This window comes from Granulicella sp. S156 (assembly GCF_009766105.1).
In the GTDB taxonomy this organism is placed as follows: Bacteria; Acidobacteriota; Terriglobia; order Terriglobales; family Acidobacteriaceae; genus Granulicella.
Genome location: NZ_LMUH01000020.1, coordinates 28,033 through 85,703, shown reverse-complemented (window position 1 = coordinate 85,703; position 57,671 = coordinate 28,033). Strand labels below are relative to the sequence as shown.

The following is a 57,671-nucleotide window of genomic DNA, read 5'->3' as shown; positions in this document are numbered from 1 at the left end:
CTTACGTCGACCCCGCGAAGACCGCCTCGCAGCTGGTGACACAGGAACAGCGCGACGCTGCTCGCCAAACCGCCACACATACGGCTGTGCTGCTCCGCAATGAAGGCAATCTACTTCCCTTGAGCAAGCAGTACAAGTCGATTGCCCTGATCGGTTCCCTGGCGGAATCCAAAGCGGACATCATGGGATCGTGGAGCTTAGCCGGACATCCTTCCGACTCGGTCACGGTATTGGAAGGGCTGAAAAAGCGATTCAGCTCCGATACACAGATTGCCTATACCAAGGGAGTAGAGATTGAGCGCGAACAGACCTCCATCTTCGACGAGCAGTTTACGAGCCCCAAGCCGACGCTGAAGACAGACGCCGAACGGGACGCAGAGTTTCATCACGCCATCGACCTGGTTCGTCAATCTGACGTGGCAGTACTCGTCCTGGGAGAGTTGCAGAGCATGAGCGGGGAGCAGGCCTCACGCTTGAGTCTCGATCTTCCGGGCAAACAGGAGGAGCTGCTGGAGGCTGCTGTCGCTACCGGTAAACCCGTCGTACTTGTACTGCTGAACGCTCGGCCGCTCAACCTCACATGGGCATCACAGCATGTTGCCGCCATCCTGGAAGCCTGGTATCCCGGAACCGAAGGCGGCGATGCGATTGCCGATCTGCTCTCGGGGGATGCCAATCCCGGCGGCAAGCTTCCTGTTGCATGGCCTCGCAGTGTGGGTCAGATCCCCATCAACTATGCGCGCAACCTGACGCAGGTTCCTGAGACTGCAGATGCGCGCTACTGGGATGGACCGAGCACACCGCTCTATCCCTTCGGCTATGGACTCAGCTACTCGAGTTTTTCCATGACGAACCTTCGGCTTGCTTCGCCCTCAGTCCACGCTGGATCGAAGCTTGAAGTCTCAGTCGATGTTCAAAATACGAGTTCGCGTGATGGAGATGAGGTGGTGCAGCTCTATACGCACCAGCGCGCAGGCAGTGCATCCCGCCCCGTTCGAGAACTCAAAGGATTTCGTCGCGTGTCCCTCAAGGCTGGGGAAAAGCAGACGATTACTCTAGCGCTCAACACCAACGGCCTTGGATTCTGGAGCCCACAGACGCATCGCTGGAGCATCGAGCCTGGCCAGTTTGACCTGTGGGTCGGACACGATGAAACTGCCAGCGATCACGCCTCGTTTGCGGTACTTCCGTAATACACGAGCCGCCCTTGGTACTACAGTTGTACTTGCAAACCTGCCCCGCTAGCCTGTCATTTCGACCGACCAGCGGGAGCGGAGAAACCCCTCGATGCAGAGCGTGATGCAAATCTTCGTGGCGCGCTTTGCGTCAAGAAACCCCTGCATTTCACGGGTGCTTCTATACCGAAGAAGTCAAAGGGACACTAGCACTATCGAAGCTACTTACTGAACACGAGCGACCAGTACCCCAAACGGCGCAAGAGTAATGTGATCGAGCTGTACCTCTGCCGTGCTCGATGCGGGAGACTGGTAGAGGGCGGTGGCACTAGGAGCATGCACTCCTTTTATAGAGATTGTTCTTGCTTCCCCACTCATGTTCAACGCGACAAGGATGGTGGATCCTTCAGCTTTGCGAAGATACGCGAAGACATTCTGGTCGTCCTCATTCACGGCTTGATAGCTACCATCGCGGAGTGCAGGCTCCGATCTCCGCAGAGCCAGCAGCAGCTTATAGGTATTGAAGATAGAGTTTGGGTCTTCCTTCTCTGTGGCAACATTGTTGAGCGAAGCACTGGGTGGAATTGGCAGCCATGGCGTTGCAGAAGTAGTAAAACCTGCCTCTTTTGAGCTATCCCACTGCATGGGTGTGCGCTCACCATCGCGACCTTTTTCTTTGGGCCATCCCAGCTTGCCGATAGGGTCATGAACATCTTCGATGCGGGTGGGCTCGGTGGTACGCATGCCAAGCTCTTCGCCGTAGTACATCTGTGGTGTTCCGCGTGTCGTCAGCAGAAGCGTTGCCATCAGCTTAGCAATCTGGTCGTTATGGACACCGTCACCGTAGCGGTCCCACTGGCGAGGTTGATCGTGGTTGCTGAAGAAGTACTCCGGCTGACCGTGGGCAGTGTTATTTTCGATCTCGTTGAAGAGGTGACGAAACTCCGGCGCTGAGAGTTTATTAACATCTGCGATCTGGAAGTCCATCGGCAGCTGGACCTCATCACCGTTGCCATACATCTTGGTGAGTTCGGCTATATTCGGCTCATCGGCCTCTGTGATGAGCACCGGATCGCCTGGGTACTTACCGACAACTCGTCGCAGTTCTTTCAGCACATCATGCACCTCAGGGTAGTTGTCGGTGTATTTGTGCTCGATATTGCGGTCGCCATAGGCGTTAAAGCCCGGCAGATAGGGGTCGTCGTGCAGGTTCGGATCTTCGAAGAGGCGGGATACCGCGTCGATGCGAAAGCCGGAGACTCCATGCTTCATCCAGAAGTCGAGCACACCGTCCATCGCCTTATGGACTTCAGGATTGCGCCAATTCAGGTCGGGCTGTTGCGGGTAGAAGTAGTGATAGAAATATTGCCCGGTCTTCGTATCGTACGTCCAGGCCGAATGCCCGAACCAGGATTGCCAGTTGTTAGGTGGCTTGCCCGGCCCCTTCCCATCTCGCCAGATATACCAGTCTCGTTTCGGATTCGTGCGCGAGGAACGAGATTCTTTAAACCATTCATTCTGGTCCGACGTGTGATTGATCACGTAATCCATGATGACGCGAATGCCGCGCTTCTTTGCTTCAGCTACAAGGTGATCGAAGTCCGCCATCGTGCCATATACAGGATCGATGGCCGTGTAGTTTGAGATGTCATAGCCATAGTCAATACCCGGTGAAGGGTACATGGGGTTAATCCAGATCGCATCAATTCCGAGGCCCTTCAGGTAGTCGAGACGCGAAGTGATGCCATTGATGTCACCGATGCCATCGCCGTTCGAATCCTGAAAGCTGCGGGGGGAGATCTCATAGATGACAGCGTGCTCCCACCACTCGTCATGGGGTTTGTGTTGCACCTGCGGCTGTTGCGCCAAAGCTGTAGCCGCGAGAAAACATGTAAGTACGAGTGAACCAATGCGCGTCATAAGTCCTTATCCATTCGATCATGAAGGTACTGTCCGTAACGTAATGCTATTTCGAACAACAAATGCGCTTTTCGTTGTCACCCTGAACCCTGAGCGCAGTCGAATGGGAAGGCCCGGGGTGACGACGAAAAACAAACGCAACACGCTCTGCAAAACCACACTTAGAACGAAACCCTGACCGCGAACTGCAATTGCCGCATATTCACATTCTGGTCGAGGCCTACGATCTGACCGGGTGTTCCACCAGCGGTAAGCGAGCAATCGATACATGGTCCATTCGCTTCATTGCTGGCGGTCGGCAGGCTGAGTGCGGGATGGTTGAAGACGTTGATCGCCTGAAATATAAACTGCCCCTTGACCCGTTCCGTAATAGGGAAGTTCTTGGATAAGGAAGCATTTGCGAGGAATTCGCGCGGACCTACAAAAGAGTTCCTTCCTGAGTTGCCAACGATGCCGAAAGCTGGTCTCTGAAACGGCCCCGAGGCCGCTCCGTTCTGACTTAAAGGAGCGACAGGGGTAAAGAACGTAACTGTATGTGTGGCAGTGTTGAATGCCTGTGCACCATGCGGAAGGCTCATTGCCGAACCATCGGGACGGCAAAGAACTCCGCCGCTGATGTTCGTGTCCACATCCTCGTCCGCGTTGCATTCCGCATAGGTCGGAGTAAAAGGCAGACCGCTCATCCAGGTCGAACTTCCGCTCAGTTCCCATCCGCCAACGGCATAGTTTACAAGCTTGTTTTCACCCCCCATAAACCTCTGTCCATGGCCGAAGGGCAGTTCATAGACCCCATACAGATTGAAGACGTTGGTGCGGTTCAGGTCATTGCGAGAATAGGTCAAGGCCGGGTCTTGATTGAAGTAGGTCCCCGAGTTGTTCATGGCCTTGGACCAGGTGTAGTTGGCGTTGAGCGAGAGTCCGTTCTTCAGTTGCTCCTTGAAGGAGGTCTGTAAGCCGTTATAGTTTGCGTGAGCAGCAGGTGCCCCGCTGGTAAGAGTAGTGTTGCAGCAGACGACGCCATTGTTATCGAACCGGTTGAAGTAAGGCATGCGTGCGCTTACGTTTCCCAACTCCGCCGGGGTCGTCGGAAGGCTCCATTGGTTCAGGTTGTATCCAAAGGTACTGCCAGGATAAGTCTTCTCTGCCAGATTGCCTACGTAGGCAATATCGACTGTCAGTCGCGTACCAAACTGCTGCTGCAGACTCACATTCCACTGGTCCACCCTTGGAAGGGCGATCTTCAGCGGACGAATGGTGGGGTAGCTGGTATTGTTCGCCAGGGGAATGAGCCCATCGGCTGGGACCACTGGTGGTGCAGGCAACACTGGGCCGTTAGCCAGGTTGAAGACCGAACTATTTGGACCGAAAGAAGCGGACGCGGTCAGACTCTGGGTCGTGTAGACGGGCGTATTTTCCGTCAGAGATGTTCCGAACAGCGTTCCGTAAAACCCTTCGGAGTCGTACATAATCGCCGCTCCGGCACGCAGAACCAGGCTGGGAGTAATGTTGTAAGCGGCACCTATGCGCGGAGAAAAGTTGTTGTAATCCATCTTTTGGCCGCCATTCGTACCGATGCCGCCAATGCCTGCGACCTGTACGAATCCTGTGCTGAGGTTGGTAAAGCCGCCATTGCCCGCGGCGTTGACAGTCTCTGGAAAGGTCAGCTCCCAACGCAGGCCGTAGGTTAATGTCAACTGCGGCGTGACGCGCCAGGTGTCCTGGCCATAGTAGGCCATGCGCTTCTGGTTGCTGGCCGCGGCATTGTTGTAGACGATGAAGCGCTGGAAGTCTGTGGCGTAGCCCAGCAACGCTGTTCCGAGGTCGAGACCGCCCGACCCCGCCGAACCAGCACCTGTTATACCCGAAGAACTTGTCGTCGATGCATTGAAGTCGATCACGCCGGTGCGGTTCGTGTCGCTTGCGCTGCGCAGTTGCGACGCATAGCGAATGTCCCCACCAAAGCGGACCGTATGATTACCGGCCGTACGGGTCCAATTGTTTGTGACCTGGAACTCCCGCTCACTCTGTTTTAGGGGGCAGTTGCAAATCTGGGTGCCGTTATACGTGACGTCTGCTCCAAGACTGGTCAGGGTGCCAGACCCATTATTGAAGAGATAGTCAGGATTGCCTGAGGTATCGAGTGTGCCGGTATTCAATCCCGGAATACCCAGGGCCGACGCGGGCGCTGATCCGATGTCCGGCTTGTTCTGGTTCACCTGATATTTCATCAGGCCGAAGCGGAAGTCAGTCGCCGTCTTGGAGTTTACCGCCATATCAAAGCCTGCCGAAACGCTTTGGTCCTGTGACCAGTCTGTCCCAGCAAAGTAGGCACCGTCCAGTCCAACGCCTCCTGCCGCGCCAAAGATACTGGATCCGCTCAAGGTGTAGCGCGCATAATCGTAACGGGCAAACGAGTGTATCTTCTGTGTCGTCTGGTCGTCGATGCGAATATCTGCCTGATTTGCATTGTTAGGGCCGAATCCCGACGCAGCGTAGTTGTTTGCCGTCCCCGCACCTGCAACGTTGGGCGCTGGCAGCTCCGAGAGCAACCCAACCACTTGGGGCGAAAGCTTGTTCGTGGGAATCATATTGTTCGTGTAAGCCGCTCCAGTGAGCGGATCGTATACCTGCCCTACGTTACCCGTGCCAAGATACTCACTCAGATTGCAGCCACTTGAACCAGGAGAAAGGCATGTACTCCGCACCAGCGTGGTGGGCACATTGACCACCACGCTCTGCCCGCTCTTTTGCCGGGTCCCCTGATAGTCGACGAAGAAGAAGGTCCGGTTTTTAATGATCGGACCACTGACCGAGCCGCCGAACCGAGCATAAACATTCGGAGGCAGATATCTGCCGGTCAGCGGGCTGGGTTGAAACTGCGTGAAGGGATTGCGTGCCTGTTGCGCATCCGAATAACGGTAGAAATAGACATCGCCGTGGAGGGCGTTACCGCCAGATTTTGTTTCAGCCGTGATGATGCCTCCCGAGGCTCCCCCAAATTCCGCATTGTAGTTCTGAGTAAGCACCTGCATGCCTTGCACGGAGTCCAGGGTCGGATTGATCACAATGATGCCCAGCACGGGGTCACGGTCATCGGTCCCATCCAATATCCAGCTCTGCGTCCCAAAGTTCTGGCCGTTGATCGAATAGCTCGCCGACCCCTGTGGGTCCTGCGAGGCGCTGTTGTTCCCAGTTGAAGGCGATGTGCCTGCTGTCAGCGCCTGCGTCTGCATAAAGTTGCCGGTCAAATTCGGAAGATCGGAGAGCGTCTTCTCATCGATCCTGTCGGCGACCTGTGCGCTCTCGGTCTGGAGAGCTGGCGGGGCCGCTGTGACCGTAACCTGCTGGCTGGCTCCCGCGATCTGTAGCGTTTCATCGACCTTCGGCGCACCGTTCGCATTGACGACGACCCCGTTCGTCTCAATGGGGGCAAAGCCGGAAGCGGTCACATTGACCGTATAGGTGTCCGGGATCAACCGATCAATACGGTAGTTTCCGCTTTCGTTGCTCTGGACCGTTTGCTTGACGCCCTTCGCTGTATCAGTGACGACAACCGTAGCGTTCGGAATTGCGGCGCCCGTATTATCGGTAACCGTTCCATAGATGGTTCCAAAGACAGCTTGAGCCATCGACTCAGCGCTAAAACCAAGCAGCATCGCTGCCAGGCATACTGCGATTTGAATCTGTTTGCGTAACATCATACGACCTCCCAAAGATTGCCTCTGCGCCTGTTCTGCCATCGACCTCCGGCAGAACAGATCCTGAGTGAACGCTCCGGAAAATTTGCCGTAGAGGCTCTGTCGACCTCTTCGTTTTTGATTTCTCGGAACCCAAATACATCTGCTGATGATGCGTTGCCTTGGATATAGGAGGCGTACAAGGATAGTGAAGTCTCTTGAGCGTATGTAGCCGTTGCAGGAAACAATCCTCGCAGATTCAGGTACATAGATAGCCGTTACATATCATGTAACGTTGTATGACGCCTTCACACGCTAGGAAAGGCGTACTCTGGGTCGTCTAGACGGCCCATTATGGGCATCGCTAAAATGGGTTCCGATTTTGTGAAGGGATATGGAATGTCGGCTGATGCGATTCCGGCTCTGCAGGACATAAGTCCTCAGCAGAGAGCTGCACAAATTGAGAAGATCGCCAGAAGCCACGTCTTCTTTGGAGCAGAAACCTCCTACAAGCTCCTCTATTTCCTCGCGGAAAGATCCTTCACCGAGCCCCATGTTCCGTTGAAGGAATATGAGATCGCAACCGAGGTCATGGGACGTAGAAACGACTTCGACCCCAGGAGCGACTCCAGTGTGCGGGTCCAGGTCGCCCGTCTGCGTACCAAACTCGCGGAGTACATGTCCGGCGAAGGGCTGGAAGATCCCTACCTCGTGGAAGTCCCGCGAGGCTCCTACAAACTCACGATGGCTCCCAATCCCCGGGGTGCTGCTTCCCTTTTGGATGAGCGAAAGAGCCACGCCGAAGTAGCGCCATCTTACGCAGGAGACACTAACGGAATCGCCCACGAGGAGTCTCACGAGACCCCACAAAAAGATCTGGCTTCGAAGCGCCACTGGAAGATCCTCACAGCCGTTTTCATTCTTGTCACCATTTCACTTGGACTAACCTATCGATTCCGCAACTACGTCCACTTTGGACGGACGGTACCCGTCGATGCAGCCGTCCGGGAGTTTTGGCAACCCTTCCTCTCTGACCCGCAAGGCCCTCTCACCATCGTGAGCAACGCACCCTTTACCGGCAACGCCGTAAACGGCCTGCGCTACGATCAGCAAGGAGGAAAGAGTGCGGGTACTGCGCATTCCTACTACACCGGCATCGGTGAAGCTGTCAGCATTCACAAGCTGGATACCCTCTTCTCACAGCTCTATGCCCCTCTCCGAGTCAGGCCAGGCAGTCAGCTTTCCGTCGAAGACCTAAAGGACTCCAATCTGATCTTCATCGGAGCTCCCGTAGAGAACCTGATGGTCAAGAAAGTCATCACTCTGAAGCACTTTGAGTTTCAGGAGCTCACCTCCGGTCCTAGGACCGGGCAGGTCGTCATCCAGAATCGCGACCCACTTCCTGGAGAACCCTCCGCCTACATGGCCAGCAGCTTGCCGGATGCGGCATTGGTCGATGACTACGCCCTCATTGCCCGAATGCCGATTGATGCCACGCATGAAGCCATCGTTGCAGCCGGCACAACGACCATTGGAACTGAAGCCGCTGCAGACTACCTCTGCCAACCCGATACGCTCAAACAGCTCCAACAGAAGCTCAGAGCCAGTGGACACGATGGAACCTACGAACTCATCCTCCACATCAAGGTGGTGGAGGATGTTCCCATGAAAGTAGAGATCGTTACAGTCCGTTAGAGCAAGAAGCAGCTACCATCGGATCGCAACCTTCATCGTCTGGTATCCCTCGCCAGCAGGAGCATGTATCTGCAGCAGGTCTCCATGCAGCTCCGCGCCCTCGACCTTGAGTGGAGATTCCGAGATCCCGGCCCTCTCATTTCGACGAACCTTGAGAGTCTGTTCCGTGCCACCAGGAGCCTCCAACGTCAGGGTCAAAGACTGAGCCTCGCGCTTCTCCTCGAGTACATGCATATGCTGCGATCGCATACCTTGTCGAGTCGTTGCTTCGTCCTCGAAGCTCACCTCGACTGGGGGCAGAGGCAAACGGAGTGCATGATGCAAAGCGGCCTGTTCTTTACACGGCGTCGTCGCAGCAGCAAGGCACAACGTCGTCGGCTCGGTGGAGGCCGCATCGACCACAAGCTCAGAACCTTCGCGATTCATCGTGATCGTGTAGCGAGTGTTCCCAACAGCCACGTTGCGCAGCGTAACCTGATTCCAGTCCGCCGGAAGTTGCGGCGAGATCGTCAGCCGATGGTTCAGTGCATCAGCACTGATACCGAAAAGCCCACGGATAGCCGGGCTGAGCAGCATCGCCGACGACCACATCTGGTGCGAGCTGCTGCGTGCAAGCGGTTGATAGAACTCCCCCGAAAGCAACTCCGTAATCGCTCCGGGATCCTGCAGCCAAGTAAGCCTCGCGCTCGATTGCAGGTGTTCAAAGGCTTCGAGGCTACGGCCCGTGCGGTACTCCGCCATGGACGCCCATCCGGTGTAGAGCGGCCATACCGAACCGAGATGGTAGCTGATCGGATCGTAGATCGACTGCACATCTGCAATCGATCGAACACCCCAGTCGACAGTGAAATGGCTGCTCGCCCAATCGCTAAACGTCTGCTCTGGCTCTGCCGGATGCAGATCTCCCGTCCACCACGCAACACTGGGGAAGATCGATCGTACCTCTTCAAACGAGCCATCGTGATTGCGGCTGAAGCGATAGACCCCGGCGGGAGAGCGGTAAGCCGCCAAACGATCCTCGACTGTCCGCGCAGTCTCCAGCGAACCGGCCTCAAGTTTCGCATCGCCCATAATCTTAGCCAGCCGCGAGATCGCAAGGTTCGCCTGTGCATCCAGGGCGACGAGATAAATCTCCTGGTCAGGCTTATGCGGCAGCCACTCCTCTACCCAGCCGGTACCTTGTGAGTTGTCCATCGCTCCAGCTGTTGTGTGTGCGCGCGTAAAACGATAGGCCAGTTGGATCTGCTGCCAGTGTGCGCGAAGAAACTCGATATCGCCGCTCGTCCGAACATAGTCATCCACCGCCATCAGGAGAAGAGGCGTGGCGTCCGCAGCAGCATATTGGTACGGCATGGAACGCCAGTTGACCTGGTCCGCCGTCTGCGAGAGTTCGTGCATGATCTTGCCGTCGTCCCGCTGCTGCGACAGCAGAAACTCCAATGCGCCACGGCTCAGTTGAAAATCTCCATAGCTGTTGACCGCGTAGAGAGTCCAGAGCGTATCGCGACCGAAGAACCAGCCATAGCCAGGCCGAGCAGTCGTTCCCGCAGATAGCCACCCCCCCGTCATCCCGATCCCCTTCGCGAGTGGGGTACGCGATTGGTCGACCGCAATCTCTGCCCAGCTCAAAGCCTTGTCGAGCTCGGGGTCAGGCGTCGTCGCCTCGAACCGGTTGTCGAAGAAGTGCTTATAGAACTCCGCGGTTGAGCGGTAGAGCTCTGGAATCTGATCTTCGGTCGCTAGAACACGATCGAACAGCGCGTCTGTCGGATCGACTCCAGGACTGGTTGGAGTTGCCACACCATCTGGCGTCGAAACTCCAACCAGCAGCGGATAGAAGGTATGGTCGTCGCGTTTTGGATCGTAGGAAAAGGTCAGAACCGCTGGAGTCTCTGCCGCGCGCTCCTGATAGGGACGGAGGTCCCCATGAGTTGCGCCGGGCATCGCAACCACTCCATAAAGCCCTGGACTACTGGTCTGCAGAACATAGCCGCTGCCCCCTGGCCGCACTCTCCAAGAAGCATCGGCAGCTCCGAAGTTCGGAGCAGGCCACTCAGGCGTCATGGAGGGGTCAAAGCTGAGCGAGATCTGCGCCGGGCGTGTCGCATGGACTTCAAACAGAACCACCGCAGAGGCAATGCCTTGAGCTCCCGTTCGCGGTAGAAACATATGCTGCCGCACCGTGATCGCCGCGTGGGAGTACGTAATGGTAGTGTGGTCCGGTTCAACGTCAACGTCGGTCACCAGACCGTTCAGCACGATCGGGGCATCGTACCCCTGGAGTCGTGCCGTCAGGCGCGCATTGCGCAGAATCTGCACAGGCATCAGCCAGAGCTCGAAGCTGCCATCCTGCGAGCCCAGAATGGCAGAGTGCTCGCCCACCAGCGTAAACGGTTGTTGGGTCTCAGCCGGGTGGTGGATTCCCAGGGGGCTGCTCGTCAGGGGGAACTGTACAAGAGAGTTGGAAGATTGAGCCTCTAAGGCTAAAGGAACCAGTGCGAGTTGCAGCAGAAGGAATATCTTGAACATTGAATCTTTGAGCCCCACCGAAACATAGCCTGTCAAAGCAGGTACCCTTCTGTCACTACATTTCACTGTACTCCGCCGTATTTGACGGTGAAATGACGGGTTAAATCCTGCGATTCCAGCACAATGACTGCATCACTCGAAGGCTATCGTTTCCCGCTCTTCCACTCTTCATAAGAGATACGTGGAATGGTCATGAAGGCATCTCGAGTCTTCACATACGATCCAAGACCGTTCATGCGGCCGATGGCGTGCAGCTCCTCGGCCTTTACAAAAGGACCTGCCGGGTCCACATACTTATCTTCGACATACATGGCGACAACTCTGCCGAGGATGATCCGCGAACGGCCGATCTCCATCGTCGTGTACTCTTTGCATTCGAGAGCGGCATGCGCCTGCGCAATACGGGGCACCTTCACCAACTGCGAGGGCGCCGTGGTCAAGCCGGCCATCTCCAGTTCGTTGATCTCAGGGGGAAAGTCTGTAGCGCAGATGTTCATCTGCTCTGCCAGATCTTCGGTCACGACATTCACCACAAACTCACCCGTGCGCCGAATGTTCCTGGCAGTATCCTTCGGCACAAAACCTTCGTCAGGCCGGTTGGTCACGCCCATTCCGATAATCGGTGGATCGGTGCAGAGATAGTTGTAGGCACTGAAGGGAGCGGCGTTCAGGCTGCCATCTACATTCATGCTGGTGACTAACGCGATTGGCCGCGGTGCGACCAGACCAACCAAAAGCTTGTAGGCGACCCCTGCAGCAGCTTGTTCCAGATCAAATGTCACGGACAGATCTCCTGGTTCCCTTCAGCTTAAATCCTGCGGGATACCTGCCAGTCTAGCGGACGAGCTATAGAACCCCACCCATCAAAGGATCGCTAAAGCTGGAACGGCCAGTTTCCACGCGTCCAGCATAGCGAGCCGTAGCCATTGCGTGGTCAGCCCCAACGATGAAGTCGTACCAGCCATAGCTCTGCTTAAGATTCAGTACGACAGACACCTCACGCCCGGCAGAGACCTCTTTGGTGACGATGCCCGTCTTGTACGACTTATCCAGCACCGAGACCCTGACTGGCTGTGTCCCGGGATTATGCAGGAACACCTGCAAGTTCCCCGTCGGAATCGAATGCTCGCGCTCATAGGTCGTACGCACGTGCACGACGGGTCCATTGGCTTCGCCTATGAAGGAACGGTAGAAGCCATTCGGTCCATGCACGTCGATCGAGTAACCGCTGCCCGCGAATAGCGCCAACGGAAACTCCTCGGAGAGTGTATCTCCCGGCTTCACAGCATACGTCGCGGCGATCATCCCCTGATCGGAGGTATTGCGCAAATACACATTGAAGGGCGCACCGGCTGAACGCTTTCCGTGTACCTCGTTGCCGGCCTTCAAATGCAGCTCGAACTTCGTGCGATCGGCGCTCAGTTTGCCCTCTGCATAGAGTTCGTACGGGAGCGCACACGCTGGGCGAATGCCCTTCTCCTGATGCGCCATCAGTTCAGACTGGAGCAAGTTATGGCTGATCTCGTCTATCTGCTCAGGTGTCAGCTTCCTGTAATTCGAAGGCACTTCCTTATTGCGAGCCTGCTGGATGCTTACGACAAACTTGTCCCGATCCAAATAATCGAGCCTTGATTCTTTCGCATCATGGGGACGGAAGCACGAGGTTAGATCGCCAGAGATCGAGCGACGCCACGTGCTGATGTTCTCTTCCCTGACCTTCTTGCCATGCTTGTTCTGTATAAATTCTTCTAGGAACATCAGCGTCGAAGTGTGATCGAAGAGTTGCGAGTTGACCCAGCCTCCACGGCTCCATGGAGACGCAACGACCATCGGCACCCGAAAACCCATGCCGATTGGACCGGAGCGCGCCTCTTTCTCCGGCACCGCCTGCTTCAACTCGTCCTCGACATAGGTGTACTCAAGACCTGTATCGACACCGGCAGAGGCTCCCCCAGTCTGCGGCCGCTTCGGATCTGCAGCCACGAAAGAAGGCGCGTGATCGAAGTAGCCGTCGTTTTCGTCGTAGGTCAGAATGAAGATCGTCTTCTTCCAGACCTCTGGATTTTTCGTCAGAATATCCATGACTTCAGAGACGTACCACGCCCCGTACCACGGCGAGGTTGGATGGTCTGAGAACTTCTCCGGCGCGCTCAGCCAGGAGACAGTGGGCAGCTTGCCCTCGTCTACGTCCTTTCGAAACTGATGCAGGAGGTCTCCCTTCGGCACCATCATCTTCTGCTGCTTGCCGCCGTCTTCGAAGCTAAGGGATTCCAACGCCCTGTACTGGGGATCCCCGGCATTCGTAATAAAGGCCGCATCGTGAAGCATGCGCTGCTGCTCGCTAAGCTCTTTGTAGCGGGACTCGCCACTGTTTCTGAGAGATGCTTTGATCTTCTCGATACGCTTCCGATCGCTCGCGATCATGGCACGGTGTTGTGCCGCGACTTGAGGATCTTTTTCATCCGTCAGTGCCTGCTGGCGCTTTTCCACCTGCTCCGTGAGCGAATCAATCTGCTCCTGCATGCTTAGAACACTGCCCGGATAAGCCTCGACGTTGTACGCGGCAAAGTATTCCAGAATGTTGCAGCCGAAGTTCGACAGCCACGCATTCTGTTCCTTACTCATGCCGCCGGCGTTCGTCAACTCATTCTGATAGAACTTCCATCGAATCCCAGCCTCATGCAAACGCTCCGGGTAGGTCTTCCATGTCATGTCTCCAGAAAGAATCTCATCGTTCCGCATGAAGACCCTGGAGTCGTTACGCTGCTCATCCCGTATCGTGCCCGTCCAGAAGGCGCTGCGATTCGGCGTTGTACTGGTCATTACCGAGCAGTAGTTCTGATCGCACACCGTAAAGGCATCCGCAAGCGCGTAGTAGAACGGCAGGTCTTCGCGCGTGTAGTGCCCCATTGTCAGCGGCAGATGCGAATACTCGCGCGTGTAAGAACGCTTGGCCTCCAGCCATCCATCGTGGTGCCCTTCGTTCCAGGCATCCACCTGGCTATGACGTGTATGCGGAACGGACCCCATCCACGTAATGCGCGTGTCCCGGATATCCAATCGCCAGGGCGCGTAAGAGTTTCCAGCCGCATCGGTCTGCACAAACACAGAGTTGCCGTTGGGCAGGCGAATCGCACGCGGATCGTTGAAGCCTCGCACACCCTGCAGGGTGCCCAGCGCGTGATCGAAGGAACGATTCTCCTGCATCAGGATGACGATGTGCTCGGCATCCATGTAGGTAGAACCCGCTTCAGGCTCGATGGCCAACGCCCGCTGGATAGACTCGGGAACCAGACCGGATACTCCCGCCGCTCCCGACAACATTGCCGCAATCTTAAGAAAATCCCGCCGTGTCTGCGCCATGTTTTGATTCTTTCACAATTGCGTGGGCAATCGCGTTAAGGCGCAGCGAAGGAGATCCCTTACCCAATTGGGGCTTTTGCTGTTGCATTTGCTTTTCTGTTTGTCATTCCGAACGAAGTGAGCGAACCTGCTTTCTCCCGTTTTTCTCTCATGCCGCCAAAAACATTGCGCGCAAAACGGTACGAGTAGTCCTAGAAGCTCAACTTCAACGCTCCCTGCATGATGCGTGGCTGTGCAGCACTAATGGCCTGACCAAACGTCGAACTGCCGATATCTCCATCAACCGAACCAGGCCCAGTGAACTGTGTGTGGTTGAAGACATTGAAAGCCTCTACGCGGAAAAGAATGGCAACCGAGTCTGTAATCGGCAGCTTTTTGGCAACCGCCATATCGTAGTTGTCCACACCAGGACCATAGAAGAACCGTCTCTTGGAAGTTCCCGGCTCTCCCAGTTGATTCATGGAGAAGACGGCGGTATTGAAGTAAACGCTGTTAGTACGCGGATTGTGGTTCAGGTGAAGCGCACCACCCGTGTAATCGGGCTCGTCGATGCTGCTATTGTTGATGCCGTTTGGATTCGTTCCAATCAACGAGTTGTCTCCGTTGTTGATCATCGTCACAGGAAAGCCGCTGGCGAAGTGACTGATACCCGATAGCGACCATCCTCTGCTGAGGCGGTTCGGACGAAAGAGCTGATCGAACGGCAACTGGTACTCATAGCTGATAACAACGTTGTGCTTTACGTCGAACGAAGAGATGGCATAGCTCAACGCAGGATGGAAGGGGTTAACCTCTTCTCCTATGTTCGACGACTGGTCGAGGGACTTGCCATAGGTATAGGCAGCCGAGACTTCGAGGCGGCCGCTGGTGTGATGGGCACTGATCTCAAGTGCGTTGTAGTTGGCGCTGCCGATTGTCGATTGCAGAGCGTTGCTGCCAAAGTTCGGACCAAGCGGGCCGCGTGTTCCATTCACCACGCCGCCGCCTATGGGGTAATAGACACCATTCTCGCCACCGGAACCGCACGTAGCCGTCCCGCTCACAACCTCGCTCGACTGGCTGAGGCTCAGGCACAATGCAGGATTGCCGGGATTGGGCTCGATAAGCACCCGCTGATGATGACTGGAGTTGCCTACATACGTCGCACTAAGAACGGTGTTAGGTCCGACCTGGCGCTCGATCGAGAGTGTCCACTCTTCCGTATAAGGCGTGGTGTTGTGGATGTCGTATCCAGGGATGCCGCTGATCGGCTCATAGGTAGCCCAGTTGATGTTCACATCGGGGTTACTGCGCGACGAGTTCAATGGGGCAAAGGTATACGGGAAGGGCTGACCGTTATTCTGCCCGGTGGACGCGGTGATGAAGGGTGTAGCGAAGAGCGAAGGGAGAGGGCTGGTATAGGTTGTGCCATAGGGCGCATTGGCAGCCAGCACACTGATCGATAGCGCATCAATCGCGGTGTAGAAGTTACCCGCGCTCGCTCGAATGCTGGTCGTCCCCGGAGCCCCAAGGATCTTTTCGAGGAAGCTGCCCGAAGCCGCCTGTGGAGACCAGGCCAGACCAACACGCGGAGCAAAACTATGATTGTCGATCGGAGCGAGGGTGTTCGGAATACCGGGGTCTCCAGGATAGAGAATGCCCGGAGGCGCGCCAGGAAAGACAGTCGACTGTGCCCCAGCGACGAACGTCGAGATCTGGTTGTACTTCTCCGACCACGGGGCAATGCGGTCCCAGCGGAGGCCGTAGTTCAGCGTGAGATTGGGTAGTATCTTCCAACTGTCCTGCGCAAAGAGGCCTGCATATTTATTGCGGGCATAGAAGGGGTTGAGCTGGCTCTGGTTGTACTGAGCGGGTACACCGATCAGGAAGTCTGCGAAGTCCACACCGGTCTCCTGTCCGGAGAAGACGAAGCTGCCATTGAACTGGGCGATGGGATCGGCATTCACCTGGTCGGCATGAAACGCACCGCCAAACTTCAACGTATGCGCGCCGATCACCTTCGAGAAGTTATCTGTGACCTGATAGGTATCGTTCGTCTGGATAAGTTGATTGGCCGCAGCGCCGGTGGAATAGCCGTTGAAGTTCAGGTTCTCCACGCTCTGCCCCTTGGGATCGAGGGCGACGATGCTGGGAGTTCCATCAGCATTCGCAAAACCCTGCGAGACCAGGCTCACGCCTTTGCCGCCCACGGGCTGCCCAAGATTGTTGACGTCGCGCATGTAGCTGACGTGAAGCTCATTGACCGCCGTGGCGCCGAAGGTCTTCGTATCGCCAAGAGAGACGAGTTGCGCGCGGCCGGTGGAGAGAGCATCGAAACCAGGGACACTGGCTCCGCTCTGTGCCACTGGATAGGGGTTGTCGAGCTTGAAGTCGTCGATGAAGTAGTACGCCGACACCAGCCCTAGAAGGGTATTCGCATCAATGCGAATGGCTCCCTTGTCGTCACGGAGAGTCTGGTTGTAGGCCGAGGTAGAGAAGCCATTCGCGGTATTCGGTGCGGGAATGTACTGCAGCATCCGTTGAGCCGGAACGGACCACGCACTCGTAGGAATCACTGCATTGGGAAACACGCACTGCGCCGATGTTGTGCAGCCGGAGACATAGTAGGGTTCGCCGGAGACTACGGTGTACCCCAGCTTCTGCGTAAGCAGAGAGGCAAAGTAAGCACCGCCCACTGCTCCGGAAAGCTGATTCCCTGCCGTCCCGTTGGTGAAATCCAAAAGATTTCCCGTGCGGTCCGCAGCTGAAGGAACGCTGATGTTGCCGGTATCGATGCCTTGCGTCTGCCGAGTTCCCTGATAGTCGACGAAGAAGAAGATCTTATCGCGGCGAATCGGGCCACCGATAGTGCCACCGAATTGGTTCTGCCGGTAAACGCCACGCGTGGGAGAAAAGTAGTTGCGAGCATCGAGAGCCGTGTTGCGCAGAAAGTCGAAGGCATTGCCGTGAAACTGATTCGTTCCAGCCTTGGTGATGACGCTGATCTGGCCGCCGCTGAACTCTCCGTATTCGGCATCGAAGTTGCTCGTAATGATGCGGAACTCAGCAATCGAATCCAGGTTGGGAAGGATGGCCGTGCCGGCGTTGACATCTTCTTCCGCATCGCTACCGTTCACGCTGAAGAAGTTAGCGAACTCCCGTTGACCGTTCACCGATACCGTGCCGGGATTTTGGACACCCGAAGGACTGAGCACAGTTGCTCCGACATCCTGCACCGTGGTGGAGGTAATCGATGTTGCAGGCGCCACACCAGCCTGCAGCGAGAGCAGATCTGTATAGCTGCGACCATTGAGGGGAACGGCCGTCATCTGCCTGCCGGTGATGACCTCTCCCAGCTGCGTGCTCGTCATCTCCACATGCAAGGTGTCATCAGTCACGCTCACAGTCTCAGCAACGCTACCGACTTCGAGAGGTGCGTCGAGCGTGAGGGCCGCGTTGGTGTCGAGCACAATATCGGTACGTTGATAGGTGTGAAAACCTGGGGCCTGCACCTCCAGTTGATAATGGCCAACCGGCAGCACGGGAAAGAAGTAGAGCCCTTTGCTATCGGTGTGAGTCTGGTATGAGAGGCCCGTACTGATCTCGCGAATAACGACGCTCGCCTTGGGAATTACCCTCCCGGAAGGATCTTTGACAAGGCCGGAGATTCTTCCTCCCACACTGGCCCACGCGACAGCAGCGGACAGAATCACAAAAACGAATAGTACCCGTATGCCGTTATTCACAAAGAGAGCGAGGCCCTGCCACGACCCCCTCTGCGACCTTTGCGTCTTCCCCTGCTCCCTCCGCGTCAAGGCTTTTGCTGTTGCCTGTTCTTTGCCTGTGCTTGCAATGATCTTCAACATATCTTTGTTCCGATCTTTCTCTTGTTGTTTCGTGACGGTAAGCACTGAAACGATCTAGTCGACAGTGATAGGAACATTCACGCTGACCTGATACTGCGAGGAACCACTACCCGCAGTTCCTGTAACCACGACGTTGTAAGTGCCCTTGCTTGTGCCTGGGTCGGTACCGCTTGCTGAGTTACCGCTGCAACCCATCGCCGTAAAGAGAACGGCCATCGCGATAAGGACCAGCAGCACCTTGCTACGCTCCCTGCGTCTGGGGAAAACGAACAGAAGGAGGCAGGCTAGACTAGCTCCGCCGCCTGCTCCAAACCAGCCATAGCGTGTATTCAGTTTGCTGCTAAGCGGGTGGGCTGGCGTAGTGTTGACCGTCAGTGAGACCTGCCCCGTACCGGTAGTCGAGTTCGGATTCACAAAGCAGGCTGATTCCTTCAACGTGCCGGGCATCGTGCAGGTAAGGCTTATCGGATTGCTATATCCAGTCGCTACATTCACCGTAACGTTGGCGATTGCGGCGGATCCCACAGCAGCCGTTACCCCCGGGGACGATAGTGCGAAGTCCGAGATGGTGATCGGAACGACCACCGAGACTGACTCTGTATAAGTCGAATCACCCTGGTAGAACGCGGTCAGAGTATTAATGCCTGCAGTGCCGTCAACAGCAGTGGTCAATGTCGCCACACCATTCACAAGTGATACAGGATTGCCGACGTTGATTCCGTTGAGCTCGAACTGAACCTGGCCTGTAGGTTTAGCCGCTCCCGTTGAGGCATCCACCACGTTCGCAGTCAACGTAACGGATCCGTTGGGAGTGATGCTGGACGAAGAGGCTGTTGCGGTCGTCGTAGAAGCAGAGCCCGACGGCAGCACCTGAATCTCACCCATCATGCCGGAGTCTTCGTGTTGCAGAATGTGGCAGTGGTACACAAAGGTCCCGACGATATTCGGATCGCGGAAGTCCATCCGAACCTTCACGCTCGGATAAGCTCCTGTTCCGTTCCAGTAGGGCAGGTCCACGGTGTCGCGGATAGCTGGATCGTTGGTAGCTACGCCATTCACCTCGAGAACCTGAAAGTGGATCTGGTGGATATGGAAGATGTGATCTTCCTGCGCGGTGTTTTGAATCACCCAATCCTCCACCGTGCCCGAATGGACAACGATGTTCGGCGGCTGGTCCATCGTGAATATCGCAGGCGTCTGCCCTTGTTCGGTGATGAAGAAATTGGTCGGACTGTTCGGATTGGTAGGGTCCTGCAACACTTCAGAGAAGGCAAGATTGCGCTGCGCTACAGGAGTCGCCTGGGCAAGGGCAGCGAACCGTTTGACCTTGAGAGGCACAGCCCGCGATGGCAGCTTCGACACCAATGCACTTGCCGTTCCAGCCGTCTCCGCGCCGACAGAGCTGACAATATTCGCAATGGTTCGTGTCGGATCGAAATCCCCATCCGGCCCAGTGTTCCAATACTGGGTGACAAGCTGTGCCTGATCGCCGACATTCGGTGTCGTCACCACGAACTCAGCACGAGAGCCCGGGGGCAGCAGAATGCTCGTCTCGCTAAACGACGGCTGACCGCTTGTGCCCGCAGCAATGGGATATCCATCGATCGCAACCACCTGCACCGACTGCGCCGTTCCATTGACGACATACTGCAAGTCCATGATGGTGTCGGCAGCCGTGTTGGCCATGCGCCACAACTCCTGCTGCGCAGGATTCGTCGGGATCACCGCCGGCGTGTACGTGGGATAGGTTACGGGAACATAGTTGATCGACAGATCCCACGCGGGAATATTCGCATCGTTGGCTTCCGAGGCAGGTAGCACCTGGTCACGCAGAACAAAGGTCCGCTCCGTCAGGCCAGCCAACGCGGTATCCACATTTTGCAGCCCTTCAACGATCAGCGCTCCGGTCGCGCCACCCTGCACTTGTCCTTCACTGAAGCCGTGAGGATGCGGGTGATACCAGTACAGTCCGGGCGGCTCATTCGCGGGAATCTGCACGGTGTAGTCGAAGCTCTGTCCCGGCTGAACCAGCGTATGGACGACCTCATCCTGTCCGCATACGGGTGCAACATTCATCCCGTGAAAGTGGATGTTGGTGGCAGAAGCCGACATCGTGCCATTGCAGGCACTGCTGGTACTGGTGACTGCCGTGTGCGGAGTCAGATCCATCTTCATGCCCGCCATGTTGTCGCTGGAACTAGTGGCAGATGCCGCAGGCAGATTGTTCTGAAAGTGAATGATGAGCGTGTCGCCCGGATTGACGCGGAGTGTAGGCGCTTCGAGTCCCGTGTTCGTCACATAGCAATAGCGAACAAGTCCCTGGGCATCGGTTACGGTCTGGAAGGTGAATGTAACCTCAAGCGTTCCATTGCTGCTCTTCAACTCAGGAGGAGCTGTGACGGACGATCCAGCTGCAAACCTTGCGCAAACCTGGTCCGCTCCACTCTGCCCCTTGGCCGTGCATACACCCAGGAAAAGCACCAGAAGCAAAGCGGAAACCACAGAACACGCTTTGCGAAACAGACGGCCGCTTTTGTCTACAATCTGCAGCTCACACTTCATTGCCTCAACCTCAAAAAAGAACAGGTTTCGTCCTTTGGCCAATAAGGGGTCATTGGTCATCGCGACATTGGATACTTTGCAGGGAGGAATCCTTGGTAGGGATACTCGCCGTCTATTGGCTATATAAGACTTTACAAGTCCGATATCAATATACGACAAATAGAGTCTGAGTTCGAGGAGAATCGTAAAATTTTCACGCTGGGCAAACAAAACGCGCCACCCTGAGGTGGCGCGTCTGATTGATCGATCCTAGAAATACTCAATCTACGTCAGAGCCCAACAGCTACTCCGTCCCCTCCCGGGCACCTTTCCACAGATCGATCCCACCCTCTTGCGCATGGCGATCGATAGCGTCTAACTCTTCTTTCGTAAACTCCAGCTTCTTAATCGCATCGAGCGAGTTGTCGAGTTGCTCGACATTCCGCGCACCAATAAGCGCCGAAGTGACTCTCTTGTCACGCAGCACCCAGGCAATGGCCATCTGCGCCAGAGTCTGTCCGCGTCCCCGTGCCATTTCGTTCAAGGCTCGCACCTGATCGAGGTTCTTGTCATTCAGGAACGACTGCAGGAACGATCCACCCGCACCGCCCGACTTCCCGCGCGAGTTCTCCGGCACTCCCTTCAGATACTTATCCGTTAGCAGCCCCTGAGCCAGTGGAGAGAACGCAATGCAACCAACACCCAGTTCCTCCAGCGTGCCCAGCAACTCCGTTTCGATCCAGCGATTCAGCAGCGAATACGACGGCTGATGAATGAGCAGCGGCACCCCTTCGCTCTGCAGGATGCGTGCTGCCTCTCGCGTCGATTCCGGACTATAAGACGAGATCCCGACATACAACGCTTTGCCTTGCCGCACGGCATGCGCCAGCGCTCCCATGGTTTCTTCCAGGGGCACTTCAGGACTTGGCCGGTGCGAGTAGAAGATATCGACATGCTCCAGTCCCATGCGCTGCAGGCTCTCGTCGAGAGACGCCAGCAAATACTTGCGCGACCCGCCCACGCCATAGGGGCCCGGCCACATATCCCAGCCCGCCTTCGACGAGATCACGAGTTCATTTCTGTAGGGGTGAAGATCCTTTCGCAGAATATGCCCGAAGTTCTCTTCAGCCGATCCATACGGTGGCCCATAGTTATTTGCCAGGTCGAAGTGCGTCACGCCACGATCAAAGGCACGTCGAACGACGGCCCGGCCGGTCTCAAAAACATCAGTACCGCCAAAATTCTGCCATAACCCAAGCGATACAGGTGGCAATACAATTCCGGATCGCCCACACCGCCGGAACTGTGCGCCGTCATACCGCTTTGCATCGGCTACATAACTCATCTGTCCCAATCTCCTTATCGCAACTCACCGCTGACAGAATAATATCTGCCTGCGGTGAGCCGGGTTGTCTTTTGAAGCGTCTAGGGCACAACCGGCAAGCTGATGAAGCTGGCCTCGCTCGGAGTGTGCCACACACGCTGTGTTGCCTTTTGATAATCCCCTGGCTTCGCATCGAAGATGTTGGGCACAAACGTCTGCGGATTGCGATCATAGAGCGGAAATAGGCTGGATTGCACTTGCACCATCACCCGGTGTCCTGGCAGAAAGACATGATTCACCGTCGGCAGGCCAAAGCGATACAGCAAAGCCTTGTCCGGAACAATCGCCTCAGGGTGTTCAAAGCTGCTGCGATAGCGGCCCCGGAAGATATCGAGCGAGACCGACAACTCATATCCACCCATCTTCGGCTGCGAAGGTACAGTATCAGGAAAGACATCGATCAACTTCACCACCCAGTCGCTGTCGCTCCCACTGGTGGACGCGTACAGATTCACCTGGGGAGCGCCACTCAAGCGTAAGGGCTGAGTAAGCGGTTCACTCTCGTACGTGAGCACATCGGGCCGGCCATCGACGAAGCGTTGATCGGTGACGAGCCACGTACCCCATCCTTCGCCATCCTTAGTGAACACCGGACGAGGCCTGTACGGCACTGGCTTAGCAGGATTGGAGACATACTCATCGAACTTTGCCGCGGACGTATTCGGGCTGTCAAACGACAGTCCCTCATTAGCCGTCAGGTAGAGCGCACGTGTCTTCGCCGGGCAATCCGTCTCGCAGCTCAGCGGCCACGACTTGAAGTGGTCCCAGTGATTCTCGCCCGTGTTGTAGATCAGCACAGGCGGCGTGTCCGCCTTCGGAGCCCCGTCCAGCAAGTATTGATTGAAGAATGGAAGCAGCACATCACGGCGAAACTGCAGGGTGGTGTCGCCATCCCAGAGCAGCGGTCCCAGAGAAAATCCTTCATAGTTCACCTGACTGTGCCGCCACGGCCCCATCACCAGGTAGTTCTTATCGTTGGCTGTATCCTTCGGCTCGAGCGCCTTATAGCTGTGAATGGCTCCCCACATGTCTTCCTGGTCCCATAGCCCCTGAAGCCACATCGTCGGCACGGTAAGCGGTTGCGATGCGATGACCTTATCCAGGGCCTGCCCCTGCCAGAAGGCATCGTACGCGGGATGCTCTTCTACCTTCCTCCAGAACGGAAGCTGCTCAAGGCCTCCGGAGCGGGCAAAGTCACCCGCCGATCCTTTCTTCAGAAAGTTGGTGTACTCGTCATATCCCTCGCGCGGAATAGTAGGCCCGCCCTCGCGAGCCGAGGTCTGTCCCGAGAAGTAATCGAGGTTGATCTCGCGAAAGGCGCCATAGTGGAACCAGTCATCACCCATCCATCCGTCAACCATCGGACTCTCTGGAGCAGTAACCTTCAACGCCGGATGCGGATGGAGGAGAGCCATCACGACGGTGAACCCCTCGTACGAAGACCCGAGCATGCCAACTTTGCCGTTGGACTGCGTCACGTTCTTCACCAGCCAGTCGATGGTGTCATAGGCGTCCGTAGTGTCATTGGGCCCATTGGGATTGAGTGGGCCGATGGGCGGCGGCGTCATCAGATACTCGCCCTCAGAACCATACTTGCCGCGCACATCCTGGAAGACGCGGATGTAGCCAGCCTTGACGAAGACATCGTCACCCTGCGGTAGCTCGTCGAGCATATGGGGCGATTCCGTCCGGGCTGCCCGACCAGCTGCGTTATAGGGGGTACGCGTCAGAAGAATCGGAGCATGCGTGGCGCTCTTCGGAATCACAATCACCGTATAGAGCTTGACCCCATCGCGCATGGGAACCATCTCCACACGTTTCACATAGTCATAGCCCTCTTGGGGCTCAGTGAACTTCGCAGGAATATCCGGTATCGTGGTCGCAGTCTGCGCGAGAGAAGACAGCCCAGTCAGCAGGCCAGCCAAAGCAATAACAACAGATCGATGAGTGAGAGACATGGACCTTCCTTGTTCTTATGTGAGAATTTGAAGACTCATTGAATGCGACGTGACAAGCGTGGCAGCTCTGCTGCGAGCTGATTCGCAGTATACCAAGGCGAATCGAGGTGACCGCGCCATATCGGGTAAAGATGCACTAAGCTTCCATCAGGGAGAACGCCATTGCTGCTCTGGGAATTTTTTCTTCTCGCATTCAGTGCGATGCTTCCATTGATCAATCCGTTCGGAACGGCGCTGGTCTTCGTTGGCCTTGTCGGCCCCGAGCCGCCAAAGGTCTATCGATCGCTGGCGCGCAGAATCGCGATTAATAACGTCATTTTTCTCGCGATTATCGAACTCGTAGGCTCGGCGATTCTCAACTTCTTCGGCATCTCTCTCCCCATCGTGCAGGTTTCAGGCGGCATCGTCATCGCGGCTATAGGCTGGTCGCTACTAAACGAAAACGACGCCCATGCCAACGTCAAGAACAAGCAGGCGGAGATGGAAGCGCAAGCCGACGCCGGGGTTCGTGACCTCGAGCAAAAGACCTTCTACCCGTTTACGTTTCCCGTAACGTCAGGTCCAGGAACTCTCGTAGTGATGTTGACTCTCAGCGCACACGCCTCGGACCCGGTCCTCTCGAAGAATGTCCTGGGCCACCTTGGAATATTCCTTGCCGTGATTGTTCTCAGCGCGCTTGTGTACGTCTGTTATGCCTACGCCCCCAAGATCACATCATCCATCTCGGAGTCCACGGCGCATGGCATCCTGCGCGTTGTAGCTTTTATCCTGCTGAGCATTGGGGTCCAGATCGCCTGGAACGGCCTCTCCGTATTGCTAACGTCTGTCTTGAAGCGATAGTCAACGGAGCCACACCAGGGCCCAGGGAAAGCAAGCATAGCTGCTATCCTTGCTCTAATTATTCGGTGTCTGACACTACGTCCATTCCGCAACTCTATGGCCGTCGCCTGCGCGCGGTGCTGACTCAGATGCTTCTTAGCACCGGAAGCTGGGCGGAGAACCATCCTGCCGTTGGGCTTCTGGGACTTTTGCTCATCTGGGCCCTCGCGGCTCTGAAATACTCGCTTGCCTTCCCCCTTTGGCATGACGAGATCTTTACTTTCTATATCTCTCAGGCGCCAAGTCTTCACGAGCTTTTCCACCAAACTAGAAGCATCGACCTCAATCCCCCACTCTCCTACTTGCTCACACGCGCGAGCTTTAACCTCTTCGGCATAGGAACGCTGCAATGCAGGCTGCCGGAGATATTGGGCTTTGCACTCGCTATCGTGGGAACCTTCCTCTTCGTACGCCGCCGCGCCGGCAATGCGTATGGCCTGCTTGCAGCAGCACTGCTTCTCTCCGGCATACCTGCCGATCTCAGCATTCAGGCTCGACCCTATGGCCTGATGCTGGGCCTGATTGCTCTAGCTCTTGTGGCCTGGCAGGCTTCTTCCTCCGCAGAGGTTCGAAGCTATCGTTCTACACTCGCTGACGTCTTGCTGTTTGTCGCACTAGCAGCCTTGCTCCTCACCCATGTCTTTGGACTATTGGCATGGGCGGCCACTGCAGCTGGTGAGTTGGTCCAGTCCATCGAACGCAGACGCCTTGAACCTGCCAGAATCATCGCTTTCCTGCTTCCGCTCGCAGCAGTCGCCTTCTATATCCCTCTTCTTCAAAACCATGGAACATCGGCATTTCCTCCAGCGTTTCAGGCTTCACCGAATGACATATTTGAGTTCTACATCACTCACATTGCGCGCGAGCTCATCTGCATCTGGCTTTCGGCGCTGACGATCATCCTGCTGGCAGGCCGCTCCTGGCTACGAGGAAGCCCCACGTTCTTCCTGACACGCCCCGAGTGGGTCGTCACCTCCGGACTCATCGCTATCCCCTTCGTCATTATCTTTCGGCTGATGGCGCTGCACGCCGCGTTCTTCGATCGCTATGGCACCGCCGGAACAATTGGAATCTTTATTCTCTTTGCAGTCTTCTTCTGCTGGTGGTCCGGTTCCCGGCCTGCATCCGCTGTCGTCGCTGCGCTCATTGCCCTGCTCATCTCGAGTCGTATCCCCGATGCGATCACCGCCGCGACCCAGGGACAGATATTTCGTCACACCGAGCCTGCTGCTGTCTTGCTAAATCCCGTTGCGCTCCCCGACCCATCCCTTCCCCTCGTTGACGCCTCCGGCCTTACTTTCCTGGAGATGAACCGCCGCGAACCTATCCAGCTCCTCAACCGCACGTACTATCTTGTGGGCGGTTCCGCAGCCATTCAGTACGCGCATGCCAGTATCTTTGAAGGCATGGCCCTCGAAGCGAAGCTCTTCCACCTTCGCGGACAGGTAGAGACCTACTCACAGTTTCTCCGGGAGCACCCGCGCTTTTATGTCTTCGGCACCTACGAATATCCTGAAGACTGGTTGCTCCGCAAACTCCAGGCCGACGGAGCCACTCTCCGCCGGCTTGGAGATGTGGACTCATCCTATAAAAACCACGAGCTCTACGAAGTAACGATGCCCGCTGTGAAAGCAAACCCCTGAGAGGAACCTCGAGACAAATGCCACAGTCATCCCAACTCTCTCATCAAACTCTGCTCTTTGACGCGGACGACACCTTGTGGGAGAACAACATCTACTTCGAGCGCGCGATTGCGGCGTTCATCTCCTATCTCGACCACCGCGTGCACTCACCCGAGGAAGTACGGGAGCACCTGTTCACCTGCGAACGCGCCACAATCGCCGTGCATGGCTATGGCGTGCAGAGCTTCCGGCGATCCCTGGTCGACTGCTTCGAACAGTTGAGCGATGCGCCCATCACGCCCGAGCGGCACACGCGCATCGTGTCCTTCACCGAAGCCATCGCGGCGCAGGAGATCGAGTTGCTGCCTGATGTCGTGGAGACGCTCCAGGAGCTGCGTAGCCGCCACCGCCTGATCATGGTGACCAAAGGCAACTTCGAAGAACAAACCGCTAAAGTGGAGCGCTCTGGCCTGCGCGATTTTTTCAGCGCCGTCGAGATCCCTCCGGAGAAGAACGTCGCAGCCTATCGCGAACTGACGGCCCGGCATGGATGCGATCCAGCGACAACGTGGATGATCGGCAACTCGCCAAAATCGGATATCAACCCAGCACTCGGAGCGGGATTGAATGCAATCTTTCTGCCGCACGACTTCACGTGGGCCTTGGAACACGAGGTCGTAGACCAGCCGCGAGGGAACACACAGTTACTGGAACTGAACAGGTTTGCGGAGCTAACGCGCTACTTTTGAGGCGACCATCGCCCGGTTGAAATCTGTTTTTCTTTTTCAGAATTTGCACCCTGAAAATCCGGACCGAATACCTCGACATAAGTGCTATACTAACTTTCGGATTGCACGTCACTCCTGCCGCACCTCAACGTGTGTCAGGCCCATGCGGAGGTGGCGAAATTGGCAGACGCACTAGCTTGAGGTGCTAGCGCCGCAAGGCATAGGGGTTCAAGTCCCCTCCTCCGCACCAATCCAAAGAATTTGCAATATAAATAAGGCCAACCCTAACCGGTTGGCCTTCATTTCGTCTTTATAACCAGTGCTTCTGAGAAGCAGGTTTGAACCCGCTCCGATCGGAGCATGAGAGGATTCTGTATGAGTAATTTCATTCCCAAAGCAGGCGGAGTCAAGGTAGGCGGGCTGAGCCGGAAAGCACAGAAGCTGCAGGCAGCACGCGAAAAGGCCGCCAACGTTAAGACTGGCGCAAAGCCCGTTCCTGTAGCATCCGTGGCATCGTTTAAAGCTAAAGATTCGTTCGCCGGCACAAAGAAGACGACCTTCCAACGCAAAGCTGTCTAGCGAAGCAGCACAGGACGTTCGCTCAGTCCGTCTCCAACACATCGGAGGGCCAGTCCAGTGGACTGGCCCTCTTTAGGTTTCGCTGGAATCATCCTGCAAGCGAATCAAGGCACTTGATTCTTGTACTGGTCCCAATTTTGCAAAATAGCCGACACCACCACGCTGCCAACCCTATAGTTGGCGTCCAGCGCGGGAAGGTAGCCGGGCGAGCTTGCCAGATTGTCAAAGAGGCTCTTCTCGGCCGAAACGCCCGGCGGAGGCATCACGAAGTTGCTGGTCGTACGGAGAACAAGAAGCCGTTTCGCATCGATACGCCCAAGCTTATCCAACTGCTGTATCGCAAGAACAATTCCCTGGTCTTCGCAATCCGACACAGCCAGAGAGCCGGAACCCCTTGTATAGAGTCGAACCCAGTCCTCGGCCCAACGGGTCATGATCGCTCCATGCCAGAAGTGGTCTGTGCCGAGACTATCCCCTTCCAGAACAGAAGGTTTCAACTGTGCCTCGGGGAAGTCTTTGAAGCGCAATCGTTGCGCCGCTAGAGCCTCATCGTCAGGGAGCTTTACAGCTTTCGTAAGTTGGTAGGCCCAATCGACCAAGGACGGGTTGAGATTGTAGACAATTCTTCCGACACCTCCGGCACCGTCGTCGGAAACTCCTGCCGCAGGCGCTGAATCGACGTTGGCAGGCACCTTGCCTGGTTCAGTAGCCCCCAGGGCAATCGTTCCATATGGCCAGGAGGCTGGCGTCTCGCGGCTGTCAATCTCGAAGGCAGGATCGCCATCAACGATCTGGCGTATCCACACAGCACTCGCCACGGTGACTTGATGGGGATCAGCCCCACCGATTCCGCTTAGCAGAAAATAAGTCTGCCGCAGATCGAATCGCGGATCCATAGCCAGCGCCATGATCTGCAGGGCCGACCGCGAAGTCGTTCCACTGATCATGGCGTAGAGACCTTTTCCGTTGGTCAATATCGGATGATCGATTCCCTGCACCTTGATCGCTTGGTCGAGATGCTCCCGCTCCACCCAGTACTGCAGTTCGCCCGGAACATCTCCTCGATCCTTGCCCGTCTCGTACGTTGCGATGACGAGAACCCGTGGCTTGATCAAATCTGCTCCATACCCGAACGACGGAAAGAGGAGCAGGGCGAAAGCAACGACCAATGAACAGTAGAGACGAATCTCATTTCCTGCGAACGAATCTTCGTTGCTCAATCCACCCCACCTTATCTATGACGTTTTCTTCGGAATCGCCAATAAAGCTACCGTTAAACTCTCTTTTTCAATCACAAGATATCGGTGCTGGTCTCCGGTTGGAAGTCACCCTTCATCGTGACGAGATCGTCGTCCTTCGTCTCTCGTATGGAAAGCAGTCCGAGGAACGTCAATACCGCCGCCGCAGAGAGATAGTAGCCGACGTACTGAAGTCCGTACGTTTTGGCCAGCCATGTGGCGATGTACGGTGCCAGAGAAGCTCCTACAATTCCGGCAAGGCTAAATGCCAGAGAGCTTCCGGTGTAACGCACCGGTGTCGGAAAGAGTTCGGAGATTACCGTACCGAGTGGCCCATAGGTGAGGCCCATCAACGAGAGCCCCAGGGCCATCATCACGACTGCGCCAGTCGTGCCGGCAGCAAATATAGGAGCCATGACCAAACCGAAGATACCAATCAGCAGCGTGACCCAGAGCATGACACGTCGCCGACCGCGCTCCGCCAATACTGCGGAGATAGGAATAGTCACCGCGAAGAACGAGACGTCGAACAACTGCATCAGCAAAAACTTGCCGCGGCTAAAGCCGAGCGCTGTCGTCCCCCAGGACAGCGCGAAGACGGTCATGAGGTAGAAGAGAACGAACGTGGCAAGGCACACCGCGATTCCTGCGATAAGCGCCCTGGTATGGTCACGAAAGACCGCCAGCATTGGCAGCTTTACCTGCTCGCCCCGCTCAAGAGTCTTCTGGAACACCGGAGTCTCTGTGATCGTTAGCCGAACATACAGACCGAGAAATACCAGCACAGCGCTTGCCAGGAACGGGAGTCGCCAACCAAAGGCGAAGAACTGTTTATCGGTAAGCCAGCGGGAGAGCACCAGAAAGACGCCACCGGAGAGGAAGAACCCAATAGGTGCACCGAGCTGTGGGAACATACCATACCAGGCCCGCTTGTTGGGCGGCGCATTCTCAATCGCCAGCAGCACCGCTCCACCCCACTCACCACCAAGACCAAGTCCTTGTCCAAAGCGGCATAGCGCCAGAAGCAGCGACGCAGCAAAACCGATCGTATGGTACGTCGGCAATGCACCGATGGCGACAGTTGAGATCCCCATCGTAGAGAGCGCGATGACCAGCGTTGTCTTACGTCCAATGCGGTCGCCAAAGTGACCGAAGAGCGCTGAACCGACAGGTCGTGCCAGAAAGGCGATGCCAAAGGTCGCCAGCGAGGCCAGCATAGCGGAGGCTGGATTAGACGCCGGGAAGAACAGCTTGGGAAAGACGAGCACCGCTGCCGTCGCATAGATATAGAAGTCGAAGAACTCGATCGTTGTGCCGATCAGGCTGGCGAACAGGACCTGACGCGGCGAGTTGATCGACTTATGCGTCGGGGCAGCGGTTGTGTTCATGGAATCTCCGATCTAACGTCTTCTGTATCTCGTGCAGCTTTTAGTTCCTGGTACTTTTCAGAACGTCCGCGGTAACCAGTTATGGCCACACATTGCCCGTCGTCCAGCACTGCCACCTAGGTCATCCTGTCTCTGTTCTGCCCATTCTCTCAAATCGACAGCAGGGCGGCTATTCCTGGCAAGCCAATACCCTATAGCCACGCATCTGAGTGATGAATGCGAATGTATTACCGTGGTGATATCGACCTGAACGCTTCTCGCTATTTGCGCCCCCTATGAATTCACCTGATTCCGTCCCCAATTCTTCGCGGTTCTTCCATCCCTCTGTAGCGAGCAAGCGTCTTTTGCCGTGGCTGGTCGCGGTCGCCTTCTTTATGGAGTCGCTGGACACGACCATCCTGAACACCGCCGTGCCCGCCATCTCATCGGCACTCAAAGTGGGCCCGCTCAGCATGAAGTCCGTTCTGGCCAGCTACACGTTGAGCCTCGCGGTCTTTATTCCCATCAGCGGCTGGATGGCCGATCGCTTCGGAACGCGTCGCGTATTCGCGTCAGCCATCGGTCTTTTTACGCTCGGATCATTTCTCTGCGGCATATCGAGCAATATCCATTTGCTGGTCGCTTGTCGAGTGCTTCAAGGCTGCGGCGGCGCGATGATGGTCCCGGTGGGCCGCCTCACTCTGGTCCGGACGTTCGCCAAATCCGACCTTCTGCGCGCCATGAGCTTTGTGTCCATACCGTCTTTAGTCGCCCCTATGCTCGGGCCTGTTGCAGGCGGCCTGATCGTCGGCTACCTCCATTGGCGGTTCATCTTTTTCCTGAATATTCCGATCGGCATATTCGGCTTAATGTTGGTCTATCTGCATCTGCCGGACTATCGCGAAGAACACACGAACCCGCTCGATATCGTCGGATTGATCCTCTTCGGCTCCGGCGTGGCACTGCTGTCGTATGTGCTGGAGATCTTCGGGGAGCACGCACTGAGCTCCCGCGAAATCTCCGGAATGCTCGTTATCTCGCTCGTATTGCTTGCCGGCTACGGCCTTCATGCGAAGAGCATTGCGCACCCTTTGCTGCAGCTAAGCCTCTTCAGCATCCGTACGTTCCGCGCTTCGGTAAGCGGCAACTTCTTTACTCGCCTGGGAATTGGCGGAGTGCCGTTTCTCTTGCCGCTTCTCTATCAGGTGGGGCTGGGCTTTTCTCCCATTCAGTCGGGACTGCTCATCATGCCCCAGGCCATAGCCGCCATGAGCATGAAGGTAATCATGCCCCGTCTTCTGTCCCTCCTCGGCTACCGCGGGGTGCTGATCTCCAATACCGTGATCATCGGGCTACTGTTGCTAGGATTTGCGACCATAGGGGTCCACACTCCGATCTGGCTCATTGTTCTTCAGGCGTTCCTCTATGGAGCGTTCACCTCGTTGCAGTACACGAGCATGAATACGCTCGTATATGCCGACATCACGGAGGAACAAACCAGCAGTGCGAGCTCCATTGCGAGCACCGCACAGCAGATGTCGATCAGCTTTGGCGTTGCGGCGGCCGGTCTTGCCACGGCATTCTTTATTCCCGCAACCCATTCCAACTCGATCGAAATGATTCATGGGATTCACGAGGCATTTCTCGTTCTCGGCGGCATGACCGTCCTCTCCACCATCGTCTTCCGAACACTCAAGTCCGGAGACGGGGATACCGTTAGTCAACGAAAGGTCGTCCATGTGGGCGCCTGATCCTCACGAGAAACAGGCACCGGCTTGGGCCGTTACAACGCCAGTGATACACTTTGTATTGGGTTGCGGGGCTACCGTCGCAAGGCGTAGTAGTTCTTTCCCACAACGACCCAACAAGTTTCAGGACTCTGCCGCAGTTGCGGCCCGAAGGCAATACACGAACCAATGATCATTCTTCTCGTTATCCTGCACGTCATCGTCTGCTTGTTCCTTATCGGCGTTGTTCTTCTGCAACAGGGCAAGTCGGCCGACCTCGCCGGAGCCTTCGGCGGCCAGGGTTCACAGACGGCCTTCGGCCCTCGTGGTGCGGCCAACCTGTTGACTCGCCTGACTACCTGGTCCGCGATCATCTTCATGCTGACCTCCATCGGCCTCACGATCATGATGTCGCGCACCAGCGGCAACCGCTCGGTGCTTTCCGACACTCCCTCAAGCCAGACGATACCGGCCAAGAAGTAGCCGAATCTTTGACACCCCAAGCGCAGGCTATCCGCCTGCGCTTTTGTTTTGGAGCCCCATGATTCGCGAAACACTGGCTGTAGGACTTCTCGGATGCAACTGCACGGTGCTCGGCGATGAAGAATCGCACGAGGCCATCGTCGTCGATCCTGGTTACGATATCCCCCGCATCCTTGCGGTGCTTGCGAAACATCAGCTCACCGTGAAGCAGATTGTGGTGACACACGCACACATCGATCACATCGCCAGCGCATTGGACTTGAAGCAGATCACCGGAGCGCCCATCCTCTATAGCCAGGCCGATCTCCCCCTCGTCGCCATGATGGACATGCAGGCTGGGTGGCTCAATCTCGCGGTGCCGAAGGTTATGCCGCCTGACCATTCCCCCGAGGATGGCGAACAGGTAAGCGTACGAGGTATCGACGCTACGGTGTTGCACACTCCCGGCCACACCGAAGGCAGCCTCTGTCTGCATGTTCCTGCGGCCAATCTATTGCTGGCGGGAGACACACTCTTTGCAGGTGGAGTGGGCCGCACCGATCTGCCCGGCGGCAATACCGAGAAGCTGTTAGGGAGCATTCGTGAGCGTCTGCTTCCGTTGCCCGATGCGACCCAGGTGATTCCCGGTCACGGGCCGGCAACCACCATCGCCCGGGAACGGGCTACGAACCCGTTCTTGATCTGACATCGTCTGTTGGGAAATGCCGTAAATGACGATAAAACTCCGGAACGGCCTGTGCGAATATCGCACAGGCTTTAGTCGATGGGCAAGAACGCGAGACCTCGTTCCCAGATCGGTAATGGCGTCAGAAGGCTGAGCACGGCACGGCCTTCGGGCAAGCCATAGAACTCACCCGGCTGCACGACGACACCTTGCTTCAGAGCCGCTTCCGCAAACGGTCTTCCCTTCACCGTTCGAGGCACTCGCAGTACCACCGTCCACCCGCCTTGCATCACGAGTCTGTTCGCCTGTGTCCCGGGTAGCCGTGCATCGAGCACAGCCAGATTGGTTTGCATTCGCGTACGAATCTGTTGCTGCAACTCTTCCCGTCCGGCCAGCCAATGCGGCAACGCCTGCTGCATCGGAGCGTTCATCGAGAGGAATGTGTCGGCGATGACCTCCATGCGCGCCATTGCGCGGGCCACGGCATCGTCAGGACCGTTCGCTGCAATCCAGGACACCTTCATCTGCGGCAGGCCACAGACTTTGCTCAAGCCACTGAGAACGAAGGTCAGCGCTTGTGAGTGGCCTGCGACAAAGCTGCGTGGTCTGATCTCTTCCACTGGATAGTCTAGAAAGACTTCGTCTACGATCAGCGCGAGATCACGCCGGGCGCACAGCTCGTCCAGGGCCGCACGCTCAACCTCAGAGGCAAAGTTCCCCGTCGGATTATTCGGATGGACGACGACGATAGCGCGCGTTCGCGGCGTTATGGCTTGCTCCAACGCGTGCAGATCGATATGCCATCCATAGTCGTAGAGCAGCGGGTACTCGACGAGCCGCACATCGTCCAAGCGTGCGATGAAATCGAAGAGCGGATAGCTTGGGCGCGCGATCAGTACTTCATCGCCCGGATCGCAGAGCAGCCGAAAGAGAAAGCTGTAGGCCTCGCTGGTGCTGGTCGTCAGGCAGATGCGCTCTACGGCAACGTCAGCCCCCGCGTCGCGATAGTATTGCGCGACGGCAGCTCGAGCCGTTGTCCTGCCGAGCGGATCGGGCTCGTAGTGCATCGCTTCCAACTGGCTCAGCGGCTTCAATAACGTTTCAGTGTCGTAGAGAAAACCACAGTCCGTAGGATTGGATACGGTCAGGTCGAGAAGTTCGGTGCCAGCAGCGCGCGCCGCACGCACAGCCACGGCGAAGTCGTTCTCGGCAAGGTCCCAATTGGTTCGTGTCGAAAAATTCATGGTACTTCTCTGATCCTACGCGTCCACACCCCCTTCCCTTACAATCGCCGAACAATGTCTTCTACTGTTCCAACGATCAACGCCGTCCTCTTCGACTTCGGAATGGTACTCACCACTCCCCCTGATCCCGCTTCGTGGGAGCGGTTGAAAGCTGTCTTCTCCGCCGATGAAGCGAGCTTCCATAAAGCGTACTGGAAGCATCGCGACGACTACGACCGCGGCACGCTGAAGAGTCACAGCTACTGGCTTGAAGTCGCTAACGATCTGCATAAGCCGCTGGGGCCTGAAGCGCTGCGCGAGCTGATTGCGGCAGACATCGCCCTCTGGACACAGCCCAATCAAGTGATGATCGACTGGGCTGCAAACCTGCAACGTGCGGGCATTAAGACCGGAATTCTTTCCAATATGCCGGATGCCATGGAGGTAGGAATTCGGGATACCTTTGCCTGGATAGAGAATTTCGATCATCACACGTGGTCACACAGGCTGCTGCTCGCTAAACCGGAGGCCGCAATCTATCGCCACGCAGCCGAAGGCCTGGCCCTGCCCCCTGCGGAGATTCTGTTCATCGACGATCGCGAGGAGAATATCGAGGCAGCTGTGGCTGTTGGAATGCAGGCGATTCAATATACGAATCACGATACGTTCGTTCAGGAGATGAACGAGCGAGAGTTTGGGCCACTGCTGAATCCTGTGGGAAAGAACAGGCAATAGCAAAAGTATTGACGCAACGTTCGCAACGAAAAGAGCCAGGTTTCGCCACGGGATCGGTGGCAAAACCTGGCTCATCCGGCAAACTTTGCGTCAAGGCCTTTAGATGGACTTTTAGCGCTTCACCGTCTCCAACGGAACCGCTTCCTGCCCCACGATCTCGATGCCAAACCCCTGCAACGCCGGTACATGGGTGCGGTGGTTGCTCAGCAGCTTGATCTTCCGAATGCCAAGGTCGGAGAGAATTTGCCCGCCAAGCCCAACCTGGCGCAGAATACGCTGCTCCTTGTCACCCGCTCTTTCGCTGCTGCGGCCTTCACGATGGAAACACAGCCGGCCAGGTTGCACCGTGCGATCGATTCCGAATCCGCGCTGCGTGTGATGGAGATAGATCAACGCTCCACGACCGGCTTCAGCAATGGCTCGTAACGAACCCTCGACGGTCGCACGGCAGTCGCACAAGCTTGCGCCGAAGATGTTTCCCGCAAGACAGTGAGTATGCACGCGCACCAGCACAGGATGGTCGGCCGTACCTTCATCGACGTCGCCATACACGAGGGCGACATGCGATTCGCCGCCCTCCACTTCACTTTCATAGGCGATCATGCGGAACTCGCCATAGGCAGTCGGCAGTTGCGCCTCAGCGACACGCTTTACATAACGCTCATGTTGCAGCCGGTAGCGAATCACCTCAGCCACAGTGACCATCTTCAGGCCATGCACCGTGCAGAATTCGATGAGATCGGGCACACGCGCCATCGTGCCGTCTTCGTTCATGATCTCGCAGATAACGCCTGCTGGAATCAGTCCAGCCATGCGCGCCAGATCGACCGACGCTTCCGTCTGCCCAGCGCGAACCAGCACACCACCCTTGCGCGCCCGCAGCGGGAAGACATGGCCAGGACGAGCCAGATCCTGCGCTGTCGTCGACGGGCTGATAGCCACCTGGATCGTATGCGCGCGGTCGGCTGCGGAGATACCGGTCGTCACGCCCTCACGCGCTTCAATGGACTCCGTAAACGCCGTTCCAAAGCGCGAGGTGTTGTCCTGGGTCATGGGCCCAAGCCGAAGCGCATCGGCTCGTTCTTCCGTCAGGGTCAAACAGATGAGGCCACGACCGAACTTGGCCATGAAATTGATCGCTTCGGGCGTGCAGAACTCCGCTGCCAGAGTCAGGTCGCCTTCGTTTTCGCGGTCCTCGTCGTCAACCACGATGACCATCCGCCCAGCCTTCAACTCCGCGACCGCTTCTGCTACATCTACAAAGCCATTGCCAAGCTCTGCCATATCGTTCCTTGCTCCAAATGAAGGAAAGGGCCGCCCTTTCGGACGGCCCATAAGTGGTTTGTCGTTACAGTGTCGACTCGATCTCGAAGCCCCAGGCCTCGAGCAACGCTTCGGGGATGTACTTGGAGTTCTTGTTGCGGCGAGCCCACTCGCGCAACCGCGTCGACCGGATGTACTGGTCGGGCGTCAGCTTGTACTCTTTGACGACCTGCTCGAACGATGTGATGGTAGGGACGACGGGGCCGATCGGCTCCGGCTTGCCCCAATTGGGATTGCCACGGCGTTTTGCCATGTAAGAAGTTCCTCGCTTTCCACGCAACGGTTGGCGGAAATAACGCCTAACACGCAACTCCTTATTCTACCTCAGACAGGAAGGTGGAGAACAAAACTAGCCCCCGGCGAGGCAAACGCATCTTATTTCCTAGTTTCCCAGCAAATTTCGTGGCGGACAGCCAAAAAGCCTTGACGCAGAGGGCGCAGAGGAAAAACGCAAAGGCCGCTACGACACCCTCTGCGACCTTTGCGAAACCTGCGCGTTAGGGCTTTTGCTGTTGATTGTTCTTCCTGTGTGCTGGTTGAAATTTAGAGGCGTTTGCCCCGGCTCCCTACGGGGCTCAGCTTGACAACATACCAACCGGTTGGTTTTACTACTGCCGTGCCCCTCGAAACCCAAAAACGCGATGCCCATGCGACCCGAGTCCGCTTCCTTCAGGCCGGATTCATGGAGTTCTATACCAATAGCTTTCAGGGCGGAAGCATAAGCCACATTGTGGAGCAGTCGGGATCGACCAAGGGTGCCCTCTTCCACCACTTCGCCGGAAAGCAACAGCTGGGCTATGCCGTGGTGGACGAGATCATAGGGCCTCTGCTTTTACAGCGGTGGCTTTCGCGTCTCGCCAACACGAACGATCCCATCGAGGTACTGGTCGCCACCTTCCGCAAATATGTGCAGGAGGATATTACAACCGGACACTTTGTGAATGGGTGCCCGCTTAACAATCTGGCCCAGGAGATGTCACCTCTGGATCCCGGATTTCACCAGCGTATCGATGGTCTATACGCAAGTTGGCGAACGGGAATCGCGGAGGCCCTTGCTCGCGGTATCGCTACGGGCACCGTGCGCAGCGACGTGCAGCCCCAGAGTGTTGCCGCTCTTATCGTCGCAGCGCAAATGGGAATCTGGGGTACCGGAAAAAGTTCGCAGAACGCGACGCAGATGCGTACGGCTGCAGAGGGGCTCTATACGTACCTGGAAAGTCTGCGCAGCATAAAACCATCCAACGAGGAGGCACGATGAAACTGATCACGTATCTGAATTTTGGAGGCAACTGCGCGGAGGCTTTTCACTTTTACGAAGAGCATCTGGGCGGCAAGATCCTCAACTCCATGAAGCACGGCGAATCACCAGTTGCTGAGCATCGGCAGCCAGGGTGGGAGGATAAGGTGCTCAACGCCACCCTCCAACTCGGCGAGACCGTGCTGATGGGCGCCGACATCCCTCCCAACCTGTTCCAGCCCATGCGCAGCGTTTACATGACCCTCATGATCGACACGAAGGAGGAAACGGAGCGCATCTACAAGATCCTCATCGATGGCGGAGAGATCCTGATGCCTCTCTCGGAGCAGTTATTCGCCGGTGCCTTCGCGCAGTGCCGCGACCGCTTCGGCGTGAATTGGATGTTGCTGGGAGCCATGAAGCAGAGCTGATCTGCCGATCGAAAACATGCCATTCCAACAGGCAAGAGAATTTCCTTGGAGACAGACAATGAACTGTGATTCCGGATTGCGAAAAGCATGGATCTACTTAGGCTTGATTCTCCTGTTAGGCGTGGGAGAGAGCACTCCAGCGCAGGATCACAAGGCGCCGTATCCCAGCATGGCGCCTCTGTCTCAATACCTGATACCGAATCGGGATGCAGAGATCGCGCTGGCGCGAAGCGCGGCACCTGAAGCCATCTCCAAAGACGCCAGAGTTCTCGTACTCGGCACCCATGGCTACGAGACCGCGGTCGAAGGTAAGAACGGCTTCGTCTGTGTCGTCGAGCGGGCCTGGATGTCGCCGTTCGATGCCCCGCAGTTTTGGAATCCGAAACTACGGGGTCCGATCTGTTTCAATCCAGAGGCAGCGCGGTCAATCCTGCCCATCACCTACAAAAGGACAGAGCTCGTGTTAGCTGGGCAATCCAGAACCGAAATCAAGGAAAGCATCAAGGCTGCCTTCGATAAGAAACAACTTCCGCTGCTGGAGCCTGGATCCATGTGCTACATGATGTCGAAGGACGGCTACCTCGACGATTCCGCGGGCCACTGGATTCCGCACCTGATGTTTTACACCCCACTCAAAGTGGACTGGGGTGCCGACCGGCCGGGTTCTCCCATCATGCTGAGCCCACAGTTTCTGGGTGCGCCAGAACCTGTGACCGTGTTCTTGATACCCGCTGGTAAGTGGTCGGACGGATCGACTGCCCCGCTGATGTAGCAAGCAAATTGCAAGACCTTTTTGCAACTCAAAATACCGGGCCTTGAGCCTGCAATGACGTCTCGCATCGGGTCACCCTACCTTCGTCCACAAGGTATCACTGCTTTCATACCGCACCACGAAGCCGGTCACTTTACCTGCCGCGTCTCGCAGAAAGACCTTACGCACACGAGGATCACCCGGAGAAAACAGCACGTCGCGCGTCTCTGCCCTTTGTTCACTTTCTGGGCGATCCTCACGCTTTGTGAGGATTCGATCACCTTCCCGGCGGATCGTGTAGGTGACCGAACCCGAACGATAGGTGCCTGCAAGCTCGTCAATCTGGGCATGTGAGAGCTGTATGGCCGGCGGGTCGGAAAGCACATTTGTAATATGGAGCGCGCGTAGCTTCCAAGCGCCGTTCAAACGCTGCCAGGTCTCTGTAAAGATGTATCGAACTTTGTTCTCGTCTGTGTCTTCGTGGAGAACGATGGCCGTATCACCAGCCCGGGTCAGCTTGTAACTTTGTATTTGCAGCGGCTTCGATGTCATGGGCTCTAACTCCCGCAGAAAAGCGTCCAGATACGTGACGCCACCTTCCTCGTCGAGATAGAAGAAATCGGGTGCCGCAAACGTCTGCCAGACCGGGCGATCCGCCGTATGTACTGCCTTGAGCAAAAGCTCATCACTCTTACGTAGTTGTGTCGCCAGTGCAGAGTCTGATTCAATCGTCTGCGCAGCGAGTGAGCTTACTGGTACAAGCGAAATAGTCGCAAATGCGGTGGCAAGCAGGATTGAACGAAAATAGGACATATAAATACTTTTAACATCAAGTGAAAACTGGACGCAGGTATTTCCTTCAGTGATGGTCTAGAGCATTTCCCGTATTGAGGTGAAGTGGAGAATCCCTGCGAGTGCTGTTTTCTTGGAAAAAAACAGCGTATAGACCTGTGGCTCGCTCTACACCTATACGGGAACGGCTCCAGGCCCGGGCCTTCTTTCGGCTACGAACAAAAGGCCCGGGGCTAAAGCCCGATTCTTACCTGTCCTTATTCCGTGGCCTAAAGGCGATTGCCTCCCTTACCCGCCACCCAATGACGCTAAGGCGTCACGGTTTGCGCTTCGCGCTATTCTCTAGTTCCCCATTCATTGACGAATAACGACTCACATCTCTAGAAACGGATCCTTCCTGAAAATTGAAAGTCCCGGCTGCCTGAGTTACTGGTAGCGCTGCTCACCGTTCCAAAGCTGGCACTGTTCACCACCGTGTTGATCCCACTGAAGGTCACCTTGTTGGTCACATTCTGGCAATCCACACCGAAGATGAAGCTTGAACTACCGGTGATATTGAACGACCGCCGGAGGCCCATATTGAGGTTGTAGACACCTGGACCTCTGAGACCGAAGGGCGCGCTGCGAGGGGCATCACCAATCATCAGAGCTCCGGAGTTGCAGAAGGGGCCGCTGCTGGCAGTGCACGGTACACTTCCAGTCCCCTCGCCTGGATTTGTACCGGTGATCGCTCCGTTGATGTACGAGTACTGACCGAGATTCGCCGCAGTAGCGCCATGTCCCCAGCTTCCATTTTGACGAACCTTCCCTGTGAAGTTGGGGTTGACGTCGGGCATGCATTGTCCCTGGCCGGGCTCGGTGGCCGACGAGCATGCCGTTGAGGTGAGCTGCAACGGAGTTCCTGAGATGTAGGTAAAGACTCCAGAGAGGTTCCAACCTCCAAGAACCGCGCGGGTCAGAAGACGACTGCCTCCGTATTCGCCTCTGCCAAAAGGCAGCTTATAGAGACCATAGATTGCCAGGTTTTGAGGCACACTAGTCGCACTCAATCCACGATCGATGCGGTCCTGACTCCAGGCCTTTCCGTTGAGGGTAAGATTTGCGGGGATAGCGTATCCACTGCGAATGGTACCCGTATCGTCGAGCTGTTTCGAGTAGGTGTAATTGAGGTTCAACGTCAGTCCATGGGACACTCGCTTAGCCAGTGAGATCTGCAGGGAATGGTAGGACGCATTCGCTGTCTGGCTTCCCCAGGTATCGGTCGTGCCGGCGTACTGGGGCATCCAGGTCAACATCTGCCCGATCGTCGCGTAGCTCGCGCCTTTTGCGGTGCTTGCTGCGGCGATAAATCCAGGATAGGGAGCAGCGATACCCGGCATAATCGCCGCTGCCGCGGCTATGTTCGCCGCTGTAGCCGGCTTTGACAGCAGACCGGCGCCATAGACTCCAACACCAAGTGCATAGTACTTGGGATCGAGCTCTCCCGACTGCAATCCGCGGATGTTGCTCGCGCCGGCCAGGAAGTGGCTTTCAGAGCCTGCATAGTTCACCATGACGGTCAGGTCGCGGATCAATTCGCGCTGGATCCCAAAGTTCCAGAAATTGAACTCTGGAGCACGACCGGATATATAGGGGTCGAGATAACTGATCGACCCGGGAGTTACAAATGCTCCAGAGCTGGTTACGTAATTTCCAGTATTGAGTATCTGGCTGCTGGCACTGGGAGGGGTGATCGCCGGGAACGTGTAGCCGGGGCCGCCAAAGGTGTTATTGGAGTTACCTTGCGACTGGAAGGCTGCGCTGTTGTTCAGATAGAACGCAGGACCGGCGCCAGTACCAGCACCGCCGTCCGAGAAGACTGGCGAACTAGTGAACCCAAGCGAACCAGTTCCCTGATACGCACCCCCTGCGCCGCCGGTCCCGCCACCGTGCGAGTACACGATGGCGTAGGCTCCACGCACGACAGTCTTGTCATTGGCGGCGTATGCGAAACCAAGACGCGGCCCCCAGTTCTTCATATAGTTGTGCGCGGGAGAATTGCAACCGCAGCTAACACCTGGTCCACCGTAGTTTCCAGCAAACTGAAGTGCGCCGAGATTCCCTGTTGCCGGATTCGCGATATTCGCATTGAGAAACGAGAAGCGATCCAGCACCTCGTTGTAGGTCGGGATATAGTCCCAACGCAGACCAAGATTCAGCGTCAGCTTTGAAGTGACTTTGTAGTTGTCCTGAAAGTATGGCGCGGCCGGATGAAAGCGCCCTCCCAGCACGGAGAACGGCAACTCTGTAACACCTGCACTGCCGACAGCACCCAGCAGAAAGCTCGCATAGGAATATCCCGTGCTGGTTGTATAGGCAGAGCCGCTCTCCTGCGCCGTTTCGTCGGTCTTCCAATTCAGTGAAAGTCCGGAGGTAGGACCATCCTGTGCCGACTGATTCAATTCGAGCCGTTGCAACTGGAAACCGAAAGTCATGGCGTGCTTGCCCTTCACCCATAGGAGGTTGTCCAGGATGGTATAGGACTCATCGACGGTTGTTTTACTCGTACCCGGCACACCATCCCCCCACCCTGTCTGCGTATTGCTGCCGGCGAAGGCCTGCGTCGGAAACTCTGTAACCGCTTGCGAATCGGCAGGCAGGCCACTGAAGTTGATCCCCATATTCTGTGCTTCGTACTGGGAGACTCCCTGCGTAAGGTTCCTGGAAGGAGGGCCACCGAAGTTACTAAACCCGAATTTGAACTGGTTCACAAGATTCGGAGAAATCGTATACGTGTCCTGCATATCGGCCCAGTGGCCGCCAGTTTGCGTATAGACAGACGCCAGATACGGTACCGGCAGCACACCGTTGCCTGTGTAGGGAACGGGATGGGTATTACCCCCTGTTACCACAAACGTAAGCCGATTCTTCGGCGAGATGTCGTAATCAATGCGGCCTGAATACAGCCAGTTTTTGGTGCCCTGCGGATACCCGCCGAGATAGTTATTCTGCAGCCCGGAGGTCGTGGGCGCCGGCAGGAACGATTGCATCGTCTGCGAGATAGGAGAAATTTCATTCGCAGGGATGACGTTGGGCGTCAGGATTCCGTTCTTCAACCCCATAAAGGGCTTGCGGGTGCAAACACTGCCGACACACGTCTGCGTGGTTGGATCATAGATCAGATAGCCAGGCCCATTGGCACCGGCCGCACCGGTACCCGCAGCCTGGGCACTGCTCAACAACTCCGTGAAATCGCCCGTGCGCATGAGCGTCGTAGGCACGGTTCCAGTGGAATAGCTGGGTGCCGTATTGGCATGGGTCAGATCATAGGCTGCGAAGAAGAAAAGCTTTTCTCGTCCGCTAAATAAGTGAGGGATGCTGATTGGGCCACTCACTGCTGCAGTGAACTCATTTTGATGATCGGCGGGCTTGCCGGCTGGGACGGTCTCCAGGACGCCATTGACCACCTTCTGGGTGGTGGCGGCAGGCGCGGTGAATCCCCAGGTATCGAAGAGTGTGTTCCGAATGAAGTCAGCAACCGTTCCGTGGTACTGGTTCGTTCCCGATGCCATGGTGTAGTTCACGGAACCCGCACCCTGGGCATCTACCGACTGCCCGCTGGTTGTAACGCCAATCTGATCGATCGCCTCGGAAGGGACGAGGTTGAAGATGGGCCGATTGTCGCCGATCTGACTGATCTCGGAGATTGGAATGCCATCGAGATATACCTCTTCAACGCGGCTGGCGGTACCGGAGAACAGTGAAGACCGCGCACCCGGCTGGGCTCCCGGAAGAAGATTCGAAAACTGCGTGATGTCTCTTTGCTGATTGCCCGAAACCAGCAAAGGAAGCTCCATGTACTCCTTGCTCGTGATCGTTCCTCCAAGCTCAGCGTTGGTCGTATCCAGAGACGGCGGGGCTGAGTTTACAGTCAGCGTTTCCCCCTGGCTGCCGGGATGAAGCGTAACGTTGAGCCCGAAATCCTGTCCTGCATTGATCACGATGTTTTGCTGCTTCACACTCTCGAAACCATCCGCAGTCACTGTGACCGTATAGGTTCCGACGATGAGTGGGCTGAGTTGGTACAAGCCACCGGATGACGTGGGCCGTGCAGTCACAACACCAGTGGCATTGTTCGTAGCCGTCACTGTCGCGCGTGGAATCAAAGCACCGGTAGGATCCGTGACGGTACCGGTGATAGCTCCATCGCCACCGGTCTGCGCCTTCGCTGAATACATCATGCTTACCGATACCAAAAGTATGGCAAGACCGTATGTTGCATAACGCTGCAGGCTGCGCCGCAGAGTTGAGAGTTTCATTGTTCGTCTCCAAAATTTATAAGGCGTCCAGTTGGCAAACAGGTGCTAACCCGTTGTTGCACCGCAGGGATTTGTCCTGTTCGTTATGCCGGTCTGTTTTGATCTCTATAAGCGGCAGTTAGCTTTGAAAGTTCGTTACGGATCACTGCATGGCCCGGATCTTCGGCGAGGTTTTGCATCTCAAGCGGATCGTTCTGTTCATCGAAGAGCATGCTTCCGTTCTTGCCATCCACGCCGAACTCCACATAGCGCCAATGATCCTTGCGCACCGCCACGCCGTGAATGCTCTTGCCGTCCTCGCTCCAGATGCTGAAGGCCGGACGGTTCCATGTCGCTTGAGGACGATGGAGCAGTGGAGTAAGGCTCGTGCCCTGCAGTCCGGACGACGGTCCTGAGAGCCCGCACAGCTCCACCAGAGTCGGATAGATATCGAGAGACTGCACGAGACGTGTTGAGGTCTTTCCATTACCGGCGGCCCTTGGGTCATGGATGATCAGCGGGACCCGAGTTCCCATCTCAAATAACGATCCCGCCTTGGACCACTTCCCTTTTTCACCAAGCTGGTAGCCATGGTCCGCAACAAAGACAACGATCGTGTTGTCGCGAAGGCCGAGAGTATCCAATTCAGCGACTACCCGGCCAAGGTTCCAGTCAACCCAGGAGATAGAGGCAAGATAGGCACGAATCACCTCTTTCGCCTCTGCGGTGCTTGCTCCGCGACCGATGAAAAGATCCGCATTACGCGGCCTGATCGCTGCCTTCGGAAATCCTGGCGGCACGGTGGGCCACGCTGCAAAATCAGGCGTCAATTCGAACTTTGCGGGATCGTACAAATCGAAAAATCGCTGAGGCGCTGTTGGAGGGCTGTGCGGTTTGGAGAAACCGCACCCGATAAAGAAGGGTTGATTGCGGTACGTTCTCAGATAGCCGATAGCTGTCTCCGCAGTACGGTTTTCGGGGTGATCGCCTCCATCGCCATCGAGGATCAGGATCTCGTCCGAATGAGCGGCCCTGGGATCTTGTTTCGTCGATGCAGGGGTTCCCGGAGGAGGTGGCGGAACGGATTGTGGCGGGATCACTTCCCGATGTTCGTGATAGTTTCCGCGGGGCGCGTCGTCGCCCTGATCGGCCGCAGCTTCGATCTCCGCGATGGACACATCGCTGTGCCCGACGGTCCAGGCCTTTGGGTCGTCATAGCCCCCATGAAAGATCTTTCCTGTACGCGCTGTAACGTAGCCGTGCTCGCGGAATAGCTGAGGGAGACTGGTCAGGTCCGGACGGGTATCGCGGAAGTTCGTCCGATTGCCCAATACTTTGGTCTCGAGCGGTCCCTGACCAGTGAGCAACGAAGCCCGCGATGGGTTGCACAGTGGAAACTGGCAGAAGTTACGATCGAACCGCACTCCCTGCTTCGCCAGGGCATCAAGGTTTGGGGTTTGTGCCTGAAAGCGACTACCGTAGCAGCCTAACTCCACTCTCATGTCGTCCGACATGAAGAAGAGGACATTGGGCCTCTGCGTCTCGCGCGCAGACGCTGTGCGAGGAAGCGCCCCAGCGAGTGCTGTGCCAGCGGCTTGTGCTATGAATTGGCGTCTCGTTGTCCGATTCGTTGAATAGGATGACATCGTTCCTCGTACTCGTTGTGCTGCCTGTGTATGCGGAGTTCCCGCTAGTTGCTGGCCGTATAGATGAAGGTCATTGCCGAAGCCTGGGCAATGAGACTGGTTTTCAAAGGAGATGCGGTTATGAAGGCAATATCGACTGGGTAAGGGTGAGCGCAGAGACAACAAAGCCCACGAGATGTGGGCTAGGTCCAGCGCTCAATTTAGAGAAGACCGATCAGATTCGATCAAGCCGAGCACAGACGTTCACACCACAAAGCTGCTGCGAACAGCAACAACAGAGTGTGCGATGTGTCTGGCGGATATTATTCATGGTATGAAATAAGTTCTCATACAACCTGTCTTGCCGTCAAACGAACCGACCTGACTGGTCAAGGCCAGCATGGAATGGATACCTGTTCGCTAAAACCTCATTGCACAGCCCAAAAAGCCAATAAATCTGGAACAATGTTTGCGATAGAACGACGCTAGAGCGCTGGCTCCGCAGTATACAGACGCAAAAAACTCTGGCCTTTCTAGTGTGCGCCAGGAAACTACAAAGCAATTTTTTCTCGCTGAACCCCGCGCCAGTGGCCTGGCGGAACGCCTTCCCAGGTGCGGAAGGCTCGGACGAAGGAGTTCGAATCCTCATATCCCAGCAGGTAGGCCGTCTCGTTCAGCTCGAGCAGTGAGTTATTGAGATAGTGCCGCGCAAGCTGGTGACGTGCCTCCTCGAGAACCTGCTGGAAGCTGTACCCCGCGTCCTGCAACTGCCGCTGCAGCGTTCGAGAGCTGATGTGCAGTTCGCGCGCAATGTCCTGCACCCTGGGCCGGCGGCCAGCGAGTTTTTTCTGGATGGCAGCGCGGACTCGCTCAGGAAAGGTCTCCTGGCCTTTGTGCTGCTTCAACTCTTCATCGAGCTGCGGCGCGAGCATGGATAAAAGCTCGGCGTTGCCGGTTACAAAAGGCAGAGCGGCATCCGACGCACGGAAGACGATGGCGTTACGCGCAGCTCCGAAGATGACGGGACAGCCGAAGTGACGCTCCATGGCTTTTGCATAAGAGCGCGGACGTATGAGTTCGAGGCGTAGCGGAGAGATGCGCGTTCCGGTTCCATGACGCGCGATGGTAAGCACCCAGGCGAAGCAGAGGTCGGTGAGGACTTCCGGCTCTACGTCGTTAGCGAGAAGCCAGCGAAACTGGATGTGCCATTCCGTGTCCACCGTTTCGTGGATGATCTCTTCCGGGCAGGATAACTGTTTGTAGCGAGCCATCTGGCGCATGCCTTCGCCGAAACTGTCGGTGGAGAGAGCAGCGAGGGCGATGGCATCGAAGTGCTCGAGTCGACTCTCTGTACCTAGCTCAAGACCTATAGCGGGATCCTCGCTGATCTCGCCGATTCCCCGCCACAGCGCAAAGAGTTCTTCCGTTGTGACGAGGATACGGGGTTGATCGAGAAGCCCTGGAGGCAACCCGGCGTTCTCCAAAAGCTCAGACACACGGATTCCCGACTCTTTCAGCCTGGGGAACAGACGAGCGGCAACCCGGAAGTGTTTGCTCATAGAACTACGCTTCGCCTTTCAGAGAGGCCATGTCAATCACGAAGCGGTATTTGACGTCGGCCTTCAGCAGCCGGTCATAGGCGTCATTGACCTTCTGGATGGGAATGACTTCGACATCGGCAGTGATGTTGTGTTTGCCGCAGAAGTCGAGCATCTCCTGAGTTTCGGCGATGCCTCCAATAGGCGAGCCGGAGAGGCAGCGGCGGCCGAAGAGAAGATTGAAGGCAGCCACGGACAGCGGCTTCTCAGGAGCGCCAACGAGGCAGATGTTTCCATCGCGACGGAGCAGGTTGAGGTAGGCATTGATATCGTGGTCGGCAGAGACAGCATCGAGGATGAAGTCGAAGCTTCCGGCGTGCTTGGCCATCTCGTCCGCATTGCGGGAGATAACGACCTCATCGGCGCCGAGGCGGAGAGCGTCTTCCTTCTTGTTGGGCGAGGTCGTAAAGAGGACCACGTGAGCTCCAAGCGCATGTGCGAACTTAACGCCCATGTGGCCTAATCCGCCAAGACCAACAACGCCCACCTTCTTGCCCTTGGTGACACCCCAGTGGTGCATAGGCGAGTAGGTAGTGATGCCGGCGCAGAGCAATGGTGCGGCTCCCGCGAGATCGAGGTTCGCAGGCACCTTCAAGACGAAGCGCTGATCGACGACGACACTGTCCGAATAGCCACCATAGGTGACACCTCCGGTGTGCTTGTCGGGGAAGTTGTAGGTAAGCGTCATGTTAGGGCAGAACTGTTCAAAGCCCGCCAGACACTCGGGACAGGTACCGTCGGAATCGACCATGCAGCCGACCGCGGCGAGGTCTCCGGCCTTGAACTTCGTTACCGCCGAACCCGTTTTGGTGACGCGACCGACGATCTCATGGCCCGGGATGCAGGGGTAAACAGTCGGCATGGCGCCGCTCCACTCGTTGCGGACTTGGTGGAGGTCCGAGTGACAGATGCCGCAGAAGAGAATCTCAATCTGCACGTCGTTCGGGGTTGGATCGCGCCGCGCGATCGTGGTGGACGCAAGCGGCGATTTATCACTGGCAGCGGAGTATGCTTTCGCGTTGTACATGGGTCAAATGTAGGCCGTTCCGGCGTGCGATGATATGCAGAACGCGCCATACTGTATGCAGAATACGCCATGCCTCTGCGCAGCTATTTTTCCCAAATCAGCCAGTGCTCGCATGCCAGGATCAGCCACGTGTTGGGGCTGTACTGTACTCTGACTGCTAAACAACCCCAGCGCCTATGACAACCACGCCGATCGAACCCGAGCATGGCAACCACGGGACGCTCCTGCGCCTATGGCTGAAGCTTATTACCGCGCACGATTTAATCTTCTCCGACGCCAACAAGTCGGCTCTCAAGCATCTGGTCATCAAGCTGAGCATCGCCGGTTTTGCAATCCATCTGGCGCTGATCTTTCTCGCCCGAACACTCCCTCATCCTTCACTGCTCATCGCTGAGGTCGGACGAAACTACCTGACAGCGATCTCCACTCCGTTCAGTTTCATTCTGTTCTACGAGGTGCTGACCCTCATTGCGGCGCTGCCTGCATCGACGACCCGCTCTATCGCCAACCAATTTGAGATCGTGTCGTTGATCTTCATTCGCGACGTCTTCAAAGACATCGCCATTGCCAGCCAGTTGGTCACAGGGCACCGTCTTGCTCACGACGCGCTTCCGGTCTTCCTCGATATGTGGGCCGGCCTGCTGATGTTTCTTCTGGTCGCCATCTTCCAGTATGTCGCGCTCCAGCGAGTGCGTCCGCCTGGAACACCGGATCGGGCACGAGGATTAAGACGATTCATTGCGCAAAAGAAAGTGGTCGCCATTGGACTGGCAACGCTCCTGCTAGCGATGGCTACCTACAACTTCGGTGTCGTTGCGGTTCACACGTACCGCAATCTCACAACCGGACAAAACATGCCTGGACCTGCGACGACGTTCTATAACGACCTGTTCACCGTAATGATCTTCACCGATGTTCTGATTCTGATCCTGTCGCTGGTCGTCTCCGGGCAATATGAGATGGTCTTTCGCAACGCCGCGTTCGTGGTCTCGATCATTCTGATTCGCTTCTCGCTCACGGAGGGATACCCCTACGGTGCGCCTCTCGCCCTAGTCGCGATGGTCTTTGGAATTTTGACGCTTCTGGTATTCAACTTCCACATGCGCCTTCAGAATGACCTGTCGACCGGTTAGGAGTATCTGACCAATTATTTGTTGTTGTTTCTGAGATAGGCCAAGGCTTCAGCCCGGACCTATCTCAGAAACAAAGGCAACAAAAGCCTAATGATGCGCCGCCTCCGGATACCACTTCTCTAGATCAGCATGCATCTCTTTGAGCGCATCCACATTGAGGTAGACCATGTGCCCCGCCGGGTAGTAGCCGAAGCTGACGTTATCCCGAATCCCATCCGGTAGCATCATCTGCGCGATATCGTGCTCGGTCCCAAAGAACGGTGTTGCAAGATCGAACCAGCCGTTAGCTGAGAACACCTTCAACTTCGGATTCTTGCGCATGGCATCGGCCAGATCGACGACCGTGTCCGGTTGAGCCTGCTCTCCTCCACGAAAGCCGCCCCCTGAGGGATGGTGCTTCCAGTCCCAATTCTGATTGATGCCCGGTCCCTGGAGGTTGTAGGGCTCGGAGCTCATGTACTTGAGCTCGCTCTGAATGTAGTCGTGGAAGGCTCCCACGAAGACACCGCTGATGCCCGTATCCGAGGGATCGTAGCCGGGGTTCTCACCCGCGGCATCGACATCGAAGCCCTCAAAGCGCGCATCGTAGCGGCCGAGAATCTGCTCGTCATCGCGTAGCAGCTCCTTGCGGAAACGAGTGGGCGAGATGCGCAGCTTGGACTCCTTGACATACTGCACGCTGAGGCCCGTGAAGGAAGCGACCTTCGCGGCGATGGCGTCTAACTCAGCCTTGGGTAGCTTGTCTCCCTGGTCAAGGGCTTCAGCATACGGTCCCCGCGCGAACTTGCGCGCCTGTTCGACGAAGTCTTGCATCGTGCCGTTGTGCGGAACCTTGTCGTAGTGCCATGCGATAGCCGCATAGCTGGGCAGATAGGTCTTTGTCTCAACGTCATAGCCCGGATCGCGAACGTTGTAGTTCAGGATCGACGAGAGCAGAACGACACCGTTGAACTCAATGCCATCGTTGTTCAGCGCTGCCACCAGCGCCGCCGAACGCGGCGTGCCGTAACTCTCTCCGAAGAGGAACTTGGGAGACTCCCAACGCTGGTTCACCGTGATGTAGCGCGTAATGAATTTCTCAAATGCCTTGACGTCCTGATCGACTCCAGCGAAGTCCTTGGCAGTTCCCTTGCCTGCCGCACGCGAGAAGCCGCAGAGCGGTGCGTCGATGAAGACCAGGTCGCTCTTGTCGATCAGGCTGTACTGGTTCTGCACCCACTCATAGGGTGCCGGCCCCGTCGCCTTCGGGCTCTCCGTGACTACACGGACGGGCCCCACGGAACCCATATGCAGCCAGATGGTCGCAGAACCAGGACCACCGTTGTAGAGGAACGTAATAGGGCGATTCTTCGCAGGGACACCGTCTTCCGTGTACGCCACATAGAAGATGCTGCCGTTGGCCTTGTCGTTCTCATCCTTGATGAGCAGGTTACCGGCTGTTGCCGTGTAGTGAACCGTGCGGCTGCCTGCGCTCCAATCGTGCTTGGTGATCGTCGTGGTCTCGGGAGGAATGGGCAGCGTGTTGGCATCGGCGTCAGCCGCCGGCTTGGCGTCTGCACCCTGCTCTGCTGCATGGTGCGGCCGTGTGTCCTGCGCCACGGCGATGGAAGCTACCGACAATACCGCTAGCAATACGGTTGCGGACAAACGTATATCCGTAAACTTCACACAACTCTCCCCAGACAAAGAAATAACAGAATGTACTGAGCATAGACGCACAGACTAAGTCCCAGGACGCAACGTCTAACCCGCAGCAACGAAATCGTGGGCGCAATGCGCCTGTTCGAACATCCCTAAGAGCCCTCTACGACCATCTTCTCCCGAAACAAAGCTGCAGGTTGCCCGATTGCATCGAACTACAAATGAGGTTGCTATGCCACCATGCGCCGAATCCGCTTTTCCTGAAACTCTGGACGCCGAAGAGGTATCCACGCCTGAATCTGAACTCAGCCGCCGCACGTTCCTGGCTGTCTCGGGAGTCGTGACCGCCGGCATTGTCGCAGGCCTGCCCCGAGTCGCGGTTGCCCAGACGTCCCAGTCTGCGCCGCAGACGTTTCCGGTAAGCCTCTCAATCAACAAGCAGATGCACCAGCTTACGGTCGACACACGCACCACGCTGCTCGATCTATTGCGCGAGAACCTGGATCTGACGGGAAGCAAAAAGGGTTGCGACCACGGCCAGTGCGGCGCCTGCACCGTGTTGCTCAACGGCCGCCGCGTGAACTCCTGCCTGACTCTCGCAGTGGCTGCACAGGGAGCAGAGATCACAACCATCGAAGGTCTCGGCGACGAACAGCACCTGAGCCCGATGCAGAAGTCGTTCCTCGACCATGATGGCTTCCAGTGTGGCTATTGCACCCCCGGCCAGATCTGCTCGGCAACAGCGCTGATCGAAGAGACCCGGCGCGGCGACCTCTCCCGCATGAGCTTCGAGACCGGAAAGATCTCACACCCCGAGATCACCGACGATGAGATTCGAGAGCGCATGTCCGGCAACATCTGTCGCTGTGGCGCCTATCCCAATATTGTGGCGGCGGTTCGCGCCCTCACCAGCACAGGAGGTGCAGCATGAATCCCTTCGCGTATCAACGGGTCGAAGCACCGGATGCCGCTCTCCACGCAATCGCCGCGCAAAACGCCAAATTCCTTGGCGGAGGTACCAACCTCGTCGATCTGATGAAGGATGGCGTCGAAACACCCTCAATGCTGATCGACATCAACCACATCGGCTTGAACAAAGTCTTAGCCAACGCCAACGGTGCAACCATCGGTGCACTCGTTCGCAACTCCGATCTGGCCAACGATCCCAACATCATCACGCACTATCCATTGCTGTCACACGCACTGCTCTCCGGCGCCAGTCCGCAGCTCCGCAACATGGCGACTACCGGCGGCAACCTGATGCAGCGCACTCGCTGCTTTTACTTCATGGACACAGCCTTCCCTGCCTGCAACAAACGTGTGCCGGGCAGCGGGTGCGCAGCCATCAACGGCTTCAATAGAATCCACGCGATCCTGGGCCAGACTGACGAAGGCGCAACCTCAGCCCATACCTGTATCGCCACTAACCCATCCGATATGAACGTCGCACTCAGTGCACTCGATGCAACGGTTGAGATTCAGGGACCTAAAGGCAAACGAACGCTTCCCTTTTCCGAATTCCATCGACTGCCTGGCAAAACTCCGGAGCTGGATACCAACCTGCATTCCGGCGAGTTGATCGTTGCGGTCACGCTGCCTCCATCAAAATTTGCGAAGAACTCCTGGTACCTCAAGGTGCGTGATCGCCAGTCCTATGCCTTTGCTCTGGTATCGGTAGCGGCAGGATTGGAGATGGACGGTGACACCATCAAGTCCGCCGGGCTCGCCCTGGGCGGCGTGGCGCACAAACCATGGCGCTCTCTGGAGGCCGAACACGCACTCACCGGCAAACCTGCAACGACAGAGACCTTCCAGAGAGCCGCAGAGCTCGCCGTTGCCGGAGCGAAACCCCACGAACACAACGCGTTCAAGGTCGAGCTTGCCAAACAGAGCATCGTCCGCGCACTGACACAAGCCAGCAAAGGAGTAGAAGCATGATGCAGAACCAGACATCTCCCACACCAAAGGGGCAGCTCGAACACCGCTACGACGGCATCGCCAAAGTCACGGGCAAAGCGAAGTATGCAGCTGAGTTCACGGAGCCCTTCCCGAAGAAGGACCTTGTCTACGCCTACATCGTGCAATCTACGATCCCCAGCGGCTCCCTCGCCTCCATCGATCAAAAAGAGGCGGAGCGCGCCTTCGGTGTAATCGCAGTGCTCACCCCGTTCAACGCCCCCCAGCTGACCTCTGCCAAGCCGCACAACCTGAGCATCCTTCAGGATGCTGACGTGCACTACAATGGGCAGCCGATTGCCGTCGTCCTCGCGACCTCGCTGCCCTTTGCAAGGCATGCCGCGCGGTTGTTGAAGATCCAATACAACTCGCAACCCGCGAAACTCAACTTCATGGGGCGTCTCGCTGAGGCACGCCTTCCGAAGCAGGGTGGCAAGGAGCAACCGGGCACGCAGCGCGGAGACCTCGCGTCCTCCATGACAAAGGCCACCGTCACAGTCGACGAGACCTACATCACTCCCATACAGAATCACAATCCGATGGAGCCGCACGCTACCATCGCCTGGTGGGAGGGCGAGAAGCTCAACGTCTACGACGCAACCCAATACATCTCCGGCGTAAAGATGTCGCTATCCCGCATCCTCAATCTTCCGCTCGAGAACGTGCGCGTACAGTGCCCCTATACCGGCGGAGGTTTCGGCTGCAAAGGCACCGCGTGGTCGCATGTGGTGCTCGCGGCGATGGCAGCGAAGATCGTGCAGAAGCCGGTAAAGATCGTGCTCGAACGCGACCAGATGTTTGGTCCGGTCGGCGCACGGCCCACCACGGTCAACAAGATCAAGATCGGGGCGGATGCCGGTGGCAGAATCGTAGGCATACAGCACGACGCGATCATGCACACCTCGGTGATGGACGACTTTGTAGAGCGCTCTGCCGGCCCCAGCCGCATGCTCTATAACAGCGAGGCAAACTCCGCCACGGAAAAGATGGTGGACATGAACCTCGGCATGGGAACGTACATGCGTGCTCCCGGCGAAGCCACTGGAACAGCAGTGCTTGAGATTGCGATGGACGAACTCGCGCACAAACTGAACATGGACCCCGTTCAACTCCGGCTGGTGAACTATGCCGAGACCGATCCCTCGCGGGATCGTCCTTTCAGCTCCAAGCATCTCCGCGAGTGCTACACACAGGCCGCCGACCGCTTCGGTTGGTCAAAGCGTAACTCGCAGCCGCGCCAGAACAGTGAAGGCCATAAGCTGATCGGCTACGGCATGGCAACAGCGACATATCCGGCGAACCGCTCTGCCGCAACGGCTGTGGTTCGTATCCTGCCCAATGGACATGCCTTTGTCGGCTGCGGCACGCAGGACATCGGTACCGGCATGTACACCATCATGGCCCAAACCGCGGCGGCAGCACTGGGGCTTGACCCCACGCTGGTTGAAGCCAGGCTCGGAGACTCAACGCTGCCCAAAGCGCCTGTCTCCGGTGGATCGCAATCGACAGCCTCCGTCCTTCCGGCGATCGACGTTGCGGCTAAACAGGCAAAGCTCAAACTGTCCCAGCTCGCCATTCAGGACTCGCGATCGCCCCTCTACAACGCCAAAGACACCGACCTCGACACCAAAGATGGACGTGTCTTCCTGAGATCGAACCCATCGACTGGGGAGAGCTTCACAGCCCTGCTCACGCGCAACGGCTCGCAATCCATCGAGGCTGAAGGCTCGGCACAGCCGGCTGCAGACAAAGCATCGATGACCACACAATCCTTTGGGGCCGTCTTCGCCGAGGTTGCCGTCGATAAGGACACGCACATGGTGCAGGTGCGGCGTGTCGTCGGAACCTACGACATCGGCACGCTCATGAACAACAAGACCGGCCTCAACCAACTGATGGGCGGCATCGTCTGGGGCGTTGGGTTCGCGCTGCATGAAGAGACGGTCATCGACCCGGTCTACGGGCGTACCGTAAACGAGAGCTTTGCCGACTACCACGTCCCTGTCAATGCCGACATCGGGGACATCGATGTTAGTGTTCTCAATATCCCCGACACCAAATTCAACCCGTTAGGCTCACGCGGCATTGGCGAGATCGGCATCACGGGCGCGGCTGCCGCTGTGGCCAATGCTATCTATAACGCTACGGGCAAGCGGGTCAGGCACTACCCGATCACCCCGGACAAGATCATGCAGGCATGATCGGATAAGGGCGGCAAGGTGATTGCGTGCAACGGCTGACGGACACAGTCCATGGCGTAGAGTAGGATCTTTGAAAGAAAAGCCATGAGCACACCTGCCGTCCTTTCGGCCGACACCGGCCTTGAAGTCATCGACATCCAGAACGACGCTGCATTCGCAGCCAGGCGGGTGCACGTCCGCGATGTCGCCCTTCAGATGGAAGGCATGCGGCGTATCGCCCATGCCTTCGTCGAAAATCCAGACACGATTCTGCAGGAGTTGGTCAACGCTGCCATCGAACTCTGCGATGCGGACAGCGCTGGTATCAGCATCGAGAGAGAAGATCGGACTGATAAAGATTTTTACCATTGGGTGGCCACGGCCGGACAGTACACCGGCTTCCTGGACGCGGTTCTCCCCCGCTATCCCAGTGCATGCGGTATCTGTCTGGAGCGCGGAAGGCCACAACTCTTTCGCGTGTCGCAGCGCTTCTTCGATTTGATGGGCATTGAAGCACCCCTGGTGACGGACGGCATCTTGCTTCCCTGGGAGGTAGATGGGCTTCGTGGAACCATCTTCATCATGGCCCATGGCCGGACAGAGGCCTTCGACCAGTCCGACTCCCGCATGATGCAGGTGCTGGCCGACTTTGCCGCCATGGGCGTACGGCAGCAGGGGCAGCAAAAAAGGCTTCTGGAGCAGGAGAGCGCCGCTGCCGCCGCGGCGATGGCCAACGATCTGGCACACAAGATCAACAACCCCCTGCAGCGCCTGACCAATCTCCTGTACCTGGCTACAGAAAGCCAGAAGGTTGAGGATGTGCAGGAGGCGGTACGGCACGCGTCTGGGGACCTGGAGAAGTTATCGGAACTGGTACAGAAGCTGCTGGCCTTGCCCTATCGGAAACGCGATACCGGCTTCGACATTGCCAGTTGACGCTATTGAGCGGCTTGGTCAAGAGAGACCCTATAAAGATACGATGAGATCGCCAGACGTCTTCCACGGTCATCCCGCACTGATGGTTCTCTGGATAGCTACGTACATCCTCTGTATCGTTCCGGAGATCGTACTTTCCAGACTCCTGCGTTCTGGAGACGACGCGCAAAAGCTGGATCGGGGGTCAAAGCTTCTTGTCATCGTGACAGCGAATCTCGCCATGGTGCTCGGTTTCGTTGTAGCCATTTGGTTCCCGGCTTTCTCGATTGGCGTTCACTGGAAGGCTGTATTCGGCGCAGGCATTGTGATTTGGCTGGGTGGCACCATCTTCCGTTGGTATGCGATTCGCACATTGGGCCGTTTCTTCACCTACGATGTGGCCGTCTCAAGCGGGCAGCAGGTTGTGGAACACGGCCCCTATCGCTGGCTTCGGCATCCCTCGTATCTGGGCTCGCTGCTGGGAGAGCTTGGCTTTGGCATGACGCTAAACAACTGGCTGGCTATCCTCTTGCCTCCACTCTGCCTGGGAGCGGTCTACCTCTACCGCATTCACATTGAAGAACAGGCTCTTTCTCAAGGTCTGGGCGCACCCTATAGGGAGTACATGCGGCGTACCTGGAGATTGATTCCCTATATCTTTTGAGGCAGTCTTCCCATCGAGTTATGAACTCAACTGCCGACCAGGAAATGTCACTGTCCGGTTACGGACACCGATTTTCCGATTTCGGACAAATAGTGTTGTGGACAGTTCAAGAAATAAGCTTATTTCTCTGTAAACAATAGACTTCCATGCGGAACGGTTTGGCTAAAGAAGTGCACTCACAAATCCTGCACGGTCGTGTGCCCGGAGGGTTCCATGCAGACGCTACTTCAGAACTTGCGCTATGCGCTACGTCAGTTGCTAAGGGCCCCTGGATTCACCTTGACGGTGGTCGTCACACTGGCCCTGGGCATCGGTGCAAACGCCGCCGTCTTCACGCTCTTCGACCAGGTGCTACTGCGCATGCTGCCGGTCGAGCGGCCCAAAGAGCTCGTGCGCTTCAAGTGGACAGGACACTTTTCAGGACACATATGGGTCTTCGGCGGAAGTGTAAATGACTACTTCTCCTACCCCATGTACAAGGACCTGCGTGACCAGAACAAGGTCTTCTCAGGGGTGCTGGCTGCGGACCGAACCTCCGTCGGACTCTCCTGGCACGGTCAAGCCGAGGATGAGGACGCCGAGTTGGTGAGTGGCAACTACTTTACCCTGCTAGGCCTCAGGCCCGCGTTGGGAAGGCTGCTCACCTCCCAGGACGACACGGCAAAGAACGCCAACCCGGTGCTGGTGCTCAGCTATGACTATTGGAAGGGCCGCTTTGCCGCATCGAGTGATGTGGTGGGCCAGACGGTATTGATCGAGGGACACCCTTTCACGATACTGGGCGTAGCT

The 57,671-nt window shown here is 56.6% G+C and carries 40 protein-coding genes and 1 tRNA gene (1 of these 41 running past the window's edge); 21 read left to right on the top strand and 20 right to left on the bottom strand.

What is annotated here, in order from left to right:
- Positions 1 to 1,193 carry the 3' portion of a beta-glucosidase BglX gene (gene bglX / locus GSQ91_RS15090; RefSeq protein ID WP_254064606.1) on the top strand. It extends 1,129 nt beyond the left edge of the window, so the window shows 1,193 of its 2,322 coding nt (coding positions 1,130-2,322); the start codon falls outside the window, past its left edge; its stop codon occupies positions 1,191 to 1,193.
- 207 nt (positions 1,194 to 1,400) lie between these two features.
- On the opposite strand, the gene GSQ91_RS15085 is transcribed toward bglX, so the two are convergent.
- Together GSQ91_RS15085 and GSQ91_RS15080 are read right to left on the bottom strand one after the other, a co-directional pair.
- Positions 1,401 to 3,095, bottom strand: coding sequence for an alpha-glucosidase (locus GSQ91_RS15085; RefSeq protein WP_158822589.1), 1,695 nt, complete (start codon positions 3,093 to 3,095; stop codon positions 1,401 to 1,403).
- Positions 3,096 to 3,256: 161 nt separating this feature from the next.
- Entirely contained in the window at positions 3,257 to 6,796 is a 3,540-nt protein-coding gene (locus tag GSQ91_RS15080; RefSeq protein ID WP_158822588.1) for a TonB-dependent receptor, read from the bottom strand.
- 330 nt (positions 6,797 to 7,126) lie between these two features.
- On the opposite strand from GSQ91_RS15080, the gene GSQ91_RS15075 reads away from it, so the two are divergent.
- Complete coding sequence (locus tag GSQ91_RS15075; RefSeq protein ID WP_158822587.1) at positions 7,127 to 8,467, top strand: helix-turn-helix domain-containing protein; 1,341 nt, start codon at positions 7,127 to 7,129, stop codon at positions 8,465 to 8,467.
- 12 nt (positions 8,468 to 8,479) lie between these two features.
- Here the strand turns inward: GSQ91_RS15075 and GSQ91_RS15070 are convergent, their stop codons facing one another.
- The 7 genes from GSQ91_RS15070 to GSQ91_RS15040 all read right to left on the bottom strand — a co-directional run bounded on the left by GSQ91_RS15070 (position 8,480) and on the right by GSQ91_RS15040 (position 24,087).
- The gene (locus GSQ91_RS15070) at positions 8,480 to 10,996 is read right to left on the bottom strand and encodes an amylo-alpha-1,6-glucosidase (RefSeq protein ID WP_158822586.1); all 2,517 of its coding nucleotides are present in this window, start codon (positions 10,994 to 10,996) and stop codon (positions 8,480 to 8,482) included.
- A gap of 143 nt (positions 10,997 to 11,139) precedes the next feature.
- Entirely contained in the window at positions 11,140 to 11,778 is a 639-nt protein-coding gene (locus GSQ91_RS15065) for a flavin reductase family protein (protein WP_158822585.1), read from the bottom strand.
- 64 nt (positions 11,779 to 11,842) lie between these two features.
- Positions 11,843 to 14,359 (bottom strand): phosphocholine-specific phospholipase C, encoded by a 2,517-nt coding sequence (locus GSQ91_RS15060; protein WP_158822584.1) that lies wholly within the window; start codon positions 14,357 to 14,359, stop codon positions 11,843 to 11,845.
- Between the two features lie 191 nt (positions 14,360 to 14,550).
- Complete coding sequence (locus GSQ91_RS15055; protein ID WP_158822583.1) at positions 14,551 to 18,204, bottom strand: TonB-dependent receptor; 3,654 nt, start codon at positions 18,202 to 18,204, stop codon at positions 14,551 to 14,553.
- Positions 18,205 to 18,258: 54 nt separating this feature from the next.
- Positions 18,259 to 20,706, bottom strand: coding sequence for a multicopper oxidase domain-containing protein (locus GSQ91_RS15050; RefSeq protein WP_158822582.1), 2,448 nt, complete (start codon positions 20,704 to 20,706; stop codon positions 18,259 to 18,261).
- 343 nt (positions 20,707 to 21,049) lie between these two features.
- Positions 21,050 to 22,090 carry an L-glyceraldehyde 3-phosphate reductase gene (gene mgrA / locus GSQ91_RS15045; protein WP_158822581.1) on the bottom strand — a complete coding sequence of 347 codons (1,041 nt, stop codon included), beginning with the start codon at positions 22,088 to 22,090 and terminating at the stop codon, positions 21,050 to 21,052.
- Positions 22,091 to 22,170: 80 nt separating this feature from the next.
- Positions 22,171 to 24,087, bottom strand: coding sequence for a CocE/NonD family hydrolase (locus tag GSQ91_RS15040; RefSeq protein WP_158822580.1), 1,917 nt, complete (start codon positions 24,085 to 24,087; stop codon positions 22,171 to 22,173).
- A gap of 162 nt (positions 24,088 to 24,249) precedes the next feature.
- Here GSQ91_RS15040 and GSQ91_RS15035 point away from each other — a divergent pair, with 162 nt between their 5' ends.
- The 5 genes from GSQ91_RS15035 to GSQ91_RS15015 all read left to right on the top strand — a co-directional run bounded on the left by GSQ91_RS15035 (position 24,250) and on the right by GSQ91_RS15015 (position 27,895).
- The gene (locus tag GSQ91_RS15035; RefSeq protein WP_158822579.1) at positions 24,250 to 24,927 is read left to right on the top strand and encodes a MarC family protein; all 678 of its coding nucleotides are present in this window, start codon (positions 24,250 to 24,252) and stop codon (positions 24,925 to 24,927) included.
- 65 nt (positions 24,928 to 24,992) lie between these two features.
- Positions 24,993 to 26,609, top strand: coding sequence for a glycosyltransferase family 39 protein (locus GSQ91_RS15030; RefSeq protein WP_158822578.1), 1,617 nt, complete (start codon positions 24,993 to 24,995; stop codon positions 26,607 to 26,609).
- 17 nt (positions 26,610 to 26,626) lie between these two features.
- The gene (locus GSQ91_RS15025; protein WP_158822577.1) at positions 26,627 to 27,337 is read left to right on the top strand and encodes an HAD family hydrolase; all 711 of its coding nucleotides are present in this window, start codon (positions 26,627 to 26,629) and stop codon (positions 27,335 to 27,337) included.
- A gap of 144 nt (positions 27,338 to 27,481) precedes the next feature.
- Positions 27,482 to 27,566: transfer RNA gene (locus GSQ91_RS15020), tRNA-Leu, on the top strand.
- A gap of 125 nt (positions 27,567 to 27,691) precedes the next feature.
- On the top strand, positions 27,692 to 27,895 hold the full coding sequence (locus GSQ91_RS15015; protein ID WP_158822576.1) for a hypothetical protein: 204 nt from the start codon (positions 27,692 to 27,694) through the stop codon (positions 27,893 to 27,895).
- Positions 27,896 to 27,999: 104 nt separating this feature from the next.
- Here GSQ91_RS15015 and GSQ91_RS15010 read toward each other — a convergent pair whose 3' ends face one another.
- Together GSQ91_RS15010 and GSQ91_RS15005 are read right to left on the bottom strand one after the other, a co-directional pair.
- Positions 28,000 to 29,115: a purine nucleoside permease gene (locus GSQ91_RS15010; RefSeq protein ID WP_158822575.1), complete on the bottom strand. Its 1,116-nt coding sequence runs from the start codon at positions 29,113 to 29,115 to the stop codon at positions 28,000 to 28,002.
- Between the two features lie 71 nt (positions 29,116 to 29,186).
- Positions 29,187 to 30,521, bottom strand: coding sequence for an MFS transporter (locus GSQ91_RS15005; protein WP_158822574.1), 1,335 nt, complete (start codon positions 30,519 to 30,521; stop codon positions 29,187 to 29,189).
- Positions 30,522 to 30,796: 275 nt separating this feature from the next.
- On the opposite strand from GSQ91_RS15005, the gene GSQ91_RS15000 reads away from it, so the two are divergent.
- The 3 genes from GSQ91_RS15000 (at position 30,797) to GSQ91_RS14990 (ending at position 33,395) form a co-directional block, all read left to right on the top strand.
- Positions 30,797 to 32,251 (top strand): DHA2 family efflux MFS transporter permease subunit, encoded by a 1,455-nt coding sequence (locus tag GSQ91_RS15000; protein ID WP_158822573.1) that lies wholly within the window; start codon positions 30,797 to 30,799, stop codon positions 32,249 to 32,251.
- A 165-nt stretch (positions 32,252 to 32,416) separates the two neighbouring features.
- Complete coding sequence (gene secG, locus GSQ91_RS14995) at positions 32,417 to 32,710, top strand: preprotein translocase subunit SecG (protein WP_158822572.1); 294 nt, start codon at positions 32,417 to 32,419, stop codon at positions 32,708 to 32,710.
- Between the two features lie 58 nt (positions 32,711 to 32,768).
- Entirely contained in the window at positions 32,769 to 33,395 is a 627-nt protein-coding gene (locus GSQ91_RS14990) for an MBL fold metallo-hydrolase (RefSeq protein WP_158822571.1), read from the top strand.
- 71 nt (positions 33,396 to 33,466) lie between these two features.
- Here the strand turns inward: GSQ91_RS14990 and GSQ91_RS14985 are convergent, their stop codons facing one another.
- Entirely contained in the window at positions 33,467 to 34,618 is a 1,152-nt protein-coding gene (locus tag GSQ91_RS14985; RefSeq protein ID WP_158822570.1) for a pyridoxal phosphate-dependent aminotransferase, read from the bottom strand.
- Positions 34,619 to 34,672: 54 nt separating this feature from the next.
- Between GSQ91_RS14985 and GSQ91_RS14980 the strand changes: the two genes are divergently transcribed.
- Positions 34,673 to 35,332 carry an HAD family phosphatase gene (locus tag GSQ91_RS14980; RefSeq protein ID WP_158822569.1) on the top strand — a complete coding sequence of 220 codons (660 nt, stop codon included), beginning with the start codon at positions 34,673 to 34,675 and terminating at the stop codon, positions 35,330 to 35,332.
- A gap of 111 nt (positions 35,333 to 35,443) precedes the next feature.
- Here the strand turns inward: GSQ91_RS14980 and ribB are convergent, their stop codons facing one another.
- Together ribB and GSQ91_RS14970 are read right to left on the bottom strand one after the other, a co-directional pair.
- On the bottom strand, positions 35,444 to 36,616 hold the full coding sequence (ribB, locus tag GSQ91_RS14975) for a 3,4-dihydroxy-2-butanone-4-phosphate synthase (RefSeq protein ID WP_158822568.1): 1,173 nt from the start codon (positions 36,614 to 36,616) through the stop codon (positions 35,444 to 35,446).
- Positions 36,617 to 36,680: 64 nt separating this feature from the next.
- A complete protein-coding gene (locus GSQ91_RS14970; RefSeq protein WP_158822567.1) occupies positions 36,681 to 36,908 on the bottom strand; it encodes a hypothetical protein in 228 nt (75 codons plus the stop codon).
- A gap of 327 nt (positions 36,909 to 37,235) precedes the next feature.
- Between GSQ91_RS14970 and GSQ91_RS14965 the strand changes: the two genes are divergently transcribed.
- From GSQ91_RS14965 to GSQ91_RS14955, 3 genes are read left to right on the top strand one after another with little or no spacing between them, the layout of a single operon-like run.
- The gene (locus tag GSQ91_RS14965; RefSeq protein ID WP_158822566.1) at positions 37,236 to 37,913 is read left to right on the top strand and encodes a TetR/AcrR family transcriptional regulator; all 678 of its coding nucleotides are present in this window, start codon (positions 37,236 to 37,238) and stop codon (positions 37,911 to 37,913) included.
- Positions 37,910 to 38,323 carry a VOC family protein gene (locus GSQ91_RS14960; RefSeq protein WP_158822565.1) on the top strand — a complete coding sequence of 138 codons (414 nt, stop codon included), beginning with the start codon at positions 37,910 to 37,912 and terminating at the stop codon, positions 38,321 to 38,323. The genes GSQ91_RS14965 and GSQ91_RS14960 overlap by 4 nt, the downstream gene beginning before the upstream one ends.
- Positions 38,324 to 38,381: 58 nt before the next feature.
- Complete coding sequence (locus tag GSQ91_RS14955) at positions 38,382 to 39,095, top strand: hypothetical protein (protein WP_216845271.1); 714 nt, start codon at positions 38,382 to 38,384, stop codon at positions 39,093 to 39,095.
- A 72-nt stretch (positions 39,096 to 39,167) separates the two neighbouring features.
- Here GSQ91_RS14955 and GSQ91_RS14950 read toward each other — a convergent pair whose 3' ends face one another.
- From GSQ91_RS14950 to GSQ91_RS14930, 5 genes are all read right to left on the bottom strand, one after another.
- Positions 39,168 to 39,887 (bottom strand): nuclear transport factor 2 family protein, encoded by a 720-nt coding sequence (locus tag GSQ91_RS14950; RefSeq protein WP_158822564.1) that lies wholly within the window; start codon positions 39,885 to 39,887, stop codon positions 39,168 to 39,170.
- 359 nt (positions 39,888 to 40,246) lie between these two features.
- Entirely contained in the window at positions 40,247 to 44,164 is a 3,918-nt protein-coding gene (locus tag GSQ91_RS14945) for a carboxypeptidase-like regulatory domain-containing protein (RefSeq protein ID WP_158822563.1), read from the bottom strand.
- Positions 44,165 to 44,247: 83 nt separating this feature from the next.
- Complete coding sequence (locus tag GSQ91_RS14940) at positions 44,248 to 45,789, bottom strand: sulfatase (protein ID WP_158822562.1); 1,542 nt, start codon at positions 45,787 to 45,789, stop codon at positions 44,248 to 44,250.
- Between the two features lie 530 nt (positions 45,790 to 46,319).
- Positions 46,320 to 47,327, bottom strand: a complete 1,008-nt coding sequence (locus tag GSQ91_RS14935) for an AraC family transcriptional regulator (RefSeq protein ID WP_158822561.1) — start codon at positions 47,325 to 47,327, stop codon at positions 46,320 to 46,322.
- 4 nt (positions 47,328 to 47,331) lie between these two features.
- A complete protein-coding gene (locus GSQ91_RS14930; protein WP_158822560.1) occupies positions 47,332 to 48,393 on the bottom strand; it encodes an NAD(P)-dependent alcohol dehydrogenase in 1,062 nt (353 codons plus the stop codon).
- 176 nt (positions 48,394 to 48,569) lie between these two features.
- On the opposite strand from GSQ91_RS14930, the gene GSQ91_RS14925 reads away from it, so the two are divergent.
- Positions 48,570 to 49,526, top strand: a complete 957-nt coding sequence (locus tag GSQ91_RS14925; RefSeq protein WP_158822559.1) for a hypothetical protein — start codon at positions 48,570 to 48,572, stop codon at positions 49,524 to 49,526.
- 87 nt (positions 49,527 to 49,613) lie between these two features.
- Here the strand turns inward: GSQ91_RS14925 and GSQ91_RS14920 are convergent, their stop codons facing one another.
- On the bottom strand, positions 49,614 to 51,194 hold the full coding sequence (locus tag GSQ91_RS14920; protein ID WP_158822558.1) for a S10 family peptidase: 1,581 nt from the start codon (positions 51,192 to 51,194) through the stop codon (positions 49,614 to 49,616).
- A 205-nt stretch (positions 51,195 to 51,399) separates the two neighbouring features.
- Here GSQ91_RS14920 and GSQ91_RS14915 point away from each other — a divergent pair, with 205 nt between their 5' ends.
- The 6 genes from GSQ91_RS14915 to GSQ91_RS14890 all read left to right on the top strand — a co-directional run.
- Positions 51,400 to 52,098: a 2Fe-2S iron-sulfur cluster-binding protein gene (locus GSQ91_RS14915; RefSeq protein WP_158822557.1), complete on the top strand. Its 699-nt coding sequence runs from the start codon at positions 51,400 to 51,402 to the stop codon at positions 52,096 to 52,098.
- Positions 52,095 to 53,105 carry a xanthine dehydrogenase family protein subunit M gene (locus tag GSQ91_RS14910; protein ID WP_158822556.1) on the top strand — a complete coding sequence of 337 codons (1,011 nt, stop codon included), beginning with the start codon at positions 52,095 to 52,097 and terminating at the stop codon, positions 53,103 to 53,105. The genes GSQ91_RS14915 and GSQ91_RS14910 overlap by 4 nt, the downstream gene beginning before the upstream one ends.
- Complete coding sequence (locus GSQ91_RS14905) at positions 53,102 to 55,324, top strand: xanthine dehydrogenase family protein molybdopterin-binding subunit (protein ID WP_158822555.1); 2,223 nt, start codon at positions 53,102 to 53,104, stop codon at positions 55,322 to 55,324. Before GSQ91_RS14910 ends, GSQ91_RS14905 begins: the two co-directional genes overlap by 4 nt.
- 84 nt (positions 55,325 to 55,408) lie before the next feature.
- The gene (locus GSQ91_RS14900) at positions 55,409 to 56,239 is read left to right on the top strand and encodes a GAF domain-containing protein (RefSeq protein WP_158822554.1); all 831 of its coding nucleotides are present in this window, start codon (positions 55,409 to 55,411) and stop codon (positions 56,237 to 56,239) included.
- Positions 56,240 to 56,282: 43 nt separating this feature from the next.
- Entirely contained in the window at positions 56,283 to 56,882 is a 600-nt protein-coding gene (locus GSQ91_RS14895) for an isoprenylcysteine carboxylmethyltransferase family protein (RefSeq protein WP_158822553.1), read from the top strand.
- A 213-nt stretch (positions 56,883 to 57,095) separates the two neighbouring features.
- The coding region (locus tag GSQ91_RS14890; protein WP_174240699.1) for an ABC transporter permease at positions 57,096 to 57,671 on the top strand (576 nt) is incomplete at its 3' end.

Excerpts from the sequence above, each read along its gene's own strand:
- GSQ91_RS15085 (WP_158822589.1), bottom strand. The coding sequence starts at position 3,095 with ATGACGCGCATTGGTTCACTCGTACTTACATGTTTTCTCGCGGCTACA.
- GSQ91_RS15080 (WP_158822588.1), bottom strand. The coding sequence starts at position 6,796 with ATGATGTTACGCAAACAGATTCAAATCGCAGTATGCCTGGCAGCGATG.
- GSQ91_RS15075 (WP_158822587.1), top strand. The coding sequence starts at position 7,127 with ATGGGCATCGCTAAAATGGGTTCCGATTTTGTGAAGGGATATGGAATG.
- GSQ91_RS15070 (WP_158822586.1), bottom strand. The coding sequence starts at position 10,996 with ATGTTCAAGATATTCCTTCTGCTGCAACTCGCACTGGTTCCTTTAGCC.
- GSQ91_RS15060 (WP_158822584.1), bottom strand. The coding sequence starts at position 14,359 with ATGGCGCAGACACGGCGGGATTTTCTTAAGATTGCGGCAATGTTGTCG.
- GSQ91_RS15055 (WP_158822583.1), bottom strand. The coding sequence starts at position 18,204 with ATGTTGAAGATCATTGCAAGCACAGGCAAAGAACAGGCAACAGCAAAA.
- mgrA (WP_158822581.1), bottom strand. The coding sequence starts at position 22,090 with ATGAGTTATGTAGCCGATGCAAAGCGGTATGACGGCGCACAGTTCCGG.
- GSQ91_RS15040 (WP_158822580.1), bottom strand. The coding sequence starts at position 24,087 with ATGTCTCTCACTCATCGATCTGTTGTTATTGCTTTGGCTGGCCTGCTG.
- GSQ91_RS15025 (WP_158822577.1), top strand. The coding sequence starts at position 26,627 with ATGCCACAGTCATCCCAACTCTCTCATCAAACTCTGCTCTTTGACGCG.
- GSQ91_RS15015 (WP_158822576.1), top strand. The coding sequence starts at position 27,692 with ATGAGTAATTTCATTCCCAAAGCAGGCGGAGTCAAGGTAGGCGGGCTG.
- GSQ91_RS15005 (WP_158822574.1), bottom strand. The coding sequence starts at position 30,521 with ATGAACACAACCGCTGCCCCGACGCATAAGTCGATCAACTCGCCGCGT.
- GSQ91_RS15000 (WP_158822573.1), top strand. The coding sequence starts at position 30,797 with ATGAATTCACCTGATTCCGTCCCCAATTCTTCGCGGTTCTTCCATCCC.
- secG (WP_158822572.1), top strand. The coding sequence starts at position 32,417 with ATGATCATTCTTCTCGTTATCCTGCACGTCATCGTCTGCTTGTTCCTT.
- GSQ91_RS14990 (WP_158822571.1), top strand. The coding sequence starts at position 32,769 with ATGATTCGCGAAACACTGGCTGTAGGACTTCTCGGATGCAACTGCACG.
- GSQ91_RS14985 (WP_158822570.1), bottom strand. The coding sequence starts at position 34,618 with ATGAATTTTTCGACACGAACCAATTGGGACCTTGCCGAGAACGACTTC.
- GSQ91_RS14980 (WP_158822569.1), top strand. The coding sequence starts at position 34,673 with ATGTCTTCTACTGTTCCAACGATCAACGCCGTCCTCTTCGACTTCGGA.
- ribB (WP_158822568.1), bottom strand. The coding sequence starts at position 36,616 with ATGGCAGAGCTTGGCAATGGCTTTGTAGATGTAGCAGAAGCGGTCGCG.
- GSQ91_RS14970 (WP_158822567.1), bottom strand. The coding sequence starts at position 36,908 with ATGGCAAAACGCCGTGGCAATCCCAATTGGGGCAAGCCGGAGCCGATC.
- GSQ91_RS14960 (WP_158822565.1), top strand. The coding sequence starts at position 37,910 with ATGAAACTGATCACGTATCTGAATTTTGGAGGCAACTGCGCGGAGGCT.
- GSQ91_RS14955 (WP_216845271.1), top strand. The coding sequence starts at position 38,382 with ATGAACTGTGATTCCGGATTGCGAAAAGCATGGATCTACTTAGGCTTG.
- GSQ91_RS14950 (WP_158822564.1), bottom strand. The coding sequence starts at position 39,887 with ATGTCCTATTTTCGTTCAATCCTGCTTGCCACCGCATTTGCGACTATT.
- GSQ91_RS14945 (WP_158822563.1), bottom strand. The coding sequence starts at position 44,164 with ATGAAACTCTCAACTCTGCGGCGCAGCCTGCAGCGTTATGCAACATAC.
- GSQ91_RS14940 (WP_158822562.1), bottom strand. The coding sequence starts at position 45,789 with ATGTCATCCTATTCAACGAATCGGACAACGAGACGCCAATTCATAGCA.
- GSQ91_RS14935 (WP_158822561.1), bottom strand. The coding sequence starts at position 47,327 with ATGAGCAAACACTTCCGGGTTGCCGCTCGTCTGTTCCCCAGGCTGAAA.
- GSQ91_RS14930 (WP_158822560.1), bottom strand. The coding sequence starts at position 48,393 with ATGTACAACGCGAAAGCATACTCCGCTGCCAGTGATAAATCGCCGCTT.
- GSQ91_RS14925 (WP_158822559.1), top strand. The coding sequence starts at position 48,570 with ATGACAACCACGCCGATCGAACCCGAGCATGGCAACCACGGGACGCTC.
- GSQ91_RS14915 (WP_158822557.1), top strand. The coding sequence starts at position 51,400 with ATGCCACCATGCGCCGAATCCGCTTTTCCTGAAACTCTGGACGCCGAA.
- GSQ91_RS14910 (WP_158822556.1), top strand. The coding sequence starts at position 52,095 with ATGAATCCCTTCGCGTATCAACGGGTCGAAGCACCGGATGCCGCTCTC.
- GSQ91_RS14905 (WP_158822555.1), top strand. The coding sequence starts at position 53,102 with ATGATGCAGAACCAGACATCTCCCACACCAAAGGGGCAGCTCGAACAC.
- GSQ91_RS14900 (WP_158822554.1), top strand. The coding sequence starts at position 55,409 with ATGAGCACACCTGCCGTCCTTTCGGCCGACACCGGCCTTGAAGTCATC.
- GSQ91_RS14895 (WP_158822553.1), top strand. The coding sequence starts at position 56,283 with ATGAGATCGCCAGACGTCTTCCACGGTCATCCCGCACTGATGGTTCTC.